At 66.2% G+C, this 57,489-nt stretch carries 60 protein-coding genes (1 of these 60 running past the window's edge); 34 read left to right on the plus strand and 26 right to left on the minus strand.

Going from position 1 to position 57,489, the window contains the following annotated elements:
• On the minus strand, positions 1-251 hold the 5' portion of the coding sequence (locus tag AC59JP_RS09100; RefSeq protein WP_497325431.1) for a DUF1254 domain-containing protein. Its footprint begins 1,060 nt before the window's first position; only the first 251 of its 1,311 coding nucleotides appear in the window; its start codon is at positions 249-251; its stop codon lies off the left edge, out of view.
• Between the two features lie 83 nt (positions 252-334).
• Between AC59JP_RS09100 and AC59JP_RS09105 the strand changes: the two genes are divergently transcribed.
• A complete protein-coding gene (locus AC59JP_RS09105; protein WP_497325432.1) occupies positions 335-709 on the plus strand; it encodes a YidH family protein in 375 nt (124 codons plus the stop codon).
• Complete coding sequence (locus AC59JP_RS09110; protein ID WP_497325433.1) at positions 706-1,086, plus strand: DUF202 domain-containing protein; 381 nt, start codon at positions 706-708, stop codon at positions 1,084-1,086. Before AC59JP_RS09105 ends, AC59JP_RS09110 begins: the two co-directional genes overlap by 4 nt.
• On the opposite strand, the gene AC59JP_RS09115 is transcribed toward AC59JP_RS09110, so the two are convergent.
• Positions 1,054-2,100 carry an ABC transporter substrate-binding protein gene (locus tag AC59JP_RS09115; RefSeq protein ID WP_497325434.1) on the minus strand — a complete coding sequence of 349 codons (1,047 nt, stop codon included), beginning with the start codon at positions 2,098-2,100 and terminating at the stop codon, positions 1,054-1,056. The two genes, AC59JP_RS09110 and AC59JP_RS09115, sit on opposite strands and share 33 nt — an antisense overlap.
• Positions 2,101-2,195: 95 nt before the next feature.
• On the opposite strand from AC59JP_RS09115, the gene AC59JP_RS09120 reads away from it, so the two are divergent.
• The 3 genes from AC59JP_RS09120 to AC59JP_RS09130 all read left to right on the plus strand — a co-directional run bounded on the left by AC59JP_RS09120 (position 2,196) and on the right by AC59JP_RS09130 (position 5,687).
• Positions 2,196-3,566, plus strand: a complete 1,371-nt coding sequence (locus AC59JP_RS09120) for a DUF1254 domain-containing protein (protein WP_497325435.1) — start codon at positions 2,196-2,198, stop codon at positions 3,564-3,566.
• A 19-nt stretch (positions 3,567-3,585) separates the two neighbouring features.
• Entirely contained in the window at positions 3,586-4,491 is a 906-nt protein-coding gene (locus tag AC59JP_RS09125; protein WP_497325436.1) for a LysR family transcriptional regulator, read from the plus strand.
• Positions 4,492-4,559: 68 nt separating this feature from the next.
• Positions 4,560-5,687, plus strand: a complete 1,128-nt coding sequence (locus AC59JP_RS09130; RefSeq protein WP_497325437.1) for a TDT family transporter — start codon at positions 4,560-4,562, stop codon at positions 5,685-5,687.
• Here AC59JP_RS09130 and AC59JP_RS09135 read toward each other — a convergent pair whose 3' ends face one another.
• From AC59JP_RS09135 to AC59JP_RS09145, 3 genes are read right to left on the minus strand one after another with little or no spacing between them, the layout of a single operon-like run.
• Positions 5,688-6,683 (minus strand): LLM class flavin-dependent oxidoreductase, encoded by a 996-nt coding sequence (locus AC59JP_RS09135; RefSeq protein ID WP_497325438.1) that lies wholly within the window; start codon positions 6,681-6,683, stop codon positions 5,688-5,690.
• Positions 6,684-6,699: 16 nt separating this feature from the next.
• Positions 6,700-8,241, minus strand: a complete 1,542-nt coding sequence (locus AC59JP_RS09140; RefSeq protein ID WP_497325439.1) for an acyl-CoA synthetase — start codon at positions 8,239-8,241, stop codon at positions 6,700-6,702.
• Positions 8,238-9,041: an SDR family NAD(P)-dependent oxidoreductase gene (locus AC59JP_RS09145; RefSeq protein ID WP_497325440.1), complete on the minus strand. Its 804-nt coding sequence runs from the start codon at positions 9,039-9,041 to the stop codon at positions 8,238-8,240. Before AC59JP_RS09145 ends, AC59JP_RS09140 begins: the two co-directional genes overlap by 4 nt.
• Before the next feature lie 189 nt (positions 9,042-9,230).
• Between AC59JP_RS09145 and AC59JP_RS09150 the strand changes: the two genes are divergently transcribed.
• Complete coding sequence (locus tag AC59JP_RS09150; protein WP_497325441.1) at positions 9,231-9,851, plus strand: TetR/AcrR family transcriptional regulator; 621 nt, start codon at positions 9,231-9,233, stop codon at positions 9,849-9,851.
• A 26-nt stretch (positions 9,852-9,877) separates the two neighbouring features.
• Here AC59JP_RS09150 and AC59JP_RS09155 read toward each other — a convergent pair whose 3' ends face one another.
• Both AC59JP_RS09155 and AC59JP_RS09160 read right to left on the minus strand, forming a co-directional pair.
• Positions 9,878-10,492, minus strand: a complete 615-nt coding sequence (locus AC59JP_RS09155) for a TetR/AcrR family transcriptional regulator (protein WP_497325442.1) — start codon at positions 10,490-10,492, stop codon at positions 9,878-9,880.
• Positions 10,493-10,564: 72 nt separating this feature from the next.
• Positions 10,565-11,401 carry an esterase/lipase family protein gene (locus AC59JP_RS09160; protein ID WP_497325443.1) on the minus strand — a complete coding sequence of 279 codons (837 nt, stop codon included), beginning with the start codon at positions 11,399-11,401 and terminating at the stop codon, positions 10,565-10,567.
• A gap of 107 nt (positions 11,402-11,508) precedes the next feature.
• On the opposite strand from AC59JP_RS09160, the gene AC59JP_RS09165 reads away from it, so the two are divergent.
• The 9 genes from AC59JP_RS09165 to AC59JP_RS09205 are packed head-to-tail and all read left to right on the plus strand — an operon-like array spanning position 11,509 to position 21,782.
• Positions 11,509-13,350, plus strand: coding sequence for a multicopper oxidase family protein (locus tag AC59JP_RS09165; protein WP_497325444.1), 1,842 nt, complete (start codon positions 11,509-11,511; stop codon positions 13,348-13,350).
• Positions 13,347-14,117: an MlaE family ABC transporter permease gene (locus AC59JP_RS09170; protein WP_497325445.1), complete on the plus strand. Its 771-nt coding sequence runs from the start codon at positions 13,347-13,349 to the stop codon at positions 14,115-14,117. The genes AC59JP_RS09165 and AC59JP_RS09170 overlap by 4 nt, the downstream gene beginning before the upstream one ends.
• An 11-nt stretch (positions 14,118-14,128) precedes the next feature.
• A complete protein-coding gene (locus AC59JP_RS09175; RefSeq protein WP_497325741.1) occupies positions 14,129-14,974 on the plus strand; it encodes an MlaE family ABC transporter permease in 846 nt (281 codons plus the stop codon).
• Between the two features lie 3 nt (positions 14,975-14,977).
• Positions 14,978-16,165 carry an MCE family protein gene (locus tag AC59JP_RS09180; protein ID WP_497325446.1) on the plus strand — a complete coding sequence of 396 codons (1,188 nt, stop codon included), beginning with the start codon at positions 14,978-14,980 and terminating at the stop codon, positions 16,163-16,165.
• Positions 16,162-17,184, plus strand: a complete 1,023-nt coding sequence (locus AC59JP_RS09185) for an MCE family protein (protein ID WP_497325447.1) — start codon at positions 16,162-16,164, stop codon at positions 17,182-17,184. The genes AC59JP_RS09180 and AC59JP_RS09185 overlap by 4 nt, the downstream gene beginning before the upstream one ends.
• Positions 17,181-18,236 (plus strand): MCE family protein, encoded by a 1,056-nt coding sequence (locus AC59JP_RS09190; protein ID WP_497325448.1) that lies wholly within the window; start codon positions 17,181-17,183, stop codon positions 18,234-18,236. Before AC59JP_RS09185 ends, AC59JP_RS09190 begins: the two co-directional genes overlap by 4 nt.
• Positions 18,233-19,429, plus strand: a complete 1,197-nt coding sequence (locus AC59JP_RS09195; protein WP_497325449.1) for an MCE family protein — start codon at positions 18,233-18,235, stop codon at positions 19,427-19,429. The genes AC59JP_RS09190 and AC59JP_RS09195 overlap by 4 nt, the downstream gene beginning before the upstream one ends.
• Positions 19,426-20,574, plus strand: a complete 1,149-nt coding sequence (locus AC59JP_RS09200) for an MCE family protein (protein WP_497325450.1) — start codon at positions 19,426-19,428, stop codon at positions 20,572-20,574. The genes AC59JP_RS09195 and AC59JP_RS09200 overlap by 4 nt, the downstream gene beginning before the upstream one ends.
• Positions 20,571-21,782: an MCE family protein gene (locus AC59JP_RS09205; protein WP_497325451.1), complete on the plus strand. Its 1,212-nt coding sequence runs from the start codon at positions 20,571-20,573 to the stop codon at positions 21,780-21,782. Before AC59JP_RS09200 ends, AC59JP_RS09205 begins: the two co-directional genes overlap by 4 nt.
• A gap of 11 nt (positions 21,783-21,793) precedes the next feature.
• Here the strand turns inward: AC59JP_RS09205 and AC59JP_RS09210 are convergent, their stop codons facing one another.
• Both AC59JP_RS09210 and AC59JP_RS09215 read right to left on the minus strand, forming a co-directional pair.
• Entirely contained in the window at positions 21,794-22,297 is a 504-nt protein-coding gene (locus AC59JP_RS09210) for an Rv1363c family protein (protein WP_497325452.1), read from the minus strand.
• The gene (locus AC59JP_RS09215) at positions 22,294-22,917 is read right to left on the minus strand and encodes an Rv1363c family protein (RefSeq protein WP_497325453.1); all 624 of its coding nucleotides are present in this window, start codon (positions 22,915-22,917) and stop codon (positions 22,294-22,296) included. Before AC59JP_RS09215 ends, AC59JP_RS09210 begins: the two co-directional genes overlap by 4 nt.
• A gap of 82 nt (positions 22,918-22,999) precedes the next feature.
• Here AC59JP_RS09215 and AC59JP_RS09220 point away from each other — a divergent pair, with 82 nt between their 5' ends.
• From AC59JP_RS09220 to AC59JP_RS09250, 7 genes are all read left to right on the plus strand, one after another.
• Positions 23,000-24,151, plus strand: coding sequence for an alpha/beta hydrolase (locus tag AC59JP_RS09220; RefSeq protein ID WP_497325454.1), 1,152 nt, complete (start codon positions 23,000-23,002; stop codon positions 24,149-24,151).
• Between the two features lie 30 nt (positions 24,152-24,181).
• Entirely contained in the window at positions 24,182-25,462 is a 1,281-nt protein-coding gene (locus AC59JP_RS09225) for an oxygenase MpaB family protein (protein ID WP_497325455.1), read from the plus strand.
• Complete coding sequence (gene hmgA, locus AC59JP_RS09230) at positions 25,459-26,766, plus strand: homogentisate 1,2-dioxygenase (protein ID WP_497325456.1); 1,308 nt, start codon at positions 25,459-25,461, stop codon at positions 26,764-26,766. Before AC59JP_RS09225 ends, hmgA begins: the two co-directional genes overlap by 4 nt.
• 48 nt (positions 26,767-26,814) lie before the next feature.
• Complete coding sequence (locus AC59JP_RS09235; RefSeq protein WP_497325457.1) at positions 26,815-28,299, plus strand: aldehyde dehydrogenase family protein; 1,485 nt, start codon at positions 26,815-26,817, stop codon at positions 28,297-28,299.
• A 29-nt stretch (positions 28,300-28,328) separates the two neighbouring features.
• Positions 28,329-29,396, plus strand: coding sequence for a lipocalin-like domain-containing protein (locus tag AC59JP_RS09240; protein WP_497325458.1), 1,068 nt, complete (start codon positions 28,329-28,331; stop codon positions 29,394-29,396).
• A 152-nt stretch (positions 29,397-29,548) separates the two neighbouring features.
• A complete protein-coding gene (locus tag AC59JP_RS09245) occupies positions 29,549-30,373 on the plus strand; it encodes an alpha/beta fold hydrolase (RefSeq protein WP_497325459.1) in 825 nt (274 codons plus the stop codon).
• A 117-nt stretch (positions 30,374-30,490) separates the two neighbouring features.
• On the plus strand, positions 30,491-31,843 hold the full coding sequence (locus AC59JP_RS09250; protein WP_497325460.1) for an MFS transporter: 1,353 nt from the start codon (positions 30,491-30,493) through the stop codon (positions 31,841-31,843).
• Here the strand turns inward: AC59JP_RS09250 and AC59JP_RS09255 are convergent.
• Positions 31,815-32,435: a TetR/AcrR family transcriptional regulator gene (locus AC59JP_RS09255; protein WP_497325461.1), complete on the minus strand. Its 621-nt coding sequence runs from the start codon at positions 32,433-32,435 to the stop codon at positions 31,815-31,817. The genes AC59JP_RS09250 and AC59JP_RS09255 overlap by 29 nt on opposite strands.
• Positions 32,436-32,551: 116 nt before the next feature.
• Here AC59JP_RS09255 and AC59JP_RS09260 point away from each other — a divergent pair, with 116 nt between their 5' ends.
• From AC59JP_RS09260 to AC59JP_RS09270, 3 genes are read left to right on the plus strand one after another with little or no spacing between them, the layout of a single operon-like run.
• Positions 32,552-33,157 (plus strand): VOC family protein, encoded by a 606-nt coding sequence (locus tag AC59JP_RS09260; protein ID WP_497325462.1) that lies wholly within the window; start codon positions 32,552-32,554, stop codon positions 33,155-33,157.
• Positions 33,158-33,168: 11 nt separating this feature from the next.
• Positions 33,169-34,095 carry a fumarylacetoacetate hydrolase family protein gene (locus AC59JP_RS09265; RefSeq protein ID WP_497325463.1) on the plus strand — a complete coding sequence of 309 codons (927 nt, stop codon included), beginning with the start codon at positions 33,169-33,171 and terminating at the stop codon, positions 34,093-34,095.
• Positions 34,092-35,864, plus strand: a complete 1,773-nt coding sequence (locus AC59JP_RS09270) for an FAD-dependent monooxygenase (RefSeq protein WP_497325464.1) — start codon at positions 34,092-34,094, stop codon at positions 35,862-35,864. The genes AC59JP_RS09265 and AC59JP_RS09270 overlap by 4 nt, the downstream gene beginning before the upstream one ends.
• Here AC59JP_RS09270 and AC59JP_RS09275 read toward each other — a convergent pair.
• The 3 genes from AC59JP_RS09275 to zapE form a co-directional block, all read right to left on the minus strand.
• The gene (locus tag AC59JP_RS09275; protein ID WP_497325465.1) at positions 35,816-36,232 is read right to left on the minus strand and encodes a VOC family protein; all 417 of its coding nucleotides are present in this window, start codon (positions 36,230-36,232) and stop codon (positions 35,816-35,818) included. The genes AC59JP_RS09270 and AC59JP_RS09275 overlap by 49 nt on opposite strands.
• Positions 36,233-36,285: 53 nt before the next feature.
• On the minus strand, positions 36,286-36,789 hold the full coding sequence (locus AC59JP_RS09280; protein ID WP_497325466.1) for a hypothetical protein: 504 nt from the start codon (positions 36,787-36,789) through the stop codon (positions 36,286-36,288).
• 66 nt (positions 36,790-36,855) lie between these two features.
• A complete protein-coding gene (gene zapE, locus AC59JP_RS09285; protein ID WP_497325467.1) occupies positions 36,856-37,836 on the minus strand; it encodes a cell division protein ZapE in 981 nt (326 codons plus the stop codon).
• A gap of 416 nt (positions 37,837-38,252) precedes the next feature.
• Between zapE and AC59JP_RS09290 the strand changes: the two genes are divergently transcribed.
• From AC59JP_RS09290 to AC59JP_RS09310, 5 genes are all read left to right on the plus strand, one after another.
• Positions 38,253-38,507, plus strand: a complete 255-nt coding sequence (locus AC59JP_RS09290; protein WP_497325468.1) for a hypothetical protein — start codon at positions 38,253-38,255, stop codon at positions 38,505-38,507.
• Entirely contained in the window at positions 38,504-39,436 is a 933-nt protein-coding gene (locus tag AC59JP_RS09295; protein ID WP_497325469.1) for an FAD:protein FMN transferase, read from the plus strand. The genes AC59JP_RS09290 and AC59JP_RS09295 overlap by 4 nt, the downstream gene beginning before the upstream one ends.
• A gap of 187 nt (positions 39,437-39,623) precedes the next feature.
• Positions 39,624-40,052 carry a ferric reductase-like transmembrane domain-containing protein gene (locus tag AC59JP_RS09300; protein WP_497325470.1) on the plus strand — a complete coding sequence of 143 codons (429 nt, stop codon included), beginning with the start codon at positions 39,624-39,626 and terminating at the stop codon, positions 40,050-40,052.
• Positions 40,049-41,263 carry an NADH-ubiquinone oxidoreductase-F iron-sulfur binding region domain-containing protein gene (locus AC59JP_RS09305; protein ID WP_497325471.1) on the plus strand — a complete coding sequence of 405 codons (1,215 nt, stop codon included), beginning with the start codon at positions 40,049-40,051 and terminating at the stop codon, positions 41,261-41,263. Before AC59JP_RS09300 ends, AC59JP_RS09305 begins: the two co-directional genes overlap by 4 nt.
• Positions 41,260-41,478: a ferredoxin gene (locus tag AC59JP_RS09310; protein WP_497325472.1), complete on the plus strand. Its 219-nt coding sequence runs from the start codon at positions 41,260-41,262 to the stop codon at positions 41,476-41,478. Before AC59JP_RS09305 ends, AC59JP_RS09310 begins: the two co-directional genes overlap by 4 nt.
• 9 nt (positions 41,479-41,487) lie before the next feature.
• Here the strand turns inward: AC59JP_RS09310 and AC59JP_RS09315 are convergent, their stop codons facing one another.
• From AC59JP_RS09315 to AC59JP_RS09355, 9 genes are all read right to left on the minus strand, one after another.
• A complete protein-coding gene (locus AC59JP_RS09315; RefSeq protein ID WP_497325473.1) occupies positions 41,488-42,207 on the minus strand; it encodes a VIT1/CCC1 transporter family protein in 720 nt (239 codons plus the stop codon).
• Positions 42,204-42,902, minus strand: coding sequence for a phosphatase PAP2 family protein (locus AC59JP_RS09320; protein ID WP_497325474.1), 699 nt, complete (start codon positions 42,900-42,902; stop codon positions 42,204-42,206). Before AC59JP_RS09320 ends, AC59JP_RS09315 begins: the two co-directional genes overlap by 4 nt.
• Positions 42,903-42,964: 62 nt before the next feature.
• Positions 42,965-44,344: a sensor histidine kinase gene (locus AC59JP_RS09325; RefSeq protein WP_497325475.1), complete on the minus strand. Its 1,380-nt coding sequence runs from the start codon at positions 44,342-44,344 to the stop codon at positions 42,965-42,967.
• Entirely contained in the window at positions 44,341-45,021 is a 681-nt protein-coding gene (locus AC59JP_RS09330; RefSeq protein ID WP_497325476.1) for a response regulator transcription factor, read from the minus strand. The genes AC59JP_RS09325 and AC59JP_RS09330 overlap by 4 nt, the downstream gene beginning before the upstream one ends.
• A gap of 78 nt (positions 45,022-45,099) precedes the next feature.
• Positions 45,100-45,987, minus strand: a complete 888-nt coding sequence (locus AC59JP_RS09335) for a 3-oxoacyl-ACP reductase (protein WP_497325477.1) — start codon at positions 45,985-45,987, stop codon at positions 45,100-45,102.
• Positions 45,984-47,039, minus strand: coding sequence for an LLM class F420-dependent oxidoreductase (locus AC59JP_RS09340; protein WP_497325478.1), 1,056 nt, complete (start codon positions 47,037-47,039; stop codon positions 45,984-45,986). Before AC59JP_RS09340 ends, AC59JP_RS09335 begins: the two co-directional genes overlap by 4 nt.
• Positions 47,040-47,043: 4 nt before the next feature.
• Positions 47,044-48,282, minus strand: coding sequence for a cytochrome P450 (locus tag AC59JP_RS09345; protein ID WP_497325479.1), 1,239 nt, complete (start codon positions 48,280-48,282; stop codon positions 47,044-47,046).
• Between the two features lie 82 nt (positions 48,283-48,364).
• Positions 48,365-49,273: an SDR family oxidoreductase gene (locus tag AC59JP_RS09350; protein ID WP_497325480.1), complete on the minus strand. Its 909-nt coding sequence runs from the start codon at positions 49,271-49,273 to the stop codon at positions 48,365-48,367.
• Between the two features lie 11 nt (positions 49,274-49,284).
• The gene (locus tag AC59JP_RS09355) at positions 49,285-50,040 is read right to left on the minus strand and encodes an SDR family oxidoreductase (protein ID WP_497325481.1); all 756 of its coding nucleotides are present in this window, start codon (positions 50,038-50,040) and stop codon (positions 49,285-49,287) included.
• Positions 50,041-50,149: 109 nt separating this feature from the next.
• Between AC59JP_RS09355 and AC59JP_RS09360 the strand changes: the two genes are divergently transcribed.
• From AC59JP_RS09360 to AC59JP_RS09375, 4 genes are read left to right on the plus strand one after another with little or no spacing between them, the layout of a single operon-like run.
• On the plus strand, positions 50,150-50,911 hold the full coding sequence (locus AC59JP_RS09360) for an enoyl-CoA hydratase family protein (protein ID WP_497325482.1): 762 nt from the start codon (positions 50,150-50,152) through the stop codon (positions 50,909-50,911).
• A 35-nt stretch (positions 50,912-50,946) separates the two neighbouring features.
• Entirely contained in the window at positions 50,947-51,789 is an 843-nt protein-coding gene (locus AC59JP_RS09365; protein WP_497325483.1) for a CoA transferase subunit A, read from the plus strand.
• The gene (locus tag AC59JP_RS09370) at positions 51,786-52,541 is read left to right on the plus strand and encodes a CoA-transferase subunit beta (RefSeq protein WP_497325484.1); all 756 of its coding nucleotides are present in this window, start codon (positions 51,786-51,788) and stop codon (positions 52,539-52,541) included. Before AC59JP_RS09365 ends, AC59JP_RS09370 begins: the two co-directional genes overlap by 4 nt.
• The gene (locus AC59JP_RS09375; RefSeq protein ID WP_497325485.1) at positions 52,538-53,623 is read left to right on the plus strand and encodes an NAD(P)H-dependent flavin oxidoreductase; all 1,086 of its coding nucleotides are present in this window, start codon (positions 52,538-52,540) and stop codon (positions 53,621-53,623) included. Before AC59JP_RS09370 ends, AC59JP_RS09375 begins: the two co-directional genes overlap by 4 nt.
• Here the strand turns inward: AC59JP_RS09375 and AC59JP_RS09380 are convergent.
• From AC59JP_RS09380 to AC59JP_RS09395, 4 genes are read right to left on the minus strand one after another with little or no spacing between them, the layout of a single operon-like run.
• A complete protein-coding gene (locus AC59JP_RS09380; protein WP_497325486.1) occupies positions 53,607-54,761 on the minus strand; it encodes an acetyl-CoA C-acetyltransferase in 1,155 nt (384 codons plus the stop codon). The two genes, AC59JP_RS09375 and AC59JP_RS09380, sit on opposite strands and share 17 nt — an antisense overlap.
• 45 nt (positions 54,762-54,806) lie before the next feature.
• Positions 54,807-55,418: a TetR/AcrR family transcriptional regulator gene (locus AC59JP_RS09385; RefSeq protein WP_497325487.1), complete on the minus strand. Its 612-nt coding sequence runs from the start codon at positions 55,416-55,418 to the stop codon at positions 54,807-54,809.
• A 45-nt stretch (positions 55,419-55,463) separates the two neighbouring features.
• Positions 55,464-56,264 carry an SDR family oxidoreductase gene (locus AC59JP_RS09390; protein ID WP_497325488.1) on the minus strand — a complete coding sequence of 267 codons (801 nt, stop codon included), beginning with the start codon at positions 56,262-56,264 and terminating at the stop codon, positions 55,464-55,466.
• Positions 56,261-57,472, minus strand: coding sequence for an acyl-CoA dehydrogenase family protein (locus AC59JP_RS09395; protein ID WP_497325742.1), 1,212 nt, complete (start codon positions 57,470-57,472; stop codon positions 56,261-56,263). The genes AC59JP_RS09390 and AC59JP_RS09395 overlap by 4 nt, the downstream gene beginning before the upstream one ends.
• Positions 57,473-57,489 lie beyond the last annotated feature (17 nt).

Here is a 57,489-nt window from a genome sequence, read left to right on the forward strand (position 1 = left end):
TCCAGAAACGCGAGTGAGTAGAGGGTGTCCACGTTGGGGGCGACGCCGGCCGTCAGTGTCGGATCGGACAACTGCCGCTGATGACCCATCGAGTTCAGCGCTGCACCTGCCGACGTGGGTGGCCGTCGCACGAACGGGTCGAGCGGCGATGTGAATCGCAACCGCATGCGCTGCGCGAAGACGAGCGGGAATCCCCAGATCTGCAATTCGCACGCCATCCGCTGCAGGCCTGCCTCGTCGAGAGCAGTCATGGTCGAATGATAACTGAAGTGAATTCGATTAGTATATGTTTCGGCGCTGCTTCGTGGTGCTTGGATCCGTGAAGGAGAAACGAGTGCCCGACGAGGCGACCGAAGACCGACGCCGACCACGACGGGTGTACTCCGTCGGGGGCGAGCCGGACGCCCGCTTCAGCCTGGCGAACGAGAGAACCTATCTGGCCTGGATCCGAACGTCGTTGGCTCTCATGGCCGCTGGAGTCGCTCTCGGTTTGCTACAGGTCGGCGGGAACACGGTTCCGGCGCGCATCGCATCCGTCCTGCTCATCGGCTGTTCGATCGTTCTCCCCCTCCACGCATGGTGGGGTTGGGCTCGGGTCGAGTCCAGCCTGCGCCAGGATCGGCCACTACCGCCGCCGCGTGCGGGCGCACCTCTGGCCATTGCGCTGGCGGCAGCCGGAATCCTGGTGATCTGGTCGGCGCTGTCGTGACTCCGCATCCGGGCCGCAGACCGAAAGGGGTCCTCGGCGACGGCGGCCTCCAGGTCGAGCGGACGGCACTGGCGTGGCGACGTACCGAATGCTCGCTGGTGGTCGGTTTTTTGGTGGCACTGCGCCTGGCCGTACACGTCGACGAGACGGCGACCGCGGCCACCGCCGCCGTGGTACTCACGGGAGCTGTTGCGGTGATCGTTGCGGACATTCGGCGTTTCCGAGGCCGTCGGCGTGGTGACTCCGGCTACTCGTCTCCACGGAACACCGGTCTCCGCACCGCCGCGTCCGCGGTCATCACCGCAGCGCTCGGGGTCCTCGCCCTGTTCATCACCGTCGGAGCGTCAACCCTGGAACTTCTTCTCCCACTCCTGTGACTCACGCTCGACGAACTCGGGGGTGAGTTGCGTCGGATCGGGTCCTGCGATGTCGTGAGCATTCGCCGTGGCGCCCTCGATACCGGGTAGCGCCGTCGCGACTCCGATTGCCTGAGCCTTCTGACCGTCGGGGCTGACCAAGAAATTCGCCAACACCTGCGCCGCGTTCGGGTGCGGTGCGACCGCGGTGATGTGGCCGTAGTACGGAGTCCCCCACGAGGGGGTGGGAAGTGCCCAATTCACCGGTGCACCGGAGGCGACCTCCTGCACCAGTGGCTGAACCATGGGAGTGACGGACACTTCACCGGAGGTGAGGGCTTGCGCCACACCGAGCGCGCTCGGGTAGATCCGAGGCTGCTGCTCGGCGAGCCGGTCGACGAAATCGTCCCCGAAATTTTCGCGGTAGAAGCGATAGAGGTCTACGTAGGAGGCGATTCCTGCCGGATTCACCACGCCCACTTTGCCTTTGAACTCGGGGCGCAGCACGTCGCGTGGATTCGTCAGACCGCCGGGCACCGCGTTCGTGTTCCACCCCATGCCCAGCGTCGCTGCGACGTCGAGGAAGAAGCGATCGTTCTTGACACTGCGGTCCCGTCCGTATGCGGGGTCGTCGAACGCGGTGCCCAGAAGAGACTGTGAGTACGTACCGGAGTCGGCCGCGGTCGCGATCCAGGCAGCGTCGGTAACGATGTGCACGTCCGCGGTGCCCTTGCCGGTTTTGTTCTCGGTCTCGATTCGGGGGTTCAGATCGGCGTCCGTTCCGCGAACGAATTCCAGATCGATGTCGGGATACTTCTCGCTCCAGGCCTTTCGGACGCTGTCGAGGATGATGGTGTTCTGGCTCGAATAGAGCATTACCGATCCTTCGGACTTCGCCGCCGCCACGACGTCGTCCCAGCTCCCCTCCACGGCTGCCGTACCGCCACCGCCGGTGCCGCAGGCGGTCATGATCAAGGCGATCACTCCGACGGCAGCGATCGTCGTTGCTCTCTTCGACGCACCGAATATGCCCATGTTCGTCTCCTTTGGTGAACTGACATCAGTTCACCAAGTACGATCGGTGGTGTCAATAGCACGGCGGTGCCGCGTGACCGGATGAAGGAGTTCACATGTCTCGGCTCTACGACCCCACCGAGGCGGAGCAACATCAGACGTCGTCGTCCGAGGACATCGAGCCCGTGGGCGACGACGACCGCGTCGCGCTGGCGACCTCGCTGGCGATGCACGCGGTCGTCTACGGGTTGCCGGCCGTCTACCAGTACGCGAGCATGTGCGCGCAATGCGCCCCGCAGTCCGACGGATCACCGTGGACTCTGAACACCCTGGTGCACGAAAGAGACACTGCAGACTCCGGTTTCGACCAATTTCGGGTTCCCAACGTCGACACGGTGTACTCGAACGCATGGCTGGACCTGACCGACGGGCCGGTGATCATCGAGCTCCCCGACTTCGGACGCCGCTACTACACCCTCGAATTTCTGGATGCTCACAGCAACGCCGGCAACATCAGTGCGCGCACGCATCCGAGCGGTCCGCGCAGGATCATGGTGGTCGCACCGGGACTGGAAACCTCCGCGGCCGACGCACCCGCCGACACCGTCACGTTCCGTGTCGCCACGCCGCTGATGTGGCTGCTGATGCGCATACAGGTATTCGGCGATCGTCACGACATCGAGACCGTGAGAGCGCTGCAAGACGCCGTCGTGATCCGCGGCTCGGTTGCACGCTCTCCCGAGTGGCCGGTGGTGAGTCGTGACGACGTGGAGACGTCCTACGCATCGTTTCTGTCGGCTCTCGACACGGTGTTGACCATCAACGGCGTTCCGGTGCAGGATGCGTCCCACGTCCATCAGTTCCGTCAGCTGAACGTCGGCTCCGGCACCGCGAACGTCCGCGATCTCGATGCTGCGACGGCACGAGGTGCGGAGGCCGGGTTCCGGCTCGCGATGACCCTCCTCGACAACTCCCGATCTCGCCTCGGGCGCCGTACCGGCTCCGGGTGGACACGGGTGCTCGACAAGGGTGCGCACGGCAACAATTTCCTGGCTCGCGCCGTCATGAACTTCGTCGGCCTGGGTGCCAACGTCATCGCGGAAAATTGCTCGTACAACACGTATGTCGATGACGACGAAACAGCCCTGACCGGTGCCGACGGCCAACGCTACGACATCGAGCTCACCGAACCTCCACCAGCGCAGGCTTTTTGGAGCATCACGCTCTACGACGCCGCAACGGGATGGCTGTACGACGCCCCCGACCGCAGATTCTCCGTAGGATCGACGACGACGTCGGACGGTGCCATGGTGAGTCCGTCGCACATCGTGATCAGCCACGCGCGGCCGCACGATCCGGACACCGACCACCGTTGGCTGCCTGCTCCGCCGCGGCCGTTCTTTCTGGTGCTGCGAATGTACCGACCACACGAAGACGCGGTGACCGAGCGGTGGTCGCCGCCACGTGTGCACCGGTCGAACGGGTAACGGTCACTACGCTGACCCTGTGCCCCTGCCCACTCATGTGACCGATCTTCTGAGCTACGAGCTACTGCTGTCGGTGGCCGAGCTCGGCAGTATCGGAAAGGCGGGGCAGGCGCACGGAATGTCGCAGCCCGCCGCGAGCGCACGGCTCAGAGCACTCGAAAGCCGTGTCGGAGTGGCGCTTCTGCATCGTGAACCGCGAGGGGCAACCTTGACGCCCACCGGTCAACTGGTCGCGGGGTGGGCCGGGCGGGTGATCACCGAAGCCGCCGATCTGGCGACCAACATCGCGGCCCTGCGGACCGACCGGGACAGTCACATCCGGATTGCCGCCAGCCTGACCGTCGCCGAGTATCTCGTTCCGCGATGGCTCATCACGCTGCGCTCGCAGGACCCGTCGGTTGCTCCGGCGCTGTCGTCGGGCAACTCCGACGACGTGGCCGCCTCGGTACTCGCCGGCCGTGCCGACATCGGGTTCGTCGAGAGCCCCGACGTTCCCACCGGGCTCGAGTCACGAGAGGTCGCGCGCGACGAACTGGTGGTCGTCGTCGCTCCACATCACCCGTGGGTGGGGCGGACGATCACCGCGGGCGATCTGGCCGCAGCACAACTCGTCACTCGTGAGGCCGGGTCCGGAACGCGGCTGGCACTCGAACGTGCGCTGGCCGATCTCGCACCCCTCGCGGCCCCGGTCCTGGAGGTGTCGTCGACCACCGCGATCAAGTCCGCGGTGAGCGGCGGTCTGGGCCCGGCCGTGCTGAGCCACCTCGCGGTGTCCGACGACATTGCTGCCGGGACCCTGGTCCGAGTACCCACGACGGGCGTTGACCTGCGTCGATCGTTGCGTGCGGTGTGGCCCACCGGCCGAGTTCTACGAGGACCGGCCAGTGACCTGCTGTCGATATCGCTCGGAGACCGGCAGCCATAAGCTGAGGTTGGGACTGCCCAGGCAGTTGGCGTCTACCGGCGAGCGCACCATAAGACGACGCTGAGGTCATGAGCACCGCCGCCCTCGATCGCGCCCCGATCGTGCTTCCCGACTTGGACCGCCCCAGGGCGCTTTTCGAGCACATCACCCCGAACTGGTTCGCGTCCGTGATGGGAACCGGCATCGTGGCCAACGCCGCAGCGTCACTGCCCGCCCGCGTACCGGGACTGCACGTGTTCGCCACCGTGGTGTGGATCGCGGCGTCGGCCGCGCTGGTTCTTCTCACCGCCGCCTTCGCCGTGCACTGGGCGAGGCACCGCACCCACGCGTTGTCGCACGCCCGACATCCGGTGATGGTCCAGTTCTACGGCGCACCGCCGATGGCCCTACTGACCGTCGGAGCCGGCACGATGCTGTTGGGGGGCAACCTGCTCGGGGCCACGGCGGCAACGACGATCTTCGTCGTGCTGTGGACTGTCGGCACCGTGCTGGGACTGCTCACGAGCGTGCTGGTGCCCTACTCGATGATCACTGCCCACGACCACCGCTCGGGCCATACCGCCGTCGCGCTTCCCGCGTGGCTCATGCCCGTGGTGCCCCCGATGGTGTCCGCGTCGACCGGCGCCCTCCTGATACCGCACGTCCCGGAAGGCCAGTGGCGCCTGACGCTGCTTGCCGGGTGCTACGCGATGTTCGGCTTGTCACTACTCATCGGGACGATCACCATGACGCTCGTCTACGGACGACTGGTCGTCGGCGGCGCCCCACCGGTCCAGGCCGCACCGACGATCTGGATCACCCTCGGCATGATCGGTCAATCCATCACCGCCGCAAACCTTCTCGGAAAGGATGCAGCAGGGGTGTTGAGCGATTCGGTCGCCACCGGTCTGCACGTGTTCGGGATCGTCTACGGACTCGTGATGGGCGGCTTCGGCGTCCTGATGTTCACGCTCGCAACCCTTCTCACCGTGCACGCGGCCCGCCACGGACTGAGCTTCTCACTGACGTGGTGGTCGTTCACCTTCCCCGTCGGAACCTGCGTCACCGGTGCGAGTGCCCTCGGAGCCGCCCTCGGCTCGACCGCGATCGACGCCCTCGCGGTCGGCCTGTACGCGGTACTGACAGCCGCGTGGGCCACCGTCGCAACACACACGGTCCGAGGGAGCGTACGCGGCAGCATCTTTCGAGCGACCTGATCACATCGCATCGACCTTCGGCATGATCTCGTTCTTGAGTCGCTTCATGTCGTCCATCGTCTTGGGCGTCGGAACGTCCGCGAACGGCGGCCAAACCAGCAGTTTGGTCAGCCCCGCCTCGCGGTAGCGCTTGAGCATGTCGGTCACCTGCCGTTCCGAACCCACGAGAAGGTTCGTGGCCTTGCCGGCCGCGGTCTGATCCATGTCGACGTCGGTGATGACCGTCCAGATCATGCTGGCGATGTCGAGGTCGTCCACCGTGCGCGAGGTGTCGAGCGCGTCGAGTTCGGCGGCGATGCCCGCCCGCCAGGTCGCAATCTCCTCGGGTGAGTCCTGGATGCCGATCCACCCGTCCAGTCCGTACTTCGCGACCCGCTTGGCCGCACGCTTGGCGTCCTTCAACCCGCTGAAGTACATCGGCGGGCGGGGCTGCTGCAGGGGCTTCATTCCGAATCCGCTGGGACCGAAATCGGCGAACTCACCGTGATATTCGAAAACGTCGTTGGCCCAGATGCCCTGCAGGATCTCGATGGTCTCCCGTAGGTGCTGGTGCCGACGGGGGAAGATGTGACCGGCAGACGCGGCGGCGAACTCCTCGGGCATCCAGCCGGCTCCGAGGGCGACGTTGAGGCGCCCCTTGCTGAGGTGGTCGATGGTGGCGAGTTCTGCAGCCAGAACACCCGGCGCGCGGTACGGCGTGTCGATGATGCTCATACCGATGCGAACCTTCGTGGTCTTGGCGGCAAGCCACGGAATGAGCGGAAAGCCTTGGAGGAACTGACCTCTCGACGAGACCGGGAGTTGCTTGGGCAGCTCGTGCATCATTCCGAAGGCGTATTCCATCTCCGCGCGATCCGATGCCTCCGGGACGATGATGCGGTCGAGCGTCCACACCGATTCGAAGTCCAGATCCTCGGCGAGGGTGGTGAGATCCTCGAGTTCTGCGACGGTGACCTTCTCGCGAAAGTTGGGCAGGTACAGGGCAAGTTCGAGCATGATGGACTCCTTGTTTCTAAGAGGTTCGGCTGCCGGTCAGGGTTGCGCGAATGTCGGTTTTCAGAATTTTGCCGACGGTCGATCGTGGGAGGTCGGACCACACTTCGATCTGTTTGGGGGCCTTGACACTTCCCACTCGGTCCTTCACGAACCGGACCAGATCGTCGGTGTCGACGCGGGCGCCGTCGTGCAGCAGGACGACGGCGGTGACCCGCTCTCCCCACTTGTCGTCGGGTAGTCCGATGACGGCGCAGTCTCGGACGGCGTCGTGAGCCATCAGGGCCTGCTCCACCTCCGCGGAGTAGACGTTGAAACCGCCGGTGATGATCATGTCCTTCGCGCGGTCGACGATGTACAGGAAGCCCTCGTCGTCCAGGTATCCGATGTCACCGGTGTGGTGCCACCCGTGCGCCGACGCTTCCGCGGTGGCGGTGGGGTTGTTGTAATAGCCCGCCATGACGAGAGGGCCACGGACGCATACTTCCCCGCGATCACCAATCGGCACGGGAGTTCCGTCGTCGCCGAGAACGGCGACGGTCACCAGCGGCGACGGTGTGCCCGCACTGGGGAGACGGGCGTGGTCGATGCTGCCGTCCGGACGGCGATGTTGGGCCGGCGACAACGTCGAGATCATCATGGGGGCTTCGGACTGCCCGAACAGCTGCGCCATCGGGCCGATGCGGTCCAATGCCTCGGCGAGCCTGCTCGTGGACATCGGCGCTGCGCCGTACCAGAAGCATTGCAGCGACGACACATCCGTCGAGCCGAGCGACTCGTGGGAGAGCACCATGTAGATCAGAGTGGGCGGCAAGAAGGTGTGCGTGATGCGGTGCCGCTGCACGAGTTCGAGGAACTCGCCCACGTCCGGGTGGTCCATCACCACGATCTCACCGCCGAGGGCCATGATCGGGAAACACAGCACACCCGCGGCGTGGGTCAGGGGCGCCAGGGCGAGGTAGCGCGGTCGCCCCTCGAACGGGTACCGCATCAGCACGACGGAAGTCATCGTCTGCAGGTTCAGATCCGTCAGCATGACACCCTTGGGACGACCCGTGGTACCCCCCGTTCCGACGAGCGCGACCACGTCGTCGACGGGGCCGAGGTCGACAGGGTCGTCGGCTTCCGCTCCGGCGAGCCACTCGGCGAAACCCGTTGCGAGAGTATTCCCCTCACCGATTCGAACGAGGGTGACCAGCTTGGGCAGACGCGGCGCGATGTCGTCGACCAGCGCGTCGAAAGCCGGCTGATAGATGAGCGTGGTGCAGTCGAAGAGGTCGAGAAGATCGGCGTTCTCCTGAGCCGCGTTGCGCGGATTGATGGGGCACCACACTGCGCCGGCGCGGGCAATGCCGAACACGCACGAGAACGACGTCGGGTGATTGGCCGACAGGATGCCCACCTTGTCCCCCGGCGCGACGCCGGAGCGCCGAAGCGCCTTCGCCACGGAGTGCGACAGAGCGACCACCTCGCCGTAGGTCATCGACTCGCCGTTCAGGGTCAGACACGGTCGGTCTGCGCCGAGGGATGCACCCTTGTCGAGGTAGAACGCCAGCGTCACATGCCCATCCCGCCGTCGACCGGCAGACCGGCTCCCGTGATGAACTTGGCGGCGTCGGACGAGAGGAACACCACGGCGTCGGCCATGTCGTCGATCTGGCCGAGACGACCGAGAGGGGTCAGCTCGGCAACCGCGCCCGCGGCGGCTTCCGGCGACTCGAACAGACCGAGGCCGGCCGTCTCGACGGCGAGCTTGTTGCCCATCGCAGTCGGGGTCAGGCCCGGATAGATGCAGTTGACGCGGACGTTGTAGCCGAGCTTCCCGGATTCGGCCGCCGCAACGCGGGTGAGACGGTCGATGGCGGATTTCGACGCGGAGTACAGAGCGATGCCGGGGAATGCGATCGTCGCGGCCACCGATGCGATGTTGACGACCGAGCCGCCGGCGCCCGCGGATCCACCGGGGCGCATCGTGCGGAAGGCGTGCTTGATGCCGAGCGCCGTCCCGAGCACGTTGACCGACAGCAGGGTCGACGCGGCTTTCGCATCGAAGTCGACGAGGAGGTCGGTGACCTCGATACCCGCGTTGTTGACGACCAGGTCGAGACCGCCGAATGCGTCGACGACCGCGGCCGTGGCCGTTTCCCATCCCGCGTCGTCCTGGACGTCGAGGTGGACGAATTCCGCCGTCGCACCGCCTGCCCGGAGCTTCTCCACCGTCTCGCGGCCCAGATCGTCGTTGATGTCCGCGACGGCGACGGCGGCCCCCGCCGCTGCGAGTGCTGCGGCCATACCTTCGCCCAGCCCCTGTGCGGCGCCGGTGACCAGTGCTTTTCGGCCTGCGAGGTCGTAACTCGTCATTGAACAAGCCCCTTCGGGACGGACTGCCGGTGCATGACACCGGTCACAGTCACGGATGAATGCGATCTGGATCACAATACGAATATTTCTTGACAGTCGTCAAGAGAACTTTGGTCAGTCGTCCAAGGATCGGGGGCGCCGGCATGAGGAACTGCACGTCATCGACGCGCGGCGCCCTACACTTGTCCGATGAACACCAGCACGCGAGCCGAGGAGCGCCCACTTCTGCGCGGGCCCGACAAGTTCGCGGCGCGTCGCAGCGAGCTCGCCACGGCCACACTCGTCACTCTCGCCGAACTGGGGTACGCCCGTACGAGCCTGCGCGAGATCGCGCAGAACTCGGCGTTCTCCCACGGGGTCCTGCACTACTACTTCCGCGACAAACTCGATCTGATCGCCGAGGCCGTTCGGATCTACGAAGACACCTGCGTGACCCGATACGACGAAGCCGTCGCCAGCGCCGCCACGGCCGAGGAACTGCGCGCGGGGTTCACGACGATGTTCATCGGGACCCTCGCGAACGATTCTGCGCTACACCGGCTCTGGTACGACCTGCGCAACCAGACACGCTTCGAGTCGTCGTTGCGCGACGAGGTGGGCGAAATCGAGGCACGCCGTGCGGACATGATCTGGAACGTCGTCAGCCGTTACTGCGAACTACGCGGCACGCCCGTACAACTGTCGAAACAGTTGGTGTACACCACCTTCGACGGAATTTTCCAGAACGGACTCGACGATCTCCTGAACGGCACCGACATCGGCGTGGCGCGCGCACGGGAGCTTCTGGACGAGGCCTTCGGCCTCGTGTGAACCCGGAAACCGTTACGGCAGCGTACTTACGACGGCAGTGTGGTCATGATGGCGAACATCTTGTGCACTTCGTCGGGCGTCGGGGTGGGAAGACTGCCGCGCGCGTGCACGAATCCGATTCCCGAGAACACGAGCATGCCCGCCCGCAATCGCGCTTCCGATGCGTCGAACCCCAACTCCGACAACGACGTCTGCACCACCTCGAAGATTCGATTGTCCAGCTCCCGAACCACGGCTGCAACCTTGTCGTAGGTTCTCGCCCAGTCTCGGACGGCCACTTCGACGGCCCACGTTCGCTCGTCGATCAGGAGTTCGGCCATCACTTCGAGTCGGCGTTCGACCGGAATGGTGTCCATTTGCGCCAGCCCACGCAGCGTGTCGTTCTGCTCGTTGCACCAATGATCGGCGACGGCTTCCATCAGCTTGTCGATGTCGTCGAAATGCCAGTAGAAGCTTCCTTTGGTCACACCGAGTTCGTCGCACAGACGGGTGATCTTGACGCCCGTGGCCCCGTCCTTGACGAGGAGGTCGAAGGCAGCGGCGACCCAGTCGTCGACGGACAGCCGTGGAACACGGCCTCCTTTCGACGTGGATTTCGCTGAGCGCGCCTTGGGTCCTTCTCCGCGCTTCTCGACGACCATCGGCCCGACCTTTCTGAAATTTCTCTCCACGTTGCCGTGACGGCGACGGACACGATGGTACGAGCGCAGCGATCACTTCGTCGGTAAGGCCGACAACGCGAGGCGACGCGTCAACGGATCGTCAGCCAGCTGAAAGTGATTCGAGGCGTTCGCAGCATCGATGTTCTGCAGCACGACGGCCGTCGAACCGGGCAGGACGGCACCCAACGGATCGGACATCAACAGGTCGTGGGTGGTGATGATGTCAGCGTAATCGACACCGGGGGTCAGGTACCCGCCCTCCGCGAGCTCGGTCATGAAGTCCGAGTGCGCGATCAGCTGCCGGCACCCGGCGCAGAACGGCTCGACCAGTGGTTTCTCCAAGGCCTCCAGCGGCTTGTAAATGCCCAACCTCTTGTTGAAGTCGCCGACCGTGGCGAACCCCGCGATGTCGGTTCCACCCCAGAGCGGCCCCAGCGTGACGAGGGATGTCACGGTCGGCCCGCCCCCGCGCCGAGGATCGAGATGCTTCAGGTAGTAGGCCGCCACCAGGCCACCCGCGCCGTGCGCGATCACCCGGACATCTCGCGCTCCGGTCTCGGACAACACCGAGTCCACGATGGTGCGGAATTCGATTGCGCTGTCTTCGATTCGGATCAGTCCCGCGATGGGCGCCACTCCGGCCACCGCCGTGGTGACCGCATTCGCGCCGTAGGTCGGGGTGAAGACACACAGTCCGGCTGCGCGTGCTTCTGCGGCGAGCGCGTCCCATTCACGGCCGCTCGATGCCATGTCGTGCAGCAGCAACACCGGGCGCTCACACGACGACGCCGGCCGCGAGGGGGCGGGTGAGGCGGCGGCCGGGACGGCGACGAGCGCCCACACCGTCACCGCTGCCACAACGGCAGCCCACCGAGCACGTGCGGTCACGGTCACTCCTCACGGCGAACAATCGAAAACGATGATCCGTACCATACAGTGCGGTATGGTGCGATGGGTCACAAAAACGGTGACCCCGCCGCCGGGAAAGGCAGAGAATGGCACAGGACGTACCCCGCCGAGCTGTACTGCGAGGCCTCGGAATCGGGACCGCCGCGCTCACGCTGGGCACCGTGGCCGCCACACGAGGCAGCGCGGCCCCACCTGCAGGGTTACCGAAGAGCCCATTGATCTTCCATTCCCCGGAGTTGACTCCGTTCCGGGACACGATGCCGGTCCTTCCGACCGTGTCGGGAACCGATCTCTCCATCACCTCCGTGACCGCCACCCACCGCTTTCACGCGGACCTGGCCGCGGCTCCGACTCTGGCCTATCGATCGCCCGGCGCAGATGCCGTCGGATACCTGGGCCCGGTGATCGAAGCGCACACGGACGAGGCGCAAACTCTGCGATTCGCCAACCGCATCGGCGCCCATCCCCTCGCCGTCGACATGGACACGACACTGCACGGCGTCACCGAGCAGTTCCGCACGACCCCTCCCAACTCACTGCACTTGCACGGCGGCGTCACTCCACCGGACAGCGATGGACACGCCGAGCAGCTCACCTTCCCCGGTGGCGACATCGTGCACCGCTTTCCGCTGCGTCAGGAGGCGGCGACTCTCTGGTACCACGACCACGCGATGGGAATCACACGCACCAACGTCTATGCCGGACTCGCCGCCATGTACCTGGTCCGCGACAGATTCGACACCGGCGAGAAAGGCAATCCTCTCGGGCTCCCGGCCGGCGAGTTCGAACTCCCGTTGGTCATGCAGGAGAAGATCCTGAAACCGTCCGGCGAGTTGAACATTCGCTCGACACTCATCGTGCCGGAAGGATCGTGGGAGGGTGGTGCCGTCGGAGACGTGGGGCTCGTGAACGGCGTCGTATGGCCGAACATGCCGGTCGCCAAGGGCCTGTACCGCTTTCGCGCGCTCAACGCGGCGTCGTACAGCGTGTGGAACGTCCACTTCGAGAACCACATGCGCTTCTGGGTCATCGGTACCGACGGCGGACTGCTCGACGCTCCGATCCCCGTCACCTCCTTGCGCATGGCGCCGGGTGAGCGGTGGGACCTTCTCGTCGACTTCTCGGGATTCGATGCCGGAACCACGATCGAGCTCCGCAACGACGAGGCCCCGCCGTTCCAGGCGGCCGTCATCGGTGAGGTCGCGATGCCGCTGTTCTGTCGATTCACGGTCGGCTCCGCACGCGGATTCACCGGTGGCGTCCCGACCTCGCTGCGCGGTGGCCGCGGCCCGGAACCGTTGCCTCCCACAGCCTCTCCGACCGTCGTCCGCAACGTCACCGTCAGCCAGCCGTATGCCGTGCGCAATCCCCCGGCGTACATGGCGCTGAACAACCTTCGCTACACCGACCCCGACATCGAGATGCCGAAGCCGGGCACCGTCGAGCAGTGGAACATCATCAATGTCACTCCGGATCCGCACCCGATCCACATCCACCTCGTCACATTCCGAGTACTCGGACGGCAGCCGCTGCGCACGGTCGACTACCAGCTGGCCAATCCCCAGCCGGCCGTCGGAGTGAAGTGGACGCCGTCCGCCGACAATTTCGTTGCGGGCCCGATGATTCCGGCTCCGGCATTCGAAGCAGGTTGGAAGGACACCGTGCGCGTGGACGGCGGCACCGTCACCCGCGTCATCGTGCGCTTTCCGACCGCGGACGAGCTCGGTTTCGACCCCGACGCGACGTTCGCCCGCCCGCAGGCGCCCAGCGACAACGGCCGGATGGATCACGGGGACATGAATCACGGGTCCATGAATCACGGGGACATGGGGGCTGCTGCCGGCGACCTGCAGGGGTACATGTGGCACTGCCATCTCCTCGATCACGAGGACCACGAGATGATGCTTCGGTATCGGATCGCGGAATGACAGCGGCCACCGCCGTTCGGACGGCGACGTCGTCCGTCGGTGAGTTCTACGCTCTCGCGCTGGACACCGGGGCCGCCCTGAGGCGTGGGCGTTTCCAGTGGGGCGAATTTCTCGAGCAGAGCTGGTTCGTCGCGAGAGTGTCTCTCCTGCCGACGATTCTGATGTCGGTACCGTTCACGGTCCTGGTGGTCTTCACCCTCAACTCGCTGCTGACAGAGATCGGTGCCAGCGATCTCAGTGGCGCCGGCGCCGGGCTCGGTGCGGTCACACAGATCGGTCCGCTCGTCACCGTGCTCGTGGTGGCAGGCGCCGCTGCCACCGCCATCACGGCGGATCTCGGATCACGCACCATTCGAGAAGAGGTCGCGGCCATGGAGGTTCTCGGCATCGACCCCGTCCAGAGGCTGGTTCTGCCGCGCGTCCTGGCGAGTACGCTCGTGGCCACGCTGCTCAACGGTGCCGTGTGCACCATCGGTCTCGTCGGCGGGTTCTTCTTCTCGGTGTATCTGCAGAACGTGACCCCCGGTGCATACGTTTCGGGTGTGACGCTGCTGGTCGGGTTGCCGGAACTTCTTCTGTCCGAGGTCAAAGCAGCACTCTTCGGTCTCATCGCCGCACTGATTGCGTGCTACCGCGGCCTGTCGGTCAAGGGCGGGCCGAAGAGTGTGGGGGAAGCGGTGAACGAGACGGTCGTCTTCGCATTCGTCGCCCTGTTCATGGTGAACATGATCCTCACCTCCATCGGTCTCGCGCTGGGTGGGCGTTGATCGTGTTTTCTCTGAACCAGAACAGTGCCGTTCTCGCACTACGCCGTCGAGGGGTCGGCGTATCGCGCGGGATCGACGATCTCGGGGACCGGGCTCTGTTCTTCGTGCGCGCCATCGGATCGATGGGGAAGGCCGCGCGCGACTACCGCGGCGAGACGATGCGCATCATCGCCGAGATCAGTTTGGGCACCGGTGTTCTCGCGGCGGTCGGGGGGTCCGTCGTGGTACTGGGGTTCCTCACACTCTTCGCGGGGGCCACCGTTGCCGTGCAGGGGTTCGATTCTCTCGGCGACATCGGTGTCGACGCGCTCACCGGATTCCTCGCGGCGTACGTCAACGTCAGGGTGGTGTCACCGGTCACCGCGGGGGTGGGTCTGGCCGCCACGATCGGGGCGGGAACGACCGCGCAGTTGGGCGCGATGCGCATCAGCGAGGAAATCGACGCCCTCGAAGTGATGGCCATCAAATCCGTGCCCTACCTGGTGGGTACGCGCATCATCGCCGGCCTCGTCGCGATCGTCCCGTTGTACGCATTGGCCCTGACGACCTCGTTTCTCGCCAGTCGCGTTGCGACAGTGTGGATCCTCGGTCAGTCGAGCGGTGTCTACGATCACTACTTCTCCACCTTTCTGATCCCGTCCGACGTTCTGTGGTCGTTCCTGCAGGTGATCGTCATGGCCGCGGTGGTGATGTTGGTGCACACGTATTACGGCTACACGGCCTCGGGCGGACCGGCCGGTGTCGGAACAGCCACCGGCAGAGCCGTGCGACTGTCACTGATCGCGGTGGTCACCATCACTCTGCTCATTTCCCTTGCGCTGTACGGAAGTTCCCGTGCCGTACACCTGGCGGGCTGAGTCGTGACGCGTTGGGCACCGAAACTCGCGGCGTTGGGCCTCGTGGGAATCGTCGCTGCTGCGGTCGGCGCGTCGTACCTCTCCTATTCGGGAGTGGTGGCCGACGCCGTGGATCCCCCCGTCGACGTCACGATCGAGTCCGGCCGCGCCGGCTTGGTCATGCAACCCGGGGCGCTGGTGAAGATGCACGGAGTCGAGGTCGGAAAGGTCACGGCGGTACGGCAAACAGCGGACGGAGCCGAGGTCGACATTCGACTCGCCGCCTCCGAAGCCGACACGATCCCCGCGAACGTCGATGCCGACATCGCGGCCACCACGATCTTCGGAGCGAAGTACGTCACCCTGGTCGATCCTGCCGATCCGGGCACCCGACCCATCGCCACGGGAGCCAGAATCGATGCGGGTTCCGTGACCGTCGAAGTGAATTCGGTGTTCGAGTCGTTGACCACGGTCCTCGCTGCGGTCGATCCCCAGAAGTTCAACTCCACCCTGACGGCACTCGCCACCGCCTTCCGCGGTCGAGGTGCCGAACTCGGTAGGACTATCGACGACACGAATTCGCTTCTCGCAACGCTGGAACCGAGCATCCCGGCGCTCCGGAAAGACATCACGTCCACCGCGGACACCGCGAACGTCTACGCCGAGGCGGCACCGGATCTGCTCGCGACGCTCGGTAACCTCTCGACCACCGCCGACACGATCGTGCAGAAGAAGGACACCCTCGACGGGTTCCTACTGAGCGCCATCGGTCTCGGCGACACCGGAAACGCTGTGCTGTCGGACAATTCCGCAGCACTGTCCGACGTGATCCACACCCTGCGGCCCACCGCGATTCTGACGAACGAGTACTCCCCGATGATCACATGCTTCCTGCAGGGCGCCGACGTCGCGCGCGGATACGCCGAGAAGGTGTCGGGTGGCAACGGACGGACCATGTTGCTCAACAGCACGATTCTGTTCGGCGTTCCGCCCTACACGTACGAGAAGGATCTGCCCGAGGTCGCAGCGTCGGGCGGACCGCGGTGCGGCGACCTGCCGGTTCTGGGCGCCGAGGACGTACCGGCACCGTACGTCGTGGCCGACACGGGCTCGAATCCGTTCCGCGCCGGGAACACCGGCCCCGTCCTGTCCCCCAGCTCCATTCTCGATTTCCTGCCGGGCGGGCTCGCGGCACCGGGAGCCGCGCGATGAAGCGGACCGGGGTCGTCGTCCGGCTGTCGCTGTTCACCACCGTGATGGTGCTGGTGCTCGCCGGCCTCGTCGTGGTGTTCGGCCAGATCCGTTTCGACGATACCACCGCGTTCCGAGCGCTGTTCACGTCCGTTTCGGGTCTGAAGAGCGGAGAGTTCGTGCGCGTGGCCGGAGTGGAGGTCGGCAAGGTCAGCTCCGTCACGGTGACCGGCGACAACCAAGCATTGGTCGCGTTCGACGTCGATTCCGGATATGCGGTCACGACGAGTACGACCGCGACGGTGCGGTATCAGAACCTCGTCGGCGACCGATACCTCGAGCTCGCCGAGCAGGCCGGAGATGCCGAGCCGCTCGGGGAGGACGGCACGATCGCCATCGAGAACACCTCTCCTGCAATCGATCTCGATCAGCTGCTCGGCGGCTTCAAACCGTTGTTCACCGCGCTCGATCCGGTGCAGGTGAACAACCTGTCCGCGGAACTGATCGCCACGCTCCAGGGAGAAGGTGGCACCGTCGCATCCGTTCTCGCGCAGACCGCTTCTCTCACCGGTGCACTGGCCGATCGCGACGCGGTGATCGGCCAGGTGATCACCAACCTGAACACGGTGCTCGGCACACTCTCCGAGCAACGTGAGCTCTTCGGGACCGCAGTGGACCGGGCGCAGGATCTGGCGACGGGTCTGGCTCAGCAGAGCCAGGCGTGGGGACAGGCTCTCGCGAGCATCGACACCTCGGCTGCCACCGTCGCGGACCTGCTGACCGAGGCGCGTCCGCCACTGCAGGACACGGTTGCCGAACTGGGCCGTACCGCAGCACAACTCGACGCAGGCAAGGAGACTGTCGGAAGTATCCTCACCCGGCTCCCGGACACGTACGCGGCGCTCAGCAGGCTGGGCTCGTACGGCAACTTCTTCAACTACTACCTGTGCGGACTGAAGATCAAGATCGACACTCCGGACGGCAACGGTTTCACCACGCCGATCTTCGGTCAGGACACGGGACGGTGCGCGCCGAAATGACCGAACGCCTGAAGCTGCGCAACACCTTTCGCCTCGGACTGCTGGGAACCTTCCTGATCGCGGCGCTCGTGCTGTCGGCGCTCAACGTCTCCGCACTGCCGTATCTGTTCTCGGGATCGACCTACCGTGCATTGTTCGTCGACACCGGGGGGTTGAAGACGGGCGGTACCGTCGAAGTAGCGGGAATCGCGAGCGGTGAGGTGACGAACATCGAGATCGAGGGCGACGCCGTCGCCGTCTCCTTTTCCGTCGACGGCAAGATCGCGCTCGGATCGGACACCCGCGTCGACATCGTGACCGCAACGGTGCTGGGCACCAAGCACCTTCGGGTCACTCCGGCGGGAACCGGCCGCATCGGTCCGAAGGACACGATCGGAGTCGATCACACGAGTTCGCCGTATCAGCTGACCGACGTGCTCGGCGACCTCGCCGACACGACCGAACGCATCGACACCGATCAGCTCGCCGACTCGATGCGGGTCCTCACGTCCACGCTGCAGCAGACTCCCGACGATCTGAAGGCGGCGCTCGACGGCGTGTCCCGGTTGTCGACGACCATTGCCTCACGCGACGATTCACTGCGCAGGCTTCTCGCGACCGCGCAACAGGTCACCGGAGTTCTCTCCAGTCGGAGCGATCAGGTGAACACTCTGATCGTCGACGCGAACACCGTCCTGAACGAGCTGAACATCCGGCGAGCGGTCATCGACCGACTGTTCGACAACGTCACCGCCCTCGCCACCGAGCTGACCGGTCTCGTGGCGGACAACCGAGCGCAACTCGCTCCGACGCTCGCGTCTCTGCAATCCGTGCTCGACGTCCTGACCGCGAACAAGGCCAACATCGGCTCCGCCATCGAGAAGCTGGCCCCCTACGTGACCGAACTGGGAGAAGCCGTGTCGAGCGGTCCGTTCTTCAATTCCTACATTCAGAACCTGATTCCGGGACAGATCATCGACCCCTTCATTCGTGCCGCACTCGGACTCCCCCCGCCCCCCGGCCAGAACTACACCGAGAACCCGGCCTCGATCGTGAACGGGGCGCCCCGATGACGGGCAGGTGGAAGGTCACGATCGTCGTAGCCGCCGTAGTCCTGATGGCCGTCGCGTCGTACGTTCTGGTTCCACGCTTCACCACGATCTCCGTCGAAGCCGATTTCACGTCCACGACCGGCCTCTACGTCGGGGACGACGTGCGAATCATGGGTGTGGACGTCGGCACGATCGAGTCCATCGAACCGCGTGGCGATCACACCGTGGTCCGATTCTCGGTCGACTCGTCGTATTCGATTCCCGCGCAGGCGAATGCGGTGATCGTCTCCCAGAGCCTCGTCGCGTCCCGATTCGTGCAGCTCGCCCCGGCGTACACCGGAGGCGATCGAATGAGCACCGGTGCGCACATCCCGCTCGAACGCACGGCAGTTCCCGTCGAGTGGGACAAGGTGAAGGAGCAACTGGCGCGGGTCGCCGGCGCGCTCAGCCCCGCCGAGAACGACACGGCCGGTCCGCTGGGCGATCTCGTGAACGCCGCGGATGCGAATCTGTCGGGCCGAGGTGAGAACCTGCACACCACGCTGGACCAGCTGTCCGAGGCTCTGAAGACGTTGTCGGACGGCCGAACCGACCTGTTTGCGATCGTGCGCAATCTGCAGATCTTCGTCTCCGCGTTGGCGCAGAGCGGCCAGCAGATCGTCCAGTTCAACGACCGGCTTGCCTCGGTCGGTCAGGTTCTGGACGCGAACACCGACCAGATCGGATCTGCGCTGGCGACCCTCGACACCGCGGTCGGTGAGGTCGAGAGCTTCGTCCGTGACAATCGCGATGCAGTGACCACCAACGTGCAGGCACTACAGGAAGTGGTGGGCGAACTCGCCTCGCAGAGAACCGGACTCGAGCAGGTCCTGCACGTACTGCCCACCGCACTGTCGAATCTGAACAACATCTACCAACCGGCTCACAACGCGATCGTGTCGGCGCTGGCTCCGAACAACTTCGCGAATCCGATGGACTTCATCTGCTCGGCCCTTGCTGCGGCCGAGCAACTCGGCGCCCGCGAAGGTGCCGAATTGTGTGTGCAATACCTCGGCCCCCTGCTGAAGACCCTGTCGTTCGACTACCTTCCGTTGAGCGCCAACCCGATACGCGGTGTCGGCGCACTGCCGGACCAGTTGGTCTACAGCGAACCGCAATTGGCGCCGAGACCTCAGGATCTGAACTCCCTGCTCGTCCCCGGAGGTGTGCGGTGAACACGCGTCGGCTGGTCCCGCCCGTAATTCTTCTGGTCGTGCTCGCGCTGGCCGGATGCTCGTGGCGCGGGCTCAACTCGTTGCCGCTGCCCGGAACGGAGGGCAACGGCCCGGGTGCCTACTCCGTGACGATCGAGATGCCGGACGTCTCGACCATCGAACGCAATTCACGCGTCCTGGTGAACGACGTCACGGTCGGTCGGGTCGCCGACATCGGACTCGACGACGGTCATGCGGTCGTGACGGTGTCGGTGAACCCGGACGTGATACTGCCCGCGAACGCAACGGCAGAAGTCGGTCAGACCAGCCTGCTCGGGTCCACGCACATCGAATTGGCGGCGCCCACAACAGAAGCCGCGACCGGTGTGCTGAGCGACGGAGCGTTGATTCCACTCTCGCGTGCCGGTCGGTATCCGACGACCGAACAGACACTCGCGTCGGTGTCACTGGTACTCAGCGGTGGCGGACTGTCCCAGATCCAGGAGATCACGACCGAATTGAACGCCGCGCTCGCCGGCCGCTCGGAATCCGTACGCACCCTGCTCGATCGACTGAACACCCTCTTGGCCGGGCTCGACGCCCAGAAGGACGACATCGTGCGGGCCATCGACGGACTCGATCGATTCGCCGGTGAGGTCGCCGCCCAGAACGAGGTGCTCAGCGGCGCTGTCACACGCGTCACCCCGGCACTCGGCGTGCTGGCGGACAGCCGCGAGAATCTGACCGGCGCCCTGACCTCGCTGGGCCGACTCGGCGATGCGGCAACCGCCGTCGTGAACGACACCCGTGTCGACCTGGTTGCGAACCTGCGCAACCTTCGACCAGTGCTCGCCTCCCTCGCCGATGCGGGTCCGTCGCTCACCGAGTCGCTGCGCTACCTCCTGACCTACCCGTTCCCGATCGACACCTATGCCAACGCGGTGCGCGGCGACTACGCGAACGGCGAAGTGACACTGGACCTTCGCCTCAGCACGTTGGACAACGCCCTCTTCCTCGGCACCCCACTCGAGGGAACCCTCGCCGGTTTGGAAGGCGCGGTGGGCGCGGTCGCCCCGAGCCCGGCACCGACCGTGCCGGCCATTCCCGACCTCCTGCTTCCGCCACTGCCTGCAGGCACTACGCCACTGCCGGGAGGCACGCCATGATGACGTCACTTCGGCGGAAATTGACGGTCGTGGCGGTGATCGGCGTCGTCGCCATCTCGTTCACGGCCGTGAACTATGCACGACTGCCCGAAAAATTCGGTGTCGGGCGCTACACGGTGACGGTGCAACTGGCCGACGGCGCGGGTCTGTACTCCAACGCGAACGTCACCTACCGGGGCGACGAGGTCGGCCGTGTCACGGAGTTGAGGAAGGTCGCGTCCGGCGCCGACGCCGTGGCGACGCTGCTCTCCAGCGCGAGGATCTCGACCGATCTCACGGCCCACGTGCACAGCATGTCTGCGGTCGGCGAGCAGTACATCGATCTGGTCCCGGCATCGGACGAGGCTCCGTACCTCGCCGACGGAGACGTGATCCCCCGCGATCGCACGACGGTGCCCGAGCCGATCGCGCCGACACTGGATCAGGTGCAGACCGCGCTGACGTCCATCGGATCCGACAAACTGCAGAGCGTCCTCGACGAATCCTTCACGGCGGTGGACGGTCTCGGACCGGAATTCGCCGGCCTCCTCCGATCGTTGAACGAGTTCACCGCGGCCGCGCGTGACGCTCAAGATCCGACGAAGACATTGATCGACCAACTCGGCCCGCTGTTGGACACTCAGGTCAGCAGCGGCGATGCCATCGTGGAGTGGGCCAGATCGCTGGCAGGTGTCACCGGTCAATTGGCGGCGAGCGATCAGAATTTGCGGAATGTTCTCGACAAGGGCGGGCCCGCGGCCGATCAGCTCACCGGGCTCCTGAGCGACGTGCGCCCGACTCTGCCGCTGCTGCTGTCGAACCTCACGAGTGTCGAACAGATTGCGGCAGTCTACAACCCGGCGCTCGAGCAGGTCCTGGTGCTGTATCCGCCCTTGATCGCGGCGACGCAATCGTCCGGCTTGGTCAACGCCGACGATCCGGCTCAGAACACCTTCTTCGCTGCGCAATTGAACGATCCCCCGCCGTGCACGACCGGTTTTCTCCCGGCGTCGGAGCGGCGGTCGCCCACGGAGACGGACACGATTCCGACTCCACCCGATCTGTACTGCAAGGTTCCGTCGGACGATCCGTCCGCGATTCGCGGCGCCCGCAATCTCCCGTGCATCGAGTTTCCCGGGCGCCGCGCCGCGACGGTTCAGTTGTGCCGCAACCCCAATGGGGAGGGTGCCCCGGGCGACGTGTCCGACCTGCTGGTCCCCCCGCGCTGACCGCTCCGGTCTCAGACCGGGTCGAGCTTCGAGACCAACCACGCGTCGCCGACACGCGTGAGTTCGATGCGGAGACTGGTGGATCCGGTGGTCGGTGTCGGCGCATCCTTGGATGTGACGTTCTGATTCACGAACACCAGGGCCACCGCGTCGTCCGCCGACGCGGACACGACCGACGTTCCGGACACGGATACCGTGGAGGTGATACCTCGGTCCTTTGCCGCGGGCGCGACGACGTCCCGTCCGAACGACGAGTAGTAGTCGAGGAAGTCGCCGGTGAGCAACGTGGTGGCACGCGCGACGTCGGCGTCGACCGTGTCCGGGCGGTAGGAGAGGATCGCGACGGCGCCGTCGGCTGCCGAGGATGCGACCTCCGATCGGGCCTGCGCCAGGTCGGCGTCGTGGCGATGCGTGATCGTCGTCATCGCCGTGGCGCCCGCTCCACCGAGCAGCAGAACACCTGCCGCCACCGACCCCACAATCAGCCGGGCCGACCGCCGCCGCGTCGCGGTCACGGGACGAACTCCACGTCGGACATCCGAAGTGCACCGGCGTCGTCGGTCAATGTCACTCGCAGCCTCCACACGCGCGGTTCCTCCTGCGCACCGGACGAATTGGTGACCTTGGACGTGGCAGCGACCAGAACTTTCGCGGTTCCGCCGTCCATCGACTCGAGGCCCGCCTCGGTGATCGACCCGACCGCTTTCACGTTCGCCTGCTTCACGACCGTCACGAAGTCTGCAGCGCGCGTGTCGAAGTCGTCCCGGAAGCCACCGGTGGACTCGGCGAGAATGCGGGCGGTGTCCGCATCGACGGTGTCCGCGGAGATCGACGTCAGATCGAGTACACCTTGCCGAGCAGACTGCAGGTAGCGCTGACCGAGCGCATCGTTCTCGCGCATCGCGGTGTGCTCGTTCCACAGTCCGACACTGGTGACGACGAGTCCGGCCGTTACGGCAAGGACGGCCCCGACCACCAGCCGTGTCCGCCATCGGGGGCGACCGCTCTCCTCGTGCACCGCCTCGGGCGCCGTCTCGTCTCGATCCATCACGTCGACAGTGACTTTCGCGCCGTCGCTCTCGCTCTCGTCGTCCATCTCGTCGTCACTTTCGATCGCAGAATTCGATTTGTCCATACCATCGAGTATGGTACGTTCCTGTGACGCGGGTCGCAACCAGGTTCGGTGGACCCCAGATCGATCGGAGGCGGTCGGCCACGTGATCAGCGACCATTTTCAGCGCATACCGTACGAACCTGCCGCAGACGGCCGCATCGAGATGCACTCCGGTCTGTCCCGGCATTACCCCACCCTGCACGGCAACCTCGTCGCCGAAGACGGCTACAGCGCCGAGCTGGGCATCGTGATGGCCCACCCCGCATCGAACTTTCTCTCGCACTTCCTGCTTCGCGGTTTCGCCGAGGCGGGAATTCCCGCGATGGGTCTCAACACCCGGTACTCCTGCAACGAGCCCGCGCTGATCATGGAACGCGCGGCCACCGACCTCGGCGCCGGTGTGCGGTGGATGAAGGAGGAACTGGGATTCGAGAAGGTCGCCCTCCTCGGATTCAGCGGAGGCGGGTCCCTCGCCGCGTTCTATCAGGCACAAGCCGAGAACCCCACGGTCACTCGGACTCCTGCGGGTGATCCCGCGAACATGGCTGCGGCCGAACTGATTCCGGCCGACGCGCTGATGCTCGTGGGCGCGCACCCCGGTCGCGCGCGGGTGTTGCGCCACTGGATCGACGGTTCGGTTCTGCGCGAGGACGATCCGAGCTCGACCGATCCGGACCTGGATCTGTACGCAGCCGACCGGAGCCTTCCGCTCGGGGACGTCTGGGTCGACAAGTACCGCGCCGCGCAACTCGCGCGAGTGCGCCGAATCGACGCATGGGCCCTCGCCGAGCTCGACCGCATGTCGGTCAGCGGCGCCTCGGACCGCGCGTTCGTCGTCCACCGCACGGTGGCGGACCCGAGGTTCGTCGACGTCTCGATCGACCCGAGCGATCGCGAACCGGGAAGCATGTACGGCGACCCGCACGCGGCGAACACCGCCGCAGGAGGCCTCGCCCGCTTCGTCACCGTCCGAAGTTGGCTCAGTACATGGAGTTTCGAGAACACCAATGCGGACGCCCTGAAGAACCTTCCCGGCGTGAGTGCACCGTCGCTCGTCATGGCGTTGATGGGTGATCAGGCGGCGTTCGCGAGCGAATCGGTGCAGATGTACCAGGCTCTGCCGTCCGCGAACGCCACCCACGTCGAACTGCCGAAACTGAATCACTATCTCGTCGACCAGCCGGACGGCGTCGGTACGGTCACGGGCCGAGTGCGCGATTGGTTGCGCGAGACAGGTGTCCTGAACGGCGCCTGACGCGCCTCGGGACCGACAAGGAGAATTCGATTGTCCACCAACATTATCGGTACCACGACCGCCGACAACGTCGGCGGTGACCGGTGCCCCACCGCCTTCACCTACTGGCGGAACCGCACCTCGCCCGGGGTGCAGCGCGCCGAGAAGGTCATGCATGCCCTCTTCGGTACGTCGCTGTTTCCGCCCGACGACGAGGCACGCGCGTTCTGCAACAGCCTCTTTCACGGTGACACGGTCGCCGAGAACTTCGTCGACGAGGTCTTCGCAGCAGACCCCAAGGCGGGGCGCGCGATGCTGGACACCGCGCTGAACCACGGGTTGTCCTCGCTCGATTCCGTACCCGAGTCCATGCGGGTCCTGTTCGACGAGTTCGAGACCCTTCCGTCCTGGGTCCGCCCCGAACTCGTCGAGCAGGGCGCCGCGGTCTGGCGACGATGGGGCACCATGCTTTTCACCGTCGCCGGCGGCATCACCCTCGAGATGTACACCGAAGCTGCCGTGGCGACTCCGCTGTCACTGGCCGGCGGATACGCAGGAGACAACGCGCTCCGTCGGTTCCTCGAAACCGCCAAGTTCTGGATGGACGTCTCGGCACCGGGAGCGCTGCTCGAGATCGGCTCCGCCGGACGGGCCACCGCCATGCGCGTTCGGGTCATGCACGTTGCCGTGCGACGACGCGTCGACGGCCACCCCGAGTGGGACACCGAGAAATGGGGATACCCCATCAGCCAGGGGTACCAGATGCTGACCCTCCTCGGCGGCAGCACCGTTCCCGCACTTGCGCTGCGGCTCAATGGATATCAGACCACCGGCGACGAGATCCGCGCGCTGCTGCACTTCCAGAAGTTCATGGGACACCTGCTCGGCGTCGACGTCACCCACTTCCCGCGCACCATCGCCGATTCCCTCCGGCTGACCGCCATGGTGTCGATGAGCCGCAGTTACGACGCCGGCGTCCACGGCAAAGAACTCATCGAGTCCTTTCCTGCCAGCTTCGCTCCGCGCGAGGGTCAGACCGGGTGGAAGAAGCTGCGGGCGCGCTACAACTACGGCATCTACGGTGCGTACACCTCCATCTTCATGAACCCCAAGACGCGGGCGGATTACGACATGCCGCCGGCGTTCCCGTGGATTCTCGTCCTGGTGGCCAGGTTCCCCCTGATCACGGTCATGGAACTCGCCCGCCGATTCGTTCCCGGCGTCGCCGGTGTGGTCGAGAAGGTTGCGGTCCGGCACCGCGAAAGTTGGTACCGAGCCCAGATGGACGGCCGTGAAGCCGAATTCAACGCCCATGGAGCACTGAGACGATGACTACCTCGAACACGACCGACCAGCTGTCCTACCTGCGCGGGTTCGGCAACGAACACCACTCCGAAGCGATACCGGGGGCGTTGCCGTGGGGTCAGAACTCCCCGCAGCGAGCACCGATGGGCCTCTACGCCGAGCAGATGTCCGGCACGGCCTTCACCGAACCGCGCGAGAACAACAGACGCAGCTGGGTGTACCGAATTCGGCCGAGCGCACAGCACTCTCGGTTCGACCGCATCGAATTACCGACCCTTCGGTCCGCACCGATCGACGGCGGGACGCTCGACGTCAACCGCCTGCGATGGGATCCGCTGCCCGCACCGCAGGCGTACACCGACTTCGTCGACAGCCTCTACACGATCGCCGCGAACGGAGACGTGCAGCAACGCAGCGGAATTGCGATCCACCTCTACAACGCATCCGCGTCGATGACCGATCGGTATTTCGCGGACGCAGACGGTGAACTGTTGATCGTTCCGCAGGACGGCCGCATCCGGCTGCACACCGAATTCGGCATCCTCGACGTGGCACCGGGCGAGATTGCCGTCGTCGGACGGGCGATTCGTTTCCGCGTCGCGTTGCACGACGCCACCGCCCGCGGCTACGTCTGCGAGAACTACGGCGCGTACTTCACCCTCCCCGAGCTGGGTCCCATCGGGGCCAACGGTCTCGCGCACGCCCGAGACTTCCTGTATCCGGTTGCGGCATACGAAGACCGAGACGACACCGTTCAGGTGGTGCAGAAGTTCGGCGGATTGCTGTGGGCCGCCGACTACGACCACTCACCGCTCGACGTCGTCGCCTGGCACGGAACCCATTCGGTCTACAAGTACGACACCGCGTGCTTCAACACGATGGGAACCACGGGGTGGGACCATCCGGACCCCTCCGTCTTCACTGTGCTCACGTCGCTGTCCGAACAACCGGGACAGGCGAACGTCGACTTCGTGATCTTCCCGACGCGCTGGACCGTCGCGGAACACACGTTCAGACCGCCGCATTTCCACCGCAACAGCATGACCGAGTTCATGGGATTGGTCAGCGGCGTACACGATTCGAAGGCGGAAGGATTCGTGCCCGGCGGCGCGAGCCTGCACAACATGTGGGGTGCGCACGGGCCCGACATCGAAACCTTCGACAAGGCGACGACAGAGGAATTGACTCCGCAGAAGTTCGAGGGGTCGCTCGCCTTCATGTTCGAGACTCGGTGGCCCCTCGTCACAACGGATTTCGCCCACGCAGCCGAGCACCGTCAGCCCGACTACGACTCGTCCTGGGCGGGTCTGGAACGTCACTTCCGCCCCTGAGAATCACGCACCCCTGCCAATCACGAACCCCGAAAGCACGGAGCCACGATGACCACAGCTACGCGTCACCCCGAATTCACCCTCCCCGATCCGCTGCTGCGGATCGGGGGACGCCGTGTGCCCGCACAAAATGGGGCCACCTACACCTCGACCAATCCCGCCAACGGGGACGTCGTGGCCGAGATCGCCGCCGCCGGACCGGAAGACGTGGACGCCGCGGTGCGCACCGCGCGCGAGGCGTTCGAATCCGGGCCGTGGGCGTCGATGCGCGCGTCCGAGCGAGGCAGGATCCTCCACCGCGCTGCCGATCTCATCGACAAGGACGCCGAAACCCTGTCGGCGCTCGAGGCCGTCGAGATGGGCAAGCTGTTCAAGGACTCGGTCGGGGGCGACATTCCCTGCACCGCAGACGTGTTCCGGCATTTCGCCGGATGGGCGGACAAGATCACCGGCACATCGGCTGCACTCCCCGACTTCGGCCCCCAGCGGCGCTTCGGCTACACCCTGCGCCAACCGCTCGGCGTGATCGGTGCCATCACACCGTGGAACAACCCCGTGGTGATCGCCGCCTGGAAGATCGCTCCGGCCCTCGCTGCCGGGTGCACCGTCGTCATCAAACCGGCCGAGGACGCGTCCCTGTCGACGCTGCGTCTCGCCGAACTCCTCACCGAAGCCGGCCTGCCCGACGGTGTGCTCAACGTGGTGACCGGATTGGGGCCGGTGGCGGGGGAAGCGCTCGCCACGCACCCGGGTATCGACAAGATCTCGTTCACCGGCAGTCCCGCTGTCGGACAACGCATTCAGAGCCTGGCCGGCAACTCGTTCCGTAAAGTGGTCCTGGAACTGGGCGGCAAATCCCCGCAGTTGATCTTCGACGACGCCGATCTCGACGCAGCGATGCCGTGGGTGGCCATGGGCAACTTCTATCACCAGGGTCAGGTGTGTGCCGCAGGCACGCGTGTCATCGTGCACGAGTCGATCGTCGACAAGGTGGTCGACGGACTGGTCGCCGCGGCCGAAGCCGCCGTCGTGGGTGACCCGTTCGACGAGACGTCCACGATGGGAACCATCGTGAACCAGAAGCAGCTCGACCGGATCGTCCGCTACCTCGAGATCGGAAAGACCGAGGGCGCTCGCCTGATGACCGGAGGGAATCGAATCGACCGACCCGGGTACTTCGTCGAGCCGACGGTCTTCATGGGGCACAACGACCTGCAGATCGCCCGGGACGAGATCTTCGGACCCGTCGCCACCGTCATGAGTTTCTCGAGCACCGAGCAAGCGATCGCCTTGGCGAACGACACCAAGTACGGCCTCAACGCAATGGTGTACTCGCAGGACATCTCTCGCGTCCACGCCGTGGTCGAGAAGCTGCGCGTCGGAACGGTGTGGGTCAACGGCTGGGGCGTCCCGGATCCCGCCCTCCCGTGGGGTGGTCGCGGCGGAAGCGGCATAGGACGCGAACTCGGACGTGCGGGCATCGAAGCCGATACCGAGGAGAAAACAGTTCACATCGGTTTCGCAGCTCTGTGACCGACACCACGACGAAACGAGACACACCCATGATCCCCGAAATAGTCGAGACCTGGAACGGTCCCGGCCGCTCGGACGCCGTGCTGACGAACGTGCTTCCGCGACACAACGGAGCACACCCCGTTCCCGGCAGCAAGCAGGGTTTCGAACACTGGTACTTCGACGCGCACCTCGACGACGGCAACACGATCATCGGGTTCATCAACATGCGCAAGCCCGAAGAGCCTGCGTTCGTTGCCAAGCCGAGCGTCGAGATCCTGATCTACTCCCCCGACGGCAGCCGCAGGCAGATCATCAAGAAGTATCCGAAGAAGGAGGCGTCCGCGTCGATCGCCGCGTGCGACGTCCGCGTGGGACCCAACCACGCCCACGCCGAGTTCCCGCCGGACAGCCTGCCCATCCATCACCTCCACCTCGCCGAGGAGGACGTGGTCTTCGATCTGGCGTTCCACAACGAGCTGCCGAGTTGGATGCCCGGCGACGGCGAGACGCTCTTCGGTGACACCGACGTCTTCGGATGGGTCGTCGCGGCTCCGCGGGCCCGCATCACCGGCACGATCACCATCGGCGGCGTCACGACCTCGGTGACCGGCCGCGGGTACGCGGACCACAACTGGGGCGCCGGGGACATGAAGCGCGTCATCGACCGCTGGCACTGGGGACGGCTGTACGACGACGACTACTCGCTGCTCTATGCCACGGTGATCACGCAGAAACGTCTGGGGCGCCACCAGAGTCGGCCTCTCATGTTGGCGCGCGGCGGCGAGATCGTGCTGTCGACCGGTGAGGCCGAATTGACCGAGGGCCCTGCGGTGTACAACCACATCGCCGGGCGCAGCCACCCCGAGTGGATTCGGTTGACCGTCGAGGGCACGGTCGATCTGCTGCTGACCGTGCGGAGCGTGGTCCACGCGCACGATCTGCTCGACGACGTGCCCGTGGCCCGAACCAGATTCGCCAAACCTCTGGTGCACAAGCTGGTGGGTCATCCCGGTTACTTCCGTTTCGACTCCACCTTCGAACTGACCGTCACCCTCGAGGGAAAGACCGAGACCCGCACCGGCACAACACTGCACGAGCTGGTGGCGTTGAACTGAATCGCCCTGTCACCGGTCTCGGTGACTGACCACGTTCACGACGGTGCCGTCGGGCGCGCGAACGCGTTCGCGGAACGGCGCAAGGGGTCGTCGACACGCTCGAATCCAACTACGATTTCGCGCGAGCGTCCGCCGATACGACGAGGAGTGCCGTGCAGGAATACCGATGGCGTGACGGTCAGACGATCGCGTGGGAGGTATTGGGCTCGGGCCCGCCGCTGGTGATGTGCCACGGCACTCCGTGGTCGTCACGGCTGTGGCGGCCCATCGCCACCGCATTGGCTGGGCGGCACACGGTGTATCTCTGGGACATGCCCGGTTACGGGCGGTCCACGATGGCGCAGGACCAGGACGTGTCGCTCGCTGCCCAGGGCGAGGCCCTGGTCGACATGATTGCCTACTGGGGGCTGGAGCGGCCGATCGTCGTGGCCCACGACTACGGCGGCGCGGTCAGCTTGCGCGCGCACCTCCTGCACGGCATCGCGTTTCGGGCGTTGGCACTGGTCGACGTGGTTGCTCTGACGCCGTGGGGATCGCCGTTCTTTCGGCTTGTCGCACGCAACGCCGACGTTTTCGCACAGCTGCCCGCGAACCTTCATCGAGCCCTGGTTCGTGAGTACATCTCCGGCGCTGCGCATCGCGAACTCCCGGTCGACGCACTCGACGCTCTGGTGGAACCGTGGCTCGGTGACACCGGCCACGCCGGCTTCTACCGCCAGATCGCGCAGGCCGACGAGCGGTACACGCGCGAGTTCGACGACCTCATCGAGCATCTCGCGCTGCCGGTGCTCATCGTCTGGGGCGAAGACGACACCTGGATCCCCGTCGACCGTGCGCACAGTCTGGCCGCGAGGATCCCCGGCGCGGAACTGCACACGGTTCCCGATGCCGGCCACCTCATCCAACTCGATTCCCCGGCACTTCTGACCGGGCTGCTCCTGGATTGGCTCGACCGCCTCCCGCCACTGGACCGATAGCGGCGAAACAGACGAAAGCCCCGGGTGGGAAGTAGGCGAATGCCTGGTGTGATCCACGTCATGTGACGCCAGTGTTTGTGATCACCGCAGCACTCGCTCCCACATCGAAGGACCACCATGACCACTTCCACCCGTATCGAACCCGCCGGATGGGCGAGTGACCGCCACCGGCGAAGCGTGACGTGGATCGTCGCCCTCGCGACGGTCGCCATCGTGTTCGACGGATACGACCTGGTCGTCTACGGCGCGGTCCTCCCGACGCTGCTCGCCGATCCGACCGCCCTCGGCCCCCTCGACCCGGGCACGGCCGGCGCTCTCGGTTCCTACGCCCTGATCGGTGTTCTGGTCGGAGCCCTGTTGGCGGGTGTGGTGGGAGATCGCATCGGACGGCGCCGGACGATGCTGACCGCCATCGTGTGGTTCTCGGTCGGCATGGGCGCGACCGCCGTCGCCCCGAACATCGGGACGTTCGGGGCGTTGCGCTTCTTCACCGGCATCGGAGTCGGGGCACTGGTCGCCACCGTCGGAGCCATGATCGCGGAGTTCGCGCCGGCCGATCGGCGGAACGTGTTCAACGCCATTGTCTACAGCGGCATTCCGGCCGGCGGCGTACTCGCCTCGCTGGCCGCCATCACGCTCGAGGACAGCGTGGGCTGGCGCGGCCTGTTCTGGCTGGGTGCGCTGCCGCTGGTGATCCTGTTGCCGCTCGCCCTGGTGCGGATGCCCGAATCGCCGCGCTGGCTGGTTGCTCGCGGACGGATCGATCAGGCTCGCGAGGTCTGCGCCGCCACCGGAATTCCGATGCCGGAGGCCGAGGAGTCGACGCCGGGAGACCCCATCGGTTTCGCCGCGCTGGCGCGTCGCCCACTGCTGCGCCCGACGCTTCTGCTCGGCTCGATGAGCTTCTGCGGGCTGCTGTTGACCTACGGGCTGAACACCTGGTTGCCACAGATCATGTCCGAGGCCGGTTACAACGCCAAGGGGTCCCTGTCCTTTCTCCTGGTCCTCAACGGCGGCGCCATCGTCGGTGGTCTGATCGCCTCGCGCGTCGCCGATCGCACCGGCCCGCAACGCGTCGTCGCCGCGACGTTCTGCCTGGCCGCGGTCGCCTTGTTGGTCCTGACGTCCGGCGCACCTCTCGGCATCCTGCTGGTGGCAGTGGCAGGCGCGGGCATCGGAGCGATCGGCACGCAGGTCCTCATCTACGGCTTCGTCTCGACCTACTACCCCACGCGGTCGAGGGCGGCCGGGGTGGCGTGGTGCGCCGGCTTCGGTCGACTCGGCGGCATCGGCGGACCCCTGGTGGGCGGATTCCTGCTCGGCGCCGGAGTGTCGTCTGCAACGGCGTTCTACCTGTTCGCCGGCGTGGCCGTGATCGGTGCGCTGGTCACCATGACGGTGCCGCGCGCCGCGTCCGCACCGGCTCGTCCGACAACGACAGTCAGCTCAGACGCCGAGCTGACTCGATGACGGCGAGCAGGGTGTCGACGGCCAGCGTCACGAGCTGATCCATCCCGAAGTCGGGGTCGTCGAAGTACTCGTCGGCCGTGCGGTCGAGGAATCCCACCCACCCGCGTACGGCGGCGCTCATGACGGTGTCGAGCGGTTCCTCGACCCCGGCCAGCCGCGCCACTTGGCGCGCACCGCTCGCGCGGGCCTCGCCGATCGCGTCCGCGACGTCGGGATCGGCCAGAACACCTTCGCGCGCGAATCGGCTGTAGGCGACGCGGTAGTGCTCCAGAAACTCGACGTGGCGGCGTACGAAGCCTTCGAGTCGGGCTCTGGGGTCCCGCTCGTCCGATCGCGGACCTTGGTGCTCGGCAAGACGGCCCAGGATCTCGGCCAGCGCGACGCCCACCAGGCCCTTCTTGTCGGTGAAGTAGTAGAACAACAGCCCGTGCGCGACGCCCGCACGACGTGAGATGGCGGCCGCGCTGATGTCGGCGTCCGCGCCCTCCGCGATCAGTTCGATTGCCGCGTCGATCAACGCCTGCCTGCGGTCGCGACGCGGGGCGGTTCCGCGCCGTGTCGACGAGGCGCCGGCGGTCTTGTCGGTGGTCATCGCCCTCGACAGTAGAGGACCGGCCGATCCGGGTTGACTGCAAATCAATTTCTTGACTCACAGTCAAAAATGGTTACCGTGTCAGCAGCAGCCCCTTTGCTGACAGGAGGTTCCCGATGACGTCGTCCACGGCGCCCGACTACATCGCGCACTGGGTGGTCAAGACAGCCCGCACCGACGAGATGGTCCGGTGGTACTCGACCGTGTTCGGAGCGACGATCGCCTACCAGGACGAGGGCATCACGTTCCTCACCTGGGACGACGAATCGCACCGCCTCGCACTCATCGCGGTGCCGAAGCCCGTGCGGTTCGTCTTCCCGTTCGCCAAGCTGAAGCGGAAGGCGTACGGGATCGACCACATAGCCCTGACGTTCGTGTCCCTGGAACGGTTGCTGGAGAACTACGTTCGCTTACGCCGGCTCGGGATCGAGCCCGTCTGGTCCATCAATCACGGTCCCACCATCTCTCTCTACTACGAGGACCCCGACGGCATCAGGCTCGAATTCCAGGTCGAGAACTTCGATCCCGCACACACGTCGGCCTTCTTTTTCACCGACGAGTTCGCACGCAACCCGATCGGGGTGAACATCGATCCGGGTTATCTGCTGGCTCGGTTGCGTAACGGCGCCACTCACGAGGAGCTGCGGCGACGTGACGCGGGAACGAGGCCGGGACATCCGGTGGTCGCGAACAAGCACACCATCACACCCAAGACCTTGTAGGGGGAAAACCGATGTCTGTGAGCGTGATTCGAACGAAGGACGCCTGGTGGCGGCAAGACGGAGACGTCGCGGTGCGCATCGGCACAGCAGCGTCGACCACGAAGCAGTTGCTCGCCGACCGCGCGGCGATCACTGCCGCGGACGGGGAGCGAATCGGTGTCGGTGAGCTCGACCTCGTCTCCCCGATCACCGCGCCGTGCCGAGTCGTGGCGCAGCTGCTGAACTACCGATCCCATGCGATCGACACCGGCGCGGATCCGAACACTCTGCAACCGACGTTCTTTCGGAAATCCTCGGCGTCGATCTCCGGGCCTGTCGACCCCATCCGACAGCCCCCGCACGTCGGCCTGCTCGACTACGAGATCGAGTTGGGCATCGTCGTCGGCGCAGATATCGAGATCGGGACCACCGTCACGAGTGCCAACCTTCACGAATACGTCGCCGGTGTCGTGGTCGCCAACGATGTCTCCGCCCGCGAGGTACAACTGACGAAAGTGCAGGTGTACGAGAGCAAGTCGTACCCGACCTTCACTCCCCTCGGTCCTCGGCTGGTACTGCTGGACTCGGACGAGCTACGCCGCATCCCCGATCTGCACATGACGCTCGCGGTCAACGGCGACACTCGTCAGGACCAGACCATCGGCGACGACCTCATCACCCCGCCCGCCGAGGCTCTCACCCTGCTCGCCCGTTTTCAGACCATGACCGCCGGCGACGTCCTGCTCACCGGGACTCCGATCGGCACCGCCATCTCGGCGCCACCGAAGATCGTGCAGAAGGTCGGAGAGCTGATTCCCCCGAAACTGAAGTGGAAGTTCTTCTTCGGTCGACAGGCCAAGAACAAGAGATACCTGTTCGTCGACGACGTGATCACTGCGAGCATCCGCACCGCGGACGGTTCCATCGATCTCGGTACGCAGCGCACGGTCGTCCGATGACGGCGCCCGTCGCGGTCGTGGGAGCGGGACCTGCGGGCGCAACCGCATCACTTCTGTTGGCGCGCAGAGGAATTCGCACCACCGTTCACGAGCGCCGCGAATCACCCCTCTTCCACCCGGCAGCGCACGTGATCAACGCTCGCAGCCTGGAGATCTGGAACAGCTACGACCCCGAGCTCGCGCGTTCGATCGCTGCGCTCTCGCCTCCACACGAGAGCGTCAACCTGATCAGCTGGTACGGCAATCTCGACGACCCACCGATCGGATCGATCGACCTGCTGTCCGACCCAGAACGCAAAGCGGTCGTGGAGAGCCAGAGCCCGTTCATGGTCTCGCACATCGGTCAGCACATCCTGATGCCCGTGCTGTGGGATGCACTGGAAGCGGATCCGCTCATCGACTTTCGACGGGGAGCCGACGTGGATCCTGTTCGAGCCGTGAACGATCGGCTCGGTGCGGAATTTCTGCTCGCGTGCGACGGCGCCAACAGCGCCGTTCGCGACGCGGCGGGCATCACCATGTCCGGTCCGGTGCTCGCGAACATGGGCAGCGCATTCTTCACGTGCGAGACACTGTTTCCGGACGACGCTCGGCCACTCCTCACGTGGATCTACACCCCCGAGTTGTGCGGCGTCCTGATCGCGCACGCCGACCATCGATACATCCTGATGACCGCATACCTGCACCCAGCGCAGGACATCGCGACCGACAGCCGCAGATTCTGGATTCGTACGCTTCCGACCGTGTTGGGCACCAACGACTTCGAGCTCGAATCCACCGGCACCTGGGTCATGACGTCGCAACTCGCCGACCGCTTCCGAGACGGCCGTCTGCTGCTACTGGGAGACGCGGCCCACCGCTTCCCGCACACCGGCGGCTTCGGACTCAACTCCGGGGTGCAGGACGCGCACAATCTGGCGTGGAAGCTCGACGCCGTCCTGTCCGGCGCCGCGTCGCCGGCCCTCCTGGACACCTACGACGCCGAACGTCGGCCCGCTGTCGAGAAGTTCGCGGACCAGAGTGTTGCCAACCACTTCAAGCTGGACGACATCGGTGACCGCGTGGGCATCACCAACGCAATGCTCGCGAAGGCGACGAGGCTCGTGGCGCGTCAGCCGTTGCGGTCGATACCGGGCGCCGTGGCCGCGCCGATCGCGACCGCAGCGACCCGTCGGCAGATGAAGCGCTCGCGGCGATTGAACCGACACGCACCCGGATCGGACGCACTCCGACAGGAGATCGCGGCGGCCATTCCCGATCAGGTCGAGCACTTCGTCTCGACGGGCCTGCAATTCGGCTACCTCTACGGAGGGCCACTGGTCGCACACGACGACGCGACCACCCCGCCGGAGGACGTGGTCGACTACTTCCCCACCACGTATCCCGGTGCTCGGCTTCCACACGCAATTCTGGGCGTCGAGGGTCGCTCGGTGGCCGCGCACGACGCGCTCGATGAGAACCGGTTGACGCTGTTCACCTTCGCCGGGTCGCAGTGGTCCCGCGCCGTCTCCGACACCGCGATGCCCGAACCGGGGGTGGCGGTGGTCGAGATCGAAGACGAGGCCGCGATCGATCTTTACGAAGTGGGAAGCGACGGCGCGGTTCTCGTGCGCCCGGATGGTCATGTCGCCTGGCGGACAACCGAATCCGCACGAGGCGGCTTACAGGATCTGCTCGACTTCGTCGGTACTCGGTGGGGTGACTACTACGAGGCCCCGGCTCACGCGACACAGAATTCGTTGCCCTCCGGATCACCCATGACGACGTGATGACCCTCGACGCGTTGCAACACCATCGCCCCGGCCTCGACGAGTCGGCCCACTTCGGTCTCCACGTTCGCCCAGTGATCCTCCGACCGCTCGCCCGGCGACACCCGCAGATCGAAATGCAGCCGGTTCTTGACGATCTTCGGTTCCGGTACCTCCAGGATCGACAGGCGTGGGGCGCGACCGGACGGGTGGCACAGCCAGGCACCGCCCAGCTCGTCGTCTTCGTCGTCGAAGGACGCCAACCACTCGGCTCGCGTTGTGAACGGCGGGGGCGGCGGCTCGTCGACGTATCCGAGTGCGGTCTTCCAGAACCTCGCAAGACGCTCCGCATCGGCACAATCAAGCGTGAGATCGATTCGCGCAAACACGGCAACAGGATATCGGTGATCCGCAGCGACGCTGAGCTTCTCGGTCTCGGACTTCAGTGCTCGACCGTCAATTTGACGATGATGACGACGAATCCGATGACGGCCGCCGCAACAATGCCGGCAAGCATTCCCCACCACGGCCGCTGTCGGGCAGCGTTCCACCCGCTGACTCCGCCGAGTACGAGCAGAACCGCGAATGCGTAGTCGATGGCATTGTCCAACACGCTTTCTACCGACCACCACCCCGTCAGCCGTGCGACGAGCAACGCCACCAGCGGCGGGACTGCCAGAAACACGAAATGCAGCGAATGCCGGATCATGTGACCCGAGTGATGGCGTGACGGCAGGGCTCGAGTGCGGTTGACGTGCGCGAGAGACGCCGCGAACAGGTGTGCCAGCGCCGTCGCGATCATCGGTCCGAGCACCAATCCGGTCGCATCACCGAAATCGTGGTGCGGATCGTCGAGACCGACTGCGAGCACGGTCATCATGATGACGGAGCCGTATGCCAGTGGCTCGGCGTCGAAGTGGGACCAGCGCAGTCCGAACACAGTCACGTGCACTCTTTCCGATCGTCCGGCGACGGGACCGGCCAAATGCCGAATTGGCCCGTAATGGCGACTCTAATCGGCCGACCGCGCCTTGAGCGCATGTTGCGACTGCGCCGGGTTGTCCGCACCGAGTCGATACAACCTGCTGACCGTCCGGGCAAGCTCCGGACGTGTTGCGGACCGGTCGGTGAAAGCACGACGTGAGATATCCGCGACCAGGTCGGTCCGTATGTCGCGGTCGTACAGAATGTCGACGAGGTTGACCAGTCGGCGGGCGGGTGCCTGATCCAGTCGGGCAGGGTTGGGTGTTCCGCTGACGACCCACCAGGGAAATCTGCGGGCGAGCGTCTCGTAGTCGGACGGTGCCGTCGGCCGCGCGCACAGGTCGTCGAAGTGGAACCACACCTGTTCGTCGCGCACGCGCAGCGCCCGGATGGTGCGGCCGCGCACATCGAGGACGGTCGCGTCTGCCGGGTCGGGACGTCGTAGACCGTTCGACCGGAGGTGAGCGTCGTCGGACCGGAAGATCCACCGTCCGGCAGTGAAACCAGTCGCGCCGTGCGGGGCGGCCATGGTCCGATAGTCCACCGGGCCGTCCACGGCGACGACGGTCATGGAGTCCCTGATCAGTGCGATCGTGGGTTCGAACATGGCGTGGAACAGAGGGTTCGGCATCAACGCGTCGGGCGCCTGGTTCGAGGTCACGACAAGCTTGATGGACCTGCCGAACAGTGCGCCCAGCAGGCGACGCACGAAGATGCCGTCGGCCGGGTCGTCCACCTGAAATTCGTCGAAGCACACCACGTCGAGTCCGTCGAGAAGATGGTCCAGTGCATCGTCGAGGCGATGGCCTCGTCGATGGAGTTCGCTGTGAAGCTCGGCGAAGAAGGTGTGGAAATGCACTCGGGTTTTCCGCGAGGTCGGGAGGAGGTCGAAATAGGTGTCCATGAGCCAGCTCTTGCCGCGCCCGACCGGCCCCCAGAGGTACACGCCCGTCGAACCGGAGTGTTCGAGCGCTTCCGCCGCTGCGAGCTGAGCGAAATCGAGCGTCATGTTGTTACTGGTTGCAGCGTTCCGAACGAGCTCAGCCGACACCGTCGAAGGTGATGCACGAACCGATCGACGCGACCATCGCATTGGGTGAATCTTAGGATCGCCGCCGGTCGTCGGGGTCGAGCTTTACCTCACACCGCGTCTACGGAGGTGCGCTCCCCACCCCTGTGCGCGAATTCCGCCCCTCCAGGGCATGAATTCGCGCACGGGTGGCGCAGCCGCCAGGCGATGCCGCCTTCAGCGAATCCTCAGCGCCGCGCGAGAACACTTCGTGTCATGGCCGACTCGCTCACCTCTGGCTCGGAGAGAACGCACGCTTCTCGCGGCTTGTTCACAGCGGGCTCCCGGGTGCGCCTCCCACCCTGGATGACCAGCGTCCCGATGGGTTCGGGCACCAGGACAGAAACGAATGCCACATGAACACACCCGAAGACGGCTTCCGACGAACACGAATGGCGACGGCGGCCGTTGCCGCGCTCGGTGCAGTGACGGTGGTGGGTGCGTCCGCACTCGCATACGTCGACACCGACGACACCGCCTCGGCGACTACGACGACGACCGAGCAGTCGACCGACACCGTCTCTCCATCGGCCCCGTCCACGACCGCGACGACCACCCCACGGTTGTCGACCCGGTCGGCGACCCCGCACGCGACGACTCACGGGTCATGACTTCCGAAAAGTGGTGGGACATCTGGAGCACCACCGCGCACGTGATCGTGACCGACGCCGGCGCCCTCGACGCAGCCGAAGAACTGATCAGAGCCGAATTGCGGTCGATCGAGTTGGCGTGCAGCCGGTTTCGGGACGACTCCGAACTCTCCACAGTGGCGGGCGACACCCCGACCGTCGTGAGCGACGTTCTCGCACATCTCGTGCGCTGCGCCCTGTCCGCGGCGGAGGTGACCGGCGGAGCGGTGGACCCGACCGTCGGATCCGCGGTGATCGCACGAGGATACGACCGAGATTTTACCGCGCTGGCGACCGCTGCGCTGTCGACCACTGCCCCGGCGACCGAACGGCGGACGCACACTGTGTCGGTGGTCCGACCCGCCGACTGGACGATGGTGTCCCTCCACGATCGAGTGCTGACTGTCCCCGCCGGAGTCGTCCTCGACCTCGGCGCCACGGCGAAAGCCGTTGCGGCGGACCGGTGCGCCGACCTCGTCTCGTCGAGCCTCGGATGCGGTGTGCTCGTATCCCTGGGCGGCGACATCGCGACGCGTGGACCGGCGCCCGGAGGCGGATGGCACGTGCGCGTCTGCGACGCGACCGGCGAACCGTCGACCACCATCTGCGTGGGATCCGGCGCCGGTATCGCCACCTCGAGCACACTCCACCGACGATGGGTGAAATCCGGACGGAACATGCACCACATCTTCGATCCGTCGAGCGGGTGGCCCGTCGAATCATACTGGCGCACAGCCACTGTGGTCGCGGACACTGCCTTGGAGGCCAACACGGTCAGCACGGCATGCATCGTGAAGGGACGCGGCGCTGTGTCGTGGCTGAGCTCGACGGCACTCCCGGTGCGGCTCGTCGGACCCACCGGCGAGATCACGCACACGCGGGCGTGGCCCGTCGACGCGGCGGTGGCGTGATGGACCAAGCCGTCATGAATCAAGCCGTCATGGATCAAGCCGTCATGGATCAAGCCGTCATGGATCAAGCCCTCTGGGCTCTCGGCCGAGGGGCGGGTGTTGCCGCACTCGTACTGCTCACCGTGGCTGTGGCCACCGGCGTACTCACGCGATCGGGCGACCACTTGCGACGCTGCCGCGATTCGGAGTGGTCGAGCTGCACAAGAACACCGCCCTACTCGGGAGCGCCTTCGTTGCGCTGCATGTTCTTTCGCTGTTCTTCGACCCCTACGCGCAGCTGCGGTTGATCGACTCCGTACTGCCCTTCGTCGGCAGCTACCGTCGCTTCTGGCTCGGCCTCGGAACGGTCGCGCTCGACCTCCTGATCGCGATCACCGTGACCGGCATCGCCCGACACCGCGTGGGCGTCCAGGTGTTTCGGACGGTGCACTGGGCCGCGTACGCGCTCTGGCCGGTCGCACTGGCCCACTCACTCGGAAACGGCACGGACGTCGGACACGCCTGGTTTCTTGCCGTCGTCGCACTCTGCCTCGTCTCGGTCGCCGCTGCCGTCACCTTCCGCCTGCGCGACGACTTTCTCGAACATCACCGAACCAGAACGGATATCGCGCGATGACAGCACCCACGCACGCGATCGACTGTCACCGCCGCATCCTCTCCGGCGCCGGCGACGACCTCGCTCGGCACCGTGCGGTCTACGGGACGCTGCCACCGACCGGCCACGAACTGATCGCCGACGTCACCGCATCCGGCCTGCTGGGCCGAGGTGGTGCCGGCTTCCCGGCCGGAACGAAGCTCGCGGCGGCAGCGGACCGTCGTCCCGTCGTCGTGGCCAACGGGTCCGAGGGTGAACCACTGAGCAGCAAAGACGCCGAACTGCTTCGTGATTCGCCTCATCTGATACTCGACGGTCTGGCGTCCGCTGCCCGAGCGATCGGATCGAACGACGCCTATCTGGTGGTCCCGGCGAGCGTGGCCGAGCGTATGCGTCGCCTCGTCGGGTCGCGTCGTAGCGCGGGGTGGGATTCGACCGACGTGACCGTGATCGAGTCGCGTGGCGGCTTCGTCTCCGGTGAGAAGACCGCCGTCGTCTCCGCGATCGAGGGCAAGCCGGCCCGGCCCCGAGATCGAATCGTCAGCTTGTCGGTGTCGGGGGTTCGCGGCCGACCCACAGTGGTGCACAACGTGGAAACACTTGCGCACGTCGCGACCATCGCGCGGTACGGCCCGCACTGGTTTCGGTCGGTAGGAACGGCCGACGAACCGGGAACGATGCTCGTCACCCTGTCGGGTGCGCTCCCTCGACCCGGCGTCGTGGAGGTCCCCGTCGGATCGCCCATGGGCGAGGTACTGATCACGCTCGGAGGCGTGCAACCGGACCGGCTGCGCGCGGTCCTCGTCGGCGGGTTTCGCGGCACGTGGATCGAGTCCGCAGACGCGCTGCGAAGCACCATGTCCCGGCGGTCGCTTCGGGCGCTCGGCGCAACTCCCGGCGCGGGGATCGTGCACGCACTCAGGACGTCGGAATGCGGTCTGGACGTCACCGCCCGCATCGTCCGGTTCCTGGCCGACGACAGTGCGGGCCAGTGCGGACCCTGCATCAACGGCCTTCCCCGACTGGCCGACGCGTTCGACGAGATCGCTAGCGGGCGAGCCGGTTCCGATGCGCTGGCACGCGTTCGTCACTATGCGAACGCAGTCGACGGACGGGGTGCCTGCCACCACCCCGACGGCACCGCTCGCCTCGTGCGGTCCGCCCTGACGACCTTCGACCACGACATTCGACTGCACGGCGCCGGATACTGCGAAAGAAAGCACAAATCGTGACGACATCGACAACCCGGCTTCACATCGACTGGACCAGGTGCGATGGGCGAGGGGTGTGCACCGAGCTGCTGCCCGACCTCTTCGTTCGCGACGAATGGGGTTACCCGCTCAGCACCACAGGAGAGCGAGAACCGCTGCTGGACAGCAGAGTTCAGGGTCGAGCGCGAGACGCGGTACGACTCTGCCCGCGCATGGCGCTGCGGGTCCTGGGATGACCGCGGCGGTCAGACGCCCGCAACCCCGGCCAGCTGCCCCACCGCGTACGTGACGACCATGGCGAGCGCGCCACCCGCGACAACTCGAACGACCGCCGGCCGAGACGGTGATCGGCCCAGGCGAGCGCTGATGGATCCGGTCAACGCCAGCGCGATCAGAACGACCACGAACGTGACCGGAATCCGAAGATGTTCTGGCGGAAGCAGTATGGCGATCAGGGGCAGCAGCGCCCCGACCGTGAAGGCGAGGGCGGACGACCCGGCCGCGTGCCAGGGGTTGGTCAGCTCGTCCGGGTCGATCCCCAATTCGACGTCGACGTGCGCGGCGAACGGGTCGTGGTCGGTCAACTCCTGCGCCACTGTTCGAGCGGTCTGAGGCGTGAGGCCTTTCGCCTCGTACATCTTCGCGAGCTCCTCGAGCTCCTGCTCGGGTTCCTCGCGGAGCTCGCGCTCTTCCTTCGCCAGGAGGGCCCGTTCGGAGTCCCGCTGGGTACTGACCGACACGTACTCACCGAGTGCCATCGACACCGCGCCCGCGGCAAGTCCCGCGATCCCCGCCGTCAGAATGGGGCCGCGCTCGGTGACCGCGGCCGCAACGCCGACGACGAGTCCCGCCGTCGAGACGATGCCGTCGTTCGCCCCCAACACTCCCGCCCTGAGCCAGTTGAGCCGACCGATGTCGCCCCGGTGCGGCTCGGCTTCGTGCACAGCAGAATCCGGCTCGGTCACAGTGCGTGCCTCTCCCTGTCGTGGTGGTCGCCCTGGAACCGAGTCTGCACCACACTCGCGGCAACCGACCCGAGTGACACGGCGACCGCCGCCAACAAGGCCCCTGCCACCGTGTCGGTCAGCCAGTGGACGCCCAGGTAGATCCGGCTCGTCGCGACGAGTACCACCACGAGCGACCCGAGCACGGACCAAAGGGGCCGTCGCAGTGGGGACCAATGCGCACCGAGCACGACGATCATCATGAAGACGAGGGTCGCCGTTCCGGTCACGTGCCCCGACGGGAAGGACGCGTCCGTCTCGGCAACCAGGTGCAACGACACCGGCGGACGAGCGCGGTCGACGAGCAGTTTCAGCGCGGTGCACGCGACGGCCGACGCTCCGACCGTGAAGAGCAGGACGAGTGGCATTTCGATTCGCCTCGTCCTCCACCACAATGCCGCCGCGACGAGCACGCCGAGCGCCGCCGTTTCCGGTGGGCCCCCGGCATCGGTCACGGCCAGGGCGATGTCGGTCGACAGAGAGTTTCGGTGGCCGGTGAGCCACCCCGTGACGGGGCCGTCCGCGAGCGTCAGCCAGCCTCCAGCGTGCACCGAGATCACCAGCACGGCCAGCGCCAGAGCAAAGGCGGCCGCGGCCATGAGAGAGAATCGGGTGTTGCCGAGGTAGGTGCGGGGTTGCGCATGGGTATCGATCACGACATCACTGTGTCCGAGGGGTCCTGAAGAAACGCTGAACAGCTCTGCCGCGAAGGCCGGCCTCACACCGGGATCGTCACCGTCACCCGCGCCCCCACTCCCCCATGAGCGCTGCCGATCTCGATCGAACCGTCGTGAGCGGCGACGATTTCCGCGACGATGGCGAGGCCGAGCCCGGATCCGCCGGACTCGCGCGTGCGCGGGGAATCCAGTCGGACGAACCGTCCGAACACGCGGAGGCGATCGGCCTCGGGCACACCGGGTCCGTCGTCCTCGACGACGATCTGTGCGTGGGTCTCGGTGGACGAGCACGACAGCTCGACGGCGCTCTCGGCGTGCCTCATCGCGTTGTCGACGAGATTGCGAACCACCCGTCCGAGCGCGGACGGATCCCCCGTGACACGCACGGGCGCGATCGATGTCGTCACCGTCAGGGTCGTCGCTGCGCGAATGCGGGCGGCCTCGTCGTAGAGGAGGTCGTCGACGTCGACATCGACGGACGGGTGGGTCGCCGTCCGCTCGTCGGCGCGCGCGAGCAGCAACAGGTCGTCGATCAGATGATTCATGCGCCGCGCTTCGGGGAGCAACGATTCGTCGACGAGTTCTCGGTCGAGCAGGTCGGGCCGCGTCGACGCCAATTCCAGCGCCGTCGTGATGGTGGACAAGGGGCTGCGCAGTTCGTGAGAGGCGTCCCCGACGAACCGCTGCTGCGCGGCGTGACCTGCTTCGAGGCGTGCGAGCATGTCGTTCATCGTCATGGCCAGTCGTGCAATCTCGTCCCTGGTCTCCGGTACCGGAACTCGTTCGGCCAGTTGACTGGTCGACACGGACGCGACCTGCTCCCGAATCCGCTCGACCGGGCCCAGGGCTGCCCCGACGAGGCGGTAGGTGGCCCAGGCGACGAGCCCGACGACGACCGGACCACCCACTGCGATGAGCACCGCCACGATCTGGACGACGGTCTCGACCGGCTCCCGGTCCGCGCCGACGACGACCGTGACGGGCCCGGCGGACGTGGACACGCCGCGAGCGCTCACCCAGAAGTCGTCGCTCTCGGCAATCTTGATGCGCCCGAGGTAGACGGTGTCTCCCGTCGGAACCGCTTGCCGCGTCAGCGGTTCGAGCGCGTCACCCCCCGACTGGTCCACCACCGCGCCCGACGGGTCGAGGATCTGTACGACACCCACCTGACCGTCCGTGCTCAGGAGCGAATCGTCGATGTCCGACGACGACGTCGTTTCCAGTTGCTCGACGATCTGACCCATTCGCGCGTCGGCGGCTGCGCGCGCGGAGGTCTCCAGCGAGTCGTACAGGACGATCAGCAACGCTCCCCCGGCAGCGAGGAGACAGAACGCCACCACGACGGTGGACGCCACCGCCGAGCGCACCCGTACCGTCCAGCGCCCCGGGTGGGCGAGCACGCGCAGGGTTCCGCGGTTCACGTCTGCGGTCCCGTGGCGAGCGTGTATCCGATGCCGCGCACCGTCTGGATCGAGCGAACTCCGAAGGGCTGGTCCACTTTTCGGCGCAGGTACCCCACGTAGACTTCGACGATGTTCTCGTCACCGTCGTAGTTGGTGTCCCACACGGACTGCACGATGTCGGTCTTGGTCACCACGGTGCCGGCGTGCCGCATCAGATACTCGAGCACGCTGTACTCACGCGGCGTGAGGGAGAGCTCGGTTCCGGCGCGCGTGACGCGGTGGCGTGCCGGGTCCAACTCGAGGTCTCCGACGACGAGGACACTCGGCCGCTCGGGTGCGCCCCGCCGAACGAGCGCTCGCAATCTGGCCACGAGCACCACGAAGGAGAACGGCTTCACCAGGTAGTCGTCCGCGCCTAGATCGAATGCGTCCGCGAGGTCGTACTCACCGTCCTTCGCCGACAGCATGATGATCGGTGTCCACACTCCGGCGGCGCGCAGATCACGAACGATGTCGTATCCGTGCTTGCCGGGCAACATGATGTCGAGGACGATCGCATCGAACCGGCTCACGAGCGCGGTGTCGAACCCGTCGGTGCCGTTGTGCACCATCTCCACGACGAAGCCCTCGGCGACCAGACCGCGCCGGATCGTCTCGGCGAGCCGTACCTCGTCCTCCACCACCAGCACCCGCATGGGACAACTCCGTTCGATCGGACTTGTCCCAGTACAGCAGAACGGCAGGCCGTGGAGTCGGACCGGAGCGGCTCTCGGTCAGAACCCGAGGGCCGGTCCCGCCGAAAACGTTGCCGCAGAGTCGCGCTCGGCGAAGTACTTCGTCAGCACGCCGGAGAGTTCCGCGGGATCGAACGCGTCGCCGTCGGCGTCGAACTGCTTCTCGACACTCGGTGCCGCCATCAACGTCACGCGAGGTCCGTAGACGACGAAGACCTGACCGGACACGTCGGCCGATTCGGGCGAGGCGAGATAGCGCACCAACGACACGACGTGATCCGGTGACAGCGGGTCCGACTCACCGTCCGGCGCCTCCCCGAAGACTCCCGCGGTCATGTCCGTACGTGCGCGCGGGCAGATCGCGTTGGCCGTCACGCCGAAACGCGCGTAGGCGCGGGACGCCGAGAGGGTGAGCGCCGTGATGCCCGCCTTGGCGGCCCCGTAGTTGGGCTGGCCTTCCGGCCCGACCAGGCCGGCCTCCGACGACGTGTTGACGATGCGACCGTTCGCGGGTTGTCCCGTGTCCTTCGCGTGCTGACGCCACCACGCGCCCGCGTTGCGGGTCAGCAGGAAGTGGCCACGCAGGTGCACGCGGATCACCTGGTCCCACTCCTCGTCGGACATGTTGAACAACATGCGATCACGCACGATCCCTGCGTTGTTCACCACGGCGTCGAGACCGCCCTGCTTGCCGGTGGCCTCCTCGAGAAGTGCATCCGCGGTGCTGCGCTCGCCGATGTCGCCGGCGACGGGAACCGCTGTGCCGCATCGCTTCTCGATCTCGTCGATCACGTCGGACTTGTCCAGCGCGGCAGCGATGTCGTTGATCACGACGGTGGCGCCGTCGGCCGCGAGACCGATGGCCTCCGCGCGCCCCAACCCTGCTGCCGCCCCGGTGACGATGGCGACTCTTCTGCTCTCGGTCACTGCTCTCCTCGATTGGCGCCGAACACACAGTCGGCGATGTTGTCGATCTCCTCGGGTGATCGGCAGGTCACGAGAAGCATCGTGACGCCGGCTCGCTCCCATTCGCGGACCTGCTCGCGCACCTCGTCCACCGTGCCGACCAGGGTGGTGTCGGCGACCATCTCGTCCGGAATCGCCCGCGCGGCATCGTCTTTGCGGCCGGAGCGGAACAACGTCGTCACCTCGTCGACGACGTCGGCGTATCCCATGCGCTGGTAGACCCTGGCGTGGAAGTTCATGTCTTCCGCACCCATGCCGCCGACGTACAGAGCGGTGGTCGGCTTCATCGACGCGAGCACCGAGGAGCGATCGTCGGTCAGGACGATCGTGGCGGTGGCCGCGACCTCGAACGTCTCACGGGTGCGCCGGGCGCCGGGGCGGGCGAAGCCCTCGTCCAACCACTCGCTGTACACCGACGCCAGGCGCGGGGTGTAGAAGATGCTGAGCCACCCGTCTGCGATCTCGGCGGTCTGCGCGACGTTGCGCGGCCCCTCCGCTCCGAGCCAGATCGGGAGGTCGGAGCGCAGGGGATGCGTGATCGACTTCAGGGGTTTGCCCCGGCCCGACGCGTCGGCGCCCCGGTACGGCAAGGGATAGTGAGACCCGGCAGACGTCACCGGTTCCGTGCGCTCCAGAACCGAGCGCACGATGTCGACGTATTCCCTTGTGCGCGCCAGCGGTTGGGCGAACGGCGCCCCGTACCACCCTTCGACCACCTGCGGACCGGACACACCCAGGCCCAGGACGTGTCGCCCGCCCGAGAGATGATCGAGGGTAAGCGCGGCCATCGCACATGCGGTGGGGGTGCGTGCGGACAGCTGGACGACGGACGTGCCCAGCCGCACGCGAGACGTGGACGATCCCAGCCACGCGAGCGGAGTCAGCGCATCGGATCCCCACGACTCCGCGGTGGTGATCATGTCGAAACCGGCCGCCTCCGCGCGGACCACCAGTTCGTGATGGTCCGACGGCGGGTGCGCGTGCCAATATCCCAGCTGGAGACCGAGTTTCACGTGCTCACTCGTACTTGACGCGCAACTCGGTGGCTGCGTTCAGCCACCCCGACCGTAGACGGACCGGCTCCGCGACACGGGTGATGTTCGGCATGTGATCGGCGATCGCGTTGAAGATGAGGTTGATCTCCATCCGTGCGAGGTTGGCGCCGATGCAGTAGTGCGCACCGTGGCCACCGAACCCGAGATGGGGATTGGGCGAGCGCATGATGTCGAAGGTGAACGGGTTCTCGAAAACCTCCTCGTCGAAGTTGCCGGAGCGGTAGAACATCGCTGCTCGCTGCCCCTTCTTCATCTGGACACCGCCCAGCTCGTAGTCGCGCAGCAAGGTTCGCTGGAACGTGGTGATCGGGGTGGCCCACCGCACGATCTCGTCCGCCGCGGATTCCGGACGCTCCTTCTTGTACAGCTCCCACTGATCGGGATTCTCGAAGAACGCGTTCATGCCGTGCGTGATGGCGTTGCGGGTGGTCTCGTTGCCGGCGACCGCCAGCACGATGACGAAGAATCCGAACTCCTCGGGAAGGAGCGCTTCGCCGTCCACCTCAGCGTTGACCAGGAGCGAGACGATGTCGTCGGCCGGGCACTTGCGGCGCTCGTCCGCCATCGCGTAGGCGTACCCGAGCAGTTCGGTCGACGCCACCAGAGGGTCGGCCTCGGAGTTCGGATCGTCGTAGGACGTCATGTCGTTCGACCACTGGAACAGCTTCGAGCGATCCTCCTGCGGGACTCCGATCAGATCGGCGATGGCTTGAAGCGGTAGCTCGGACGCCACCTCCCGGACGAACTCGCCTTCGCCCTTCTCCTTGGCCTCGGCGACGATCATCTGTGCGCGGCGAGCGAGTTCCGCTTGCAACGCGTTGATGGAGCGGGGAGTGAAGCCCTTGGACACCAGTTTGCGGGTCTTGGTGTGCTGCGGGGCGTCCTGATTGAGCATGACGAAGCGCTGGACTTCGATGTTCTGACGGTCCATGTCGTCGTTGAACCGCGGGATCGCCGTGTTCTCCCAACTCGAGAACACGTCGTCGCGCAGGGACATCTCCTTGATGTCCTTGTGCTTGCTCACCACCCAGTAGCCGGGGTCGTCGAACCCGCCGACTCCGGGCTTCTGTGCGTTCCACCAGATCGGCGCCTTGGCGCGAAGCTCCGCCAACTCGGCCTCGGGGAGACCTTTCGAGTAGATGTCCGGGTCGGTGAAGTCGTACCCGTCCGGCAACGACGGTGACGATGATGGTGCTGCCATGGTCTGGTCTCCCTCGATCATTTCGATAACGTGTTCCAGTTATTTCCGATCCAACCACACGATCGGGCTGAGCAGAAGGGCGTCAGCGAGCCCCGTAGACGGGCAACGGATCCGGTGAGTCATGCAGCAGATCGGCGACGACGGTGCCGAGTTCCGACGGCTCCCAACGCCGACCGCAGTCGGCGTTCGCGCCTCGTTGCCACCCGGTGAAGACGGTGACCGACCCACCTTCCACCTCGAACACGCGTCCGGTGACGTCGGCCGATCGGGCAGTGCCCAGCCAGACGACCAGTGGAGACACGTTCTCCGGTGCCATGGAATCGAATCCGTCGTCCGGTCGTGCCATGGTCTCGGCGAAGGTTGCTTCGGTCATGCGTGTGCGGGCTGCGGGCGCGATCGCGTTGACCGTGACACCGTAGGCCTTCAGCTCCGCGGCCGCGACGAGCGTCAACCCGAGGATCCCTGCTTTGGCGGCGCTGTAGTTGCCCTGCCCGACACTGCCGAGCAGCCCGGCGCCGCTGCTGGTGTTGACGATGCGCGCATCGACGGGCCGGCCTGCCTTCGACTCGGCTCGCCAGTACCGCGCCGCATGGGTGGTGGTGGCAGCGTGACCCTTGAGGTGCACGCGCACCACGGCGTCCCACTCCTCCTCCGAGACGGCGGCGATCATGCGGTCGCGGAGGAAGCCTGCGTTGTTGACCAGGACGTCGAGCCGTCCGAACGTCGACGTCGCGGTCTCGATCAGACGCTCGGCTCCCGCCCAGTCGGCGATGTCGTCGTAGTTCGCCACGGCGGCGCCGCCCGCGGCCTCGATCTCGTCGACGACACGCTGCGCAGGGGTGTCGCCCGACGACGAGCCGTCCAACGCCACACCGACGTCGTTCACCACGACCGAGGCTCCCTCGGCCGCGAAGGCCAGCGCGTGGGCGCGGCCGAGGCCCCGGCCCGCGCCGGTCACGACGACCACGCGGCCGTCACAGATCTTGCTCATGCACTCCCCTGTCAGGTTCTCGAGTTGTCGTGTGCCGGACCGGCCGCGAGGAACGCCGGCTGTTCGCCGCCGCCGTGCAGCAGCAGAGACGATCCACTGATGTACCCGGCGGCCGGCGACACCAGGAACACGGCTGCGTTCCCGACGTCCTCCGGATCGGCCAGCCGTCCGAGAGGGACGGTTGCGGCGATCGCGGCGACACTGTCGTCGTCGCCGTAATGCTGTGCGCTGCTTTCGGTTCGGACCATACCCACGCTGATCGAGTTGATCCGGACGGCCGGTGCCCACTCGACGGCCAAAGACGTTGTCAGCGAGTCGATTCCCGCCTTCGCAGCGCCGTAGGCGGCGGTGCCGGGTGAGGGCCGTCGTCCGCTGACACTCGAGATCATGACGATCGCGCCGCCGCCCGGCTGGGTCTGCATGACCGCGTTCGCCGCAACGGCGACGGTGAGAGGTGCCAGCAGATTGAGGTCGATGATCTTGCGGTGGAGCGCCGGTCCGGCGTCGGCGGCGAGAGCGTACGGCCCACCGCCCGCGTTGTTGATCACCACGTCGAGACGCCCGTGGCGTTCGACAATGGAGGCGATCAGCTTGTCCACGTGCTCGGGGTCCCGGACGTCCGCCGCGATGTGCTCGCCCGCCGACACCTCGGCCGGGCGGCGAGAGCACACGACGACGATGTCGCCGGAGGTCTCGAAGCACCGAGCGATGCCGGCTCCGATGCCGCGGGTTCCGCCGGTGACGAGAACGACCCGTCGATCCGTCACACCATCGACCTCCCTACCGAATTCCGTCGTGTTACCGTACCAAGCAATTGCTTGCTTTGTCCGATGCTCGCTGAATCTACACACGAGCCGAGCCGTACGCGAGGGGCCCATGCCGATCACCGTGACTTCAGACGAACCGGGTGTCACCGTCGTGACTCTCGACTACCCACCCGTCAACGCGATTCCCGTGCAGGGGTGGTTCGACCTGGCCGATGCGGTGACGGCCGCCGGCCGCGACCGCGGTGTCCGCGTGGTGATCCTTCGCGCCGAACATCGCGGGTTCTGCGCCGGTGTGGACATCAAGGAGATCGAACGCTTCGAGGGCCACCAGCACCTGATCGGCGCGAATCGTGGCTGCGCCGCAGCCTTTTCCGCCATCTACGACTGCGAGGTGCCCGTCGTCGCCGCCGTGCAGGGATTCTGTCTCGGCGGCGGTATCGGACTGGTGGGCAACGCCGACGTCATCGTGGCCGCCGACGACGCCACCTTCGGACTTCCGGAGGTCGACCGAGGTGCGCTCGGAGCCGCAACCCACCTGTCACGACTCGTGCCGCAACACATGCTCCGCACCCTCTACTACACCGCGCGGCGAATCGACGCCGCGACGCTGCACCGGTTCGGATCGGTGTACGACGTGGTTCCGCGCGCCGACCTCGACGAGGCGGCGCTGTCCGTCGCCCGCGACATCGCCGCCAAGAACACCGAGGTGATCCGGTGCGCCAAGGAAGCGATCAACGGCATCGACGAACAGAACGTGCACCGGAGCTACCGCTTCGAGCAGGGTTTCACCTTCGAACTCAATCTGTCCGGCGTGGCCGACGAGGCCCGCCGACTCTCCATCGAGAACAATTTCGCGGACGGGAAGAAATGACGACACCGGTACCGAAGCCACGTATCGACAAGCGTATGACCGGCGAGGACATGGTGAGCCGCCTTCGTGACGGCATGACCATCGGAATCGGCGGTTGGGGCTCGCGGCGCAAGCCGATGGATCTCGTGCGGGCGATTCTGCGTTCCGACCTGACGGATCTGACGATTGTCAGCTACGGCGGCCCCGATGTCGGATTGCTCTGCGCGGCAGGGAAAGTCACGCGCGTCTACTACGGATTCGTCTCCCTCGACTCCATCGCGTACGACCCGTGGTTCACACAGGCGAGAACATCGGGCTCCGTCGAGGTCCGTGAGATGGACGAGGGCATGCTCCAGACGGGGCTGCGCGCAGCAGCGTCCCGGCTGCCGTTCCTGCCGATGCGTGCCGGGATCGGGTCGGACGTCGTGACGTACTACCCCGAACTGCGCACCGTCACGTCGCCGTACCCGGTGGAGGGCACCACCGACCACGAGGACTTGATCGCGATGCCCGCACTGACCCTCGACGCCGCACTGGTACATCTCAATCGTGCCGACAAGCACGGCAACGCAGCGTATCTCGGACCGGACCCGTACTTCGACGACCTGTTCTGCCTCGCGGCGGGCCAACGCTTCGTCTCGTGCGAGTCCGTCGTCGACACCGCCGACTTCGCCGATATCGCTGCGCCGCAGGCGATGCTGCTCAACCGGTCGATGGTCGACGGAGTCATCGAGGCACCGGGCGGCGCCGGGTTCACGTCCTGCGTTCCCGACTACGGGCGCGACGAGCAGTGGCAACGGGACTATGTCGCCGCTGCCGGAAGTCCCGATACCTGGTCGAGCTTCTACGACTCGTTCCTGGCCGGCGACAGGTCCGTCACGGCCGGAGCGCAGCAGTGACCGCCGCGACCCGCGCAGACGTCTGCGCGGCGGCCTGCGCCGACCTCTTCGCCGGGGCCGGGGAGACGGTCGCCAGTCCGATGGGAACCATGCCCTCCATCGGCGCGCGTCTGGCCCGCCTCACCAGCGAACCCGATCTGCTGCTGTCCGACGGCGAAGCGTTCCTGCTCGCCGACACCCTGGCACTGGGCGGAAAGCCCGACACTGCGCCCGTGATCGAGGGGTGGTTGCCGTACCGCACCGTCTTCGACGTGGTGGCGTCGGGCAAACGCCATGTCATCATGGGCGCCAACCAGATCGACCGATTCGGCAACCAGAACATCTCGTGCCTCGGGCCTCACGATCACCCCACTCGGCAGATGTTCGGAGTCCGCGGAGCGCCCGGCAACACGATCAACCACCGCACGAGTTACTGGGTCGCGCGCCACGCGCGACGGGTGTTCGTCGACGCCGTCGACATGGTGTCGGGCGTCGGGTACGACCGCGTGCAGGGCAACCCCGCGGCTCGCTTCCACGACGTCCACCGCGTGGTCACCGATCTCGGAGTGTTCGCCTTCGACGGCCCCGATCACGCGATGTCGGCCCTCTCGCTGCACCCGGGCGTCACCGCGGAGGAGGTCGAGGAGCGGACCACGTTCACCGTCCACGGCCTCGCCGACGCCCCCACCACTCGCGAACCCACCGACGACGAACTCACCGTTCTCGCGTGGCTGGATCCACGTGGACTGCGCAACAAGGAGGTACCGGCGTGACCCGATTGGTGACACCGCTGACCGAACTGGCGGGAATCGAGCACCCGGTCGTCCAGACCGGGATGGGTTGGGTGGCGGGGCCGTCTCTGGTCGCCGCCACGTCCAACGCCGGCGGGCTGGGGATCCTGGCCTCCGCCACCATGACGTACGAGGAACTCGTCGACGCCGTGGCTCGCACCAAGGCGGCGACCACGAAGCCGTTCGGTGTCAACATCCGCGCGGACGCCTCCGACGCCGCGGAGCGCGTGGAATTGTTGATCCGCGAGAAGGTCGCCGTGGCGTCCTTCGCTCTCGCGCCGAAGCCGGAACTGATCGCCACACTGAAAGAAGCTGGCGTCCTGGTGGTTCCGTCGATCGGGGCCGCCAAGCACGCACGCAAGGTGGCCGCGTGGGGTGCCGACGCGGTCATCGTGCAGGGCGGTGAGGGCGGCGGACACACCGGACCCGTCGCGACCACTCTGCTTCTTCCGTCCGTCCTCGATGCCGTCGACATCCCGGTGATCGCAGCCGGCGGCTTCTTCGACGGACGCGGACTCGCGGCCGCGCTGTCCTACGGCGCAGCGGGTGTCGCGATGGGTACGCGGTTCCTGATGACGCGCGAATCGTCCGTGCCGGACAGCGTGAAGGCGATGTACCTCGGTGCCGACCTGAACGGAACGGTGGTGTCGACCAAGGTCGACGGCATGCCGCATCGCGTTCTCCGCACACCCCTCGTCGAGGCACTCGAATCGTCCTCCGCCATAAGGGGTTTGATCGCAGCCGGGCGAAATGCGGTGAAGTTCCGGGCCATGACCGGAATGACGTGGCGAACGATGATCGGCGACGGGCTGACCATGTCGAGGTCCGGCGACCGCACCCGTACCCAGACACTGATGGCGGCGAACACGCCGATGCTGCTGCGTGCAGGCCTGGTCGAGGGCGACACCCGAGCGGGCGTTCTCGCGTCCGGTCAGGTCGCCGGCATCCTGGACGATCTACCGACCTGCGAGGAGCTGATCCGCTCCATCGTCGCCGACGCGATCGACGCGATGGAGCGCAGCAGGTCCTACGTGCGCAGTGGGCCGGTCACAACCGCTCGATGATGGTGACGTTGGCGGTTCCGCCGCCTTCGCACATCGTCTGTAGGCCGTAGCGTCCGCCGGTCCGCTCGAGTTCGGACAGGAGCGTGGCGAAGAGCTTGGTTCCGGTGGCGCCGAGCGGATGTCCCAGCGCGATGGCGCCGCCGTTGACGTTGACCTTCGAGTGGTCGACGTCCAAGTCCTTCATCCACGCCAGCACAACGGATGCGAAGGCCTCGTTGATCTCGACGAGGTCGATGTCGTCGATCGTCATCCCGGCGCTCGCCAGTGCGTGCCGTGTCGCCGGGATCGGTGCCGTCAGCATCTCGACCGGGTCGCCGCCGCGCGCACCGAGGTAGTGGATTCGGGCGCGGGGAACGAGCCCGAACCGTTCCACGGCCGCCGCCGACGCGAGGAGCGTGGCACTGGCCCCGTCGGAGATCTGGCTCGCCAGCGCCGCGGTCACACGACCGTTCTCGCGCAACGTTTTCAGCGACGCGAGCTTCTCCCTGGAGCTGCGGCGCGGGCCCTCGTCCACCGAGAACCCCTCCACCGCAACGATTTCCTTCGCGAATCGACCCGACTCGATGGCGTGGAACGCGCGCTCGTGGCTGGCGATCGCGAACTCCTCCATCTCCTCGCGAGTGATGTCCCAGCGTTCCGCGATCAGGTCCGCGCTGCGGAACTGGTCGATCTCCTCGTCCGGGTACCGGCGGTGCCATCCGACGGATCGGTCGAAGGGCGTGGTGAAGCCGAACGGCTCGGCAGCCGTCATGGCCGAGGAGATGGGAATCATCGACATGTTCTGCAGCCCGCCCGCGACGATCAGATCAGCGGTGCCGCTCATGATGGCTTGGGCGCCGAAGTGCACCGCCTGTTGCGACGAGCCGCACTGCCGGTCGACGGTGACGCCGGGTACGTGCTCCGGGTAGCCCGCACTGAGCCAGGCGGTACGGCCCACGTTGCCGGCCTGCGGGCCGATCGCGTCGACGCATCCGAGGATCACGTCGTCGACGTCGGCCGGGTCGATGCCCGTGCGCTCGACGACGGCGGTGATCGCGGCGGCTCCCAGATCGAGGGGGTGCACCCCCGACAGTCCGCCCCCTCGTTTGCCGACCGCGGTGCGGACTGCGTCGACGACGAATGCTTCAGATGCTGCCATGGTGAATGTCCCCCGTGTGGGTGCGTGTCGACGAGGAGTCTCGTCTCAGGTGTCGGTTGTTATGCCGTGCAGAACCACGGCGAGATACTGGCGAGCGATGTCCTCCGCGGTCAGAGCGCCGCCGGGGCGGTACCACCGCACCGCCACCCAGACCGTGTCGCGCAGAAAGCGGAACACGAGCTCGACGTCGAGGTCGCTGCGGAACATGCCGGTGGCGACACCGTCGGCCAGCACGTCCATCCACAGTCTGCGGAACTCGGCGTTGCGTCGGCCGATGTACGCGAAGCGCTCGTGCACAGCAAGTTTCGACGCCTCGGCCTGGTAGATGGCGACGGCGGAATGATGCCGGTGAATGGCATCGAACGAGACCGCGATCAACGCTTCGAGGCGCTGACGGGCATCGGTGTCGGACGCCACGATCTCTTCGTAGGACCCGAACAGTTCGTCGAGGAACCCCGTGAGGATCTCGTCGACCATCGCTTCCTTGGTATCGAAGTGGTGGTAGAGGCTGCCCGACAGAATTCCGGCCGCATCCGCGATGTCGCGCACGGTGGTCGACTTGAGACCGTTCTCCGCGAACAGCGTCGCGGCCAGCTCCAGCAGTTCCGATCGGCGGTTGCCCGAGCGGCGTCCGCGGGACGGCGACGTGGAAGTCACGATGAGGTCCTTCCCTCGAGCTGTGCAGTCGCCGACCCAATCTACTCACGCCCGCTGACTGGACACCGACACGACCTCGCCGGTCATGTAACTCGCGTAGTCGCTGGCGAGGAAGGCGATGGTGGTCGCGACCTCCCAGGGCTCGGCCGCACGGCCGAACGCTTCGCCGGCCGCCAGATCGTTCAGCAACTCCTCCGACGTCACCTTGGCCAGGAACGCGTGCCGGGCGATGCTGGGCGCGACGGCGTTGATCCGGACACCCAGCGGCGCCGCCTCGATCGCGGTGCAACGCGTCAGGGCCATCACGCCCGCCTTCGCCGCCGCGTAGTGCGCTTGGCCGTGTTGGGCTCGCCAGCCCAGAACGCTCGCGTTGTTGACGATGGCGGCAGGGTGGCCGGCGTCGCGAATGTGGGCCAACATTGCTCGCGTGCACCGAAAGGTGCCGGTGAGGGTCACGTCGACGACACGGGCGAACTCGGCATCGGTCATGTCGACCACCGCCACTTCACCACCCAGCCCGGCGTTGTTGACCAGCACGTCGATCCCGCCCAGCAACTCGACCGACCGCGCGATCAGAGCGTCGACCTGCTCGGTGTCGGTGACGTCGCAGACCACCGACTCCACCCGGCCGGCGCCCATCGCTCGAAGCTCGTCGCGCGTTGCCGACAGTCGCCGCTCGTGCCAGTCGGACACCACCACGTCGGCGCCCTCGAGCAGGGCGCGACGCGCTGTCGCCGAACCGATTCCGGTTCCGGCCGCGGCGGTGACGACCACGCGGCGACCCGTGAGCAGACCGTGTCCGGTGATCTCGTCCGGCGCCTGGGCGAACGGGGCGTGCATCGTCATGGACGAGCCTCTCGAGGTAGACCGAGCGCGCGCTCGGAGATGATGTTGCGCTGCACTTCGTCCGAGCCGCCGTAGATGGTGTCGGCGCGGGAGAACAGGAACAGCCGTTGCCATTCGTCCAACTCGCCGCCCTCTACCGCGACCGACGAGGAGCCGAGGACGTCCATCGCCAATTCGCCGAGTCCGCGGTGCCACCTGCCCCACAGCAACTTCGAGACGTTGGGGGCGCCGGGACCGACGTCGCCCCCGAAGGACGCGAGCGCGAACGCCCGCAGTGTGCGAAGTCCGAGCCACGCTCGCGAAAGCCGTTCTGCCATCACCGGATCGTCGATCGATCCGTTCGCTCGGGCGAGGGCGATGATGCCGTCCAGCTCACGCGCGAAACCCACCTGCTGACCCAGTGTGGACACGCCGCGTTCGAGTTCGAGCAGTCCCATGGCCACCGACCATCCGGATCCCGGTTCGCCGACCACGAGGTCCGCATCGGTGACAGCATCGTCGAAGAAGACCTCGTTGAATTCCGACGTTCCGGTCATGTGCCGGATGGGTCGGATGTCGATGCCGGGGCTCGGCGCTCCCGTGTCGGGGTCCTTCAGCGGAACCAGGAGGAAGGACAGCCCGCGATGGCGCACCGAGCCGGGTTCCGACCGCACCAGGACGAAGCACCAGTCCGACAGATGCGCGAGCGAGGTCCAGATCTTCTGACCGTTGATCGTCCACCCGGACTCCTGCGACCGACCCGACGTCGAGACCGAGGCCAGATCCGAGCCGGCACCCGGTTCCGAGTACCCCTGGCACCACAGCACATCGGACGAGAGGATCGCGGGGAGGAACCGTTCCCGCTGCGCGGGCGTGCCGAATGCGATGAGGGTGGGACCGAGCAGCTCCTCGCCGATGTGCCCGACCCGAGCGGGAGCGTTCGCGCGCGCGTATTCCTCGTGAAAGATCACCTGGCGTCGAAGCGAGAGGCCGGCGCCACCGAACTCGCGCGGCCAGCCCAGGCAGGTCCAGCCGGCTGCCGCCATGTGCCGGTCCCACGCCCGGCGCTCCTCGAACGCCTCGTGCTCCCGGCCCGGTCCGCCACGCCCGCGCAGGTCTGCAAACTCTCCGGACAGATTGTCGTGCAACCACTTTCGAACCGCGGCGGCGAAGTCGTCGTCGGACGCAGAGTCGTCGGAGAGCACGTCGGGCGTTCTCTGGCGGGTCAGCACACGAGTAGGATAAC

This window comes from Rhodococcus sp. 320_ES (assembly GCF_059691855.1).

Bases quoted from the DNA above. Each gene is read 5' to 3' on its own strand.
- AC59JP_RS09115 (WP_497325434.1), bottom strand. From the start codon at position 2,100: ATGGGCATATTCGGTGCGTCGAAGAGAGCAACGACGATCGCTGCCGTC.
- AC59JP_RS09120 (WP_497325435.1), top strand. From the start codon at position 2,196: ATGTCTCGGCTCTACGACCCCACCGAGGCGGAGCAACATCAGACGTCG.
- AC59JP_RS09130 (WP_497325437.1), top strand. From the start codon at position 4,560: ATGAGCACCGCCGCCCTCGATCGCGCCCCGATCGTGCTTCCCGACTTG.
- AC59JP_RS09135 (WP_497325438.1), bottom strand. From the start codon at position 6,683: ATGCTCGAACTTGCCCTGTACCTGCCCAACTTTCGCGAGAAGGTCACC.
- AC59JP_RS09145 (WP_497325440.1), bottom strand. From the start codon at position 9,041: ATGACGAGTTACGACCTCGCAGGCCGAAAAGCACTGGTCACCGGCGCC.
- AC59JP_RS09150 (WP_497325441.1), top strand. From the start codon at position 9,231: ATGAACACCAGCACGCGAGCCGAGGAGCGCCCACTTCTGCGCGGGCCC.
- AC59JP_RS09155 (WP_497325442.1), bottom strand. From the start codon at position 10,492: ATGGTCGTCGAGAAGCGCGGAGAAGGACCCAAGGCGCGCTCAGCGAAA.
- AC59JP_RS09165 (WP_497325444.1), top strand. From the start codon at position 11,509: ATGGCACAGGACGTACCCCGCCGAGCTGTACTGCGAGGCCTCGGAATC.
- AC59JP_RS09170 (WP_497325445.1), top strand. From the start codon at position 13,347: ATGACAGCGGCCACCGCCGTTCGGACGGCGACGTCGTCCGTCGGTGAG.
- AC59JP_RS09185 (WP_497325447.1), top strand. From the start codon at position 16,162: ATGAAGCGGACCGGGGTCGTCGTCCGGCTGTCGCTGTTCACCACCGTG.
- AC59JP_RS09190 (WP_497325448.1), top strand. From the start codon at position 17,181: ATGACCGAACGCCTGAAGCTGCGCAACACCTTTCGCCTCGGACTGCTG.
- AC59JP_RS09195 (WP_497325449.1), top strand. From the start codon at position 18,233: ATGACGGGCAGGTGGAAGGTCACGATCGTCGTAGCCGCCGTAGTCCTG.
- AC59JP_RS09205 (WP_497325451.1), top strand. From the start codon at position 20,571: ATGATGACGTCACTTCGGCGGAAATTGACGGTCGTGGCGGTGATCGGC.
- AC59JP_RS09215 (WP_497325453.1), bottom strand. From the start codon at position 22,917: ATGGACAAATCGAATTCTGCGATCGAAAGTGACGACGAGATGGACGAC.
- hmgA (WP_497325456.1), top strand. From the start codon at position 25,459: ATGACTACCTCGAACACGACCGACCAGCTGTCCTACCTGCGCGGGTTC.
- AC59JP_RS09235 (WP_497325457.1), top strand. From the start codon at position 26,815: ATGACCACAGCTACGCGTCACCCCGAATTCACCCTCCCCGATCCGCTG.
- AC59JP_RS09240 (WP_497325458.1), top strand. From the start codon at position 28,329: ATGATCCCCGAAATAGTCGAGACCTGGAACGGTCCCGGCCGCTCGGAC.
- AC59JP_RS09250 (WP_497325460.1), top strand. From the start codon at position 30,491: ATGACCACTTCCACCCGTATCGAACCCGCCGGATGGGCGAGTGACCGC.
- AC59JP_RS09255 (WP_497325461.1), bottom strand. From the start codon at position 32,435: ATGACCACCGACAAGACCGCCGGCGCCTCGTCGACACGGCGCGGAACC.
- AC59JP_RS09260 (WP_497325462.1), top strand. From the start codon at position 32,552: ATGACGTCGTCCACGGCGCCCGACTACATCGCGCACTGGGTGGTCAAG.
- AC59JP_RS09265 (WP_497325463.1), top strand. From the start codon at position 33,169: ATGTCTGTGAGCGTGATTCGAACGAAGGACGCCTGGTGGCGGCAAGAC.
- AC59JP_RS09270 (WP_497325464.1), top strand. From the start codon at position 34,092: ATGACGGCGCCCGTCGCGGTCGTGGGAGCGGGACCTGCGGGCGCAACC.
- zapE (WP_497325467.1), bottom strand. From the start codon at position 37,836: ATGACGCTCGATTTCGCTCAGCTCGCAGCGGCGGAAGCGCTCGAACAC.
- AC59JP_RS09290 (WP_497325468.1), top strand. From the start codon at position 38,253: ATGAACACACCCGAAGACGGCTTCCGACGAACACGAATGGCGACGGCG.
- AC59JP_RS09295 (WP_497325469.1), top strand. From the start codon at position 38,504: ATGACTTCCGAAAAGTGGTGGGACATCTGGAGCACCACCGCGCACGTG.
- AC59JP_RS09305 (WP_497325471.1), top strand. From the start codon at position 40,049: ATGACAGCACCCACGCACGCGATCGACTGTCACCGCCGCATCCTCTCC.
- AC59JP_RS09330 (WP_497325476.1), bottom strand. From the start codon at position 45,021: ATGCGGGTGCTGGTGGTGGAGGACGAGGTACGGCTCGCCGAGACGATC.
- AC59JP_RS09345 (WP_497325479.1), bottom strand. From the start codon at position 48,282: ATGGCAGCACCATCATCGTCACCGTCGTTGCCGGACGGGTACGACTTC.
- AC59JP_RS09350 (WP_497325480.1), bottom strand. From the start codon at position 49,273: ATGAGCAAGATCTGTGACGGCCGCGTGGTCGTCGTGACCGGCGCGGGC.
- AC59JP_RS09360 (WP_497325482.1), top strand. From the start codon at position 50,150: ATGCCGATCACCGTGACTTCAGACGAACCGGGTGTCACCGTCGTGACT.
- AC59JP_RS09365 (WP_497325483.1), top strand. From the start codon at position 50,947: ATGACCGGCGAGGACATGGTGAGCCGCCTTCGTGACGGCATGACCATC.
- AC59JP_RS09380 (WP_497325486.1), bottom strand. From the start codon at position 54,761: ATGGCAGCATCTGAAGCATTCGTCGTCGACGCAGTCCGCACCGCGGTC.
- AC59JP_RS09390 (WP_497325488.1), bottom strand. From the start codon at position 56,264: ATGACGATGCACGCCCCGTTCGCCCAGGCGCCGGACGAGATCACCGGA.